The sequence below is a fragment of the Niveispirillum fermenti genome (assembly GCF_048066175.1).
Lineage (GTDB): Bacteria > Pseudomonadota > Alphaproteobacteria > Azospirillales > Azospirillaceae > Niveispirillum > Niveispirillum fermenti.
The window spans coordinates 172,036-229,706 of the sequence record NZ_JBLTXA010000009.1 but is presented as its reverse complement, the minus strand read 5'-3'; the positions used below and the strand labels follow the sequence as shown (position 1 = coordinate 229,706).

37 protein-coding genes and 1 pseudogene (2 of these 38 only partly in view) are annotated in these 57,671 nt (G+C 64.7%); 16 read left to right on the top strand and 22 right to left on the bottom strand.

What is annotated here, in order from left to right; all coding sequences use genetic code 11:
• Both cobN and ACM9LZ_RS12170 read right to left on the bottom strand, forming a co-directional pair.
• A protein-coding gene (gene cobN, locus ACM9LZ_RS12175; protein ID WP_416619737.1) for a cobaltochelatase subunit CobN crosses the window boundary here: on the bottom strand, positions 1-3,667 show its 5' portion. The gene continues 176 nt to the left of window position 1, outside the view; the window shows 3,667 of its 3,843 coding nt (coding positions 1-3,667); the start codon lies at positions 3,665-3,667; its stop codon lies beyond the left edge, outside the window.
• 146 nt (positions 3,668-3,813) lie between these two features.
• Positions 3,814-5,769 (bottom strand): TonB-dependent receptor domain-containing protein, encoded by a 1,956-nt coding sequence (locus ACM9LZ_RS12170; protein ID WP_416619736.1) that lies wholly within the window; start codon positions 5,767-5,769, stop codon positions 3,814-3,816.
• A 254-nt stretch (positions 5,770-6,023) separates the two neighbouring features.
• On the opposite strand from ACM9LZ_RS12170, the gene ACM9LZ_RS12165 reads away from it, so the two are divergent.
• The 3 genes from ACM9LZ_RS12165 to ACM9LZ_RS12155 are packed head-to-tail and all read left to right on the top strand — an operon-like array spanning position 6,024 to position 8,451.
• The gene (locus tag ACM9LZ_RS12165) at positions 6,024-6,689 is read left to right on the top strand and encodes an ABC transporter ATP-binding protein (RefSeq protein ID WP_416619735.1); all 666 of its coding nucleotides are present in this window, start codon (positions 6,024-6,026) and stop codon (positions 6,687-6,689) included.
• Positions 6,686-7,954, top strand: a complete 1,269-nt coding sequence (locus tag ACM9LZ_RS12160) for an FtsX-like permease family protein (RefSeq protein ID WP_416619734.1) — start codon at positions 6,686-6,688, stop codon at positions 7,952-7,954. Before ACM9LZ_RS12165 ends, ACM9LZ_RS12160 begins: the two co-directional genes overlap by 4 nt.
• Before the next feature lie 5 nt (positions 7,955-7,959).
• Complete coding sequence (locus tag ACM9LZ_RS12155) at positions 7,960-8,451, top strand: DUF3299 domain-containing protein (protein ID WP_416619733.1); 492 nt, start codon at positions 7,960-7,962, stop codon at positions 8,449-8,451.
• Positions 8,452-8,720: 269 nt separating this feature from the next.
• On the opposite strand, the gene ACM9LZ_RS12150 is transcribed toward ACM9LZ_RS12155, so the two are convergent.
• Positions 8,721-9,152 (bottom strand): Gfo/Idh/MocA family protein, encoded by a 432-nt coding sequence (locus tag ACM9LZ_RS12150; protein ID WP_416619732.1) that lies wholly within the window; start codon positions 9,150-9,152, stop codon positions 8,721-8,723.
• Between the two features lie 52 nt (positions 9,153-9,204).
• Here ACM9LZ_RS12150 and ACM9LZ_RS12145 point away from each other — a divergent pair, with 52 nt between their 5' ends.
• Positions 9,205-9,837 carry a hypothetical protein gene (locus ACM9LZ_RS12145; protein WP_416619731.1) on the top strand — a complete coding sequence of 211 codons (633 nt, stop codon included), beginning with the start codon at positions 9,205-9,207 and terminating at the stop codon, positions 9,835-9,837.
• On the opposite strand, the gene ACM9LZ_RS12140 is transcribed toward ACM9LZ_RS12145, so the two are convergent.
• From ACM9LZ_RS12140 to ACM9LZ_RS12090, 11 genes are all read right to left on the bottom strand, one after another.
• The gene (locus tag ACM9LZ_RS12140) at positions 9,773-11,170 is read right to left on the bottom strand and encodes an FAD-binding oxidoreductase (protein ID WP_416619730.1); all 1,398 of its coding nucleotides are present in this window, start codon (positions 11,168-11,170) and stop codon (positions 9,773-9,775) included. The genes ACM9LZ_RS12145 and ACM9LZ_RS12140 overlap by 65 nt on opposite strands.
• 67 nt (positions 11,171-11,237) lie before the next feature.
• A complete protein-coding gene (locus ACM9LZ_RS12135) occupies positions 11,238-12,029 on the bottom strand; it encodes an enoyl-CoA hydratase/isomerase family protein (protein ID WP_416619729.1) in 792 nt (263 codons plus the stop codon).
• Complete coding sequence (locus ACM9LZ_RS12130) at positions 12,026-14,014, bottom strand: acetyl-CoA carboxylase biotin carboxylase subunit (protein WP_416619728.1); 1,989 nt, start codon at positions 14,012-14,014, stop codon at positions 12,026-12,028. Before ACM9LZ_RS12130 ends, ACM9LZ_RS12135 begins: the two co-directional genes overlap by 4 nt.
• A gap of 29 nt (positions 14,015-14,043) precedes the next feature.
• Positions 14,044-15,663 carry an acyl-CoA carboxylase subunit beta gene (locus ACM9LZ_RS12125; protein ID WP_416619727.1) on the bottom strand — a complete coding sequence of 540 codons (1,620 nt, stop codon included), beginning with the start codon at positions 15,661-15,663 and terminating at the stop codon, positions 14,044-14,046.
• A 96-nt stretch (positions 15,664-15,759) separates the two neighbouring features.
• A complete protein-coding gene (locus ACM9LZ_RS12120; protein WP_416619726.1) occupies positions 15,760-16,653 on the bottom strand; it encodes a phosphatidylglycerol lysyltransferase domain-containing protein in 894 nt (297 codons plus the stop codon).
• An 8-nt stretch (positions 16,654-16,661) separates the two neighbouring features.
• Positions 16,662-17,462 carry a TIGR03084 family metal-binding protein gene (locus tag ACM9LZ_RS12115; RefSeq protein ID WP_416619725.1) on the bottom strand — a complete coding sequence of 267 codons (801 nt, stop codon included), beginning with the start codon at positions 17,460-17,462 and terminating at the stop codon, positions 16,662-16,664.
• 11 nt (positions 17,463-17,473) lie between these two features.
• Positions 17,474-18,658 (bottom strand): acyl-CoA dehydrogenase family protein, encoded by a 1,185-nt coding sequence (locus tag ACM9LZ_RS12110; protein WP_416619724.1) that lies wholly within the window; start codon positions 18,656-18,658, stop codon positions 17,474-17,476.
• A gap of 128 nt (positions 18,659-18,786) precedes the next feature.
• The gene (locus tag ACM9LZ_RS12105; RefSeq protein WP_416619723.1) at positions 18,787-19,542 is read right to left on the bottom strand and encodes a helix-turn-helix transcriptional regulator; all 756 of its coding nucleotides are present in this window, start codon (positions 19,540-19,542) and stop codon (positions 18,787-18,789) included.
• A gap of 175 nt (positions 19,543-19,717) precedes the next feature.
• The gene (locus ACM9LZ_RS12100) at positions 19,718-21,514 is read right to left on the bottom strand and encodes a CocE/NonD family hydrolase (RefSeq protein WP_416619722.1); all 1,797 of its coding nucleotides are present in this window, start codon (positions 21,512-21,514) and stop codon (positions 19,718-19,720) included.
• A 91-nt stretch (positions 21,515-21,605) separates the two neighbouring features.
• Complete coding sequence (locus ACM9LZ_RS12095; RefSeq protein ID WP_416619721.1) at positions 21,606-22,781, bottom strand: enolase C-terminal domain-like protein; 1,176 nt, start codon at positions 22,779-22,781, stop codon at positions 21,606-21,608.
• Positions 22,782-22,844: 63 nt separating this feature from the next.
• Positions 22,845-23,726 carry a fumarylacetoacetate hydrolase family protein gene (locus tag ACM9LZ_RS12090; protein ID WP_416619720.1) on the bottom strand — a complete coding sequence of 294 codons (882 nt, stop codon included), beginning with the start codon at positions 23,724-23,726 and terminating at the stop codon, positions 22,845-22,847.
• Between the two features lie 268 nt (positions 23,727-23,994).
• Here ACM9LZ_RS12090 and ACM9LZ_RS12085 point away from each other — a divergent pair, with 268 nt between their 5' ends.
• The 8 genes from ACM9LZ_RS12085 to ACM9LZ_RS12050 all read left to right on the top strand — a co-directional run bounded on the left by ACM9LZ_RS12085 (position 23,995) and on the right by ACM9LZ_RS12050 (position 39,941).
• Entirely contained in the window at positions 23,995-24,651 is a 657-nt protein-coding gene (locus tag ACM9LZ_RS12085; protein ID WP_416619719.1) for a GntR family transcriptional regulator, read from the top strand.
• A 29-nt stretch (positions 24,652-24,680) separates the two neighbouring features.
• The gene (locus ACM9LZ_RS12080) at positions 24,681-26,066 is read left to right on the top strand and encodes an MFS transporter (RefSeq protein WP_416619718.1); all 1,386 of its coding nucleotides are present in this window, start codon (positions 24,681-24,683) and stop codon (positions 26,064-26,066) included.
• A 207-nt stretch (positions 26,067-26,273) separates the two neighbouring features.
• Positions 26,274-28,004 (top strand): IlvD/Edd family dehydratase, encoded by a 1,731-nt coding sequence (locus ACM9LZ_RS12075; RefSeq protein ID WP_416619717.1) that lies wholly within the window; start codon positions 26,274-26,276, stop codon positions 28,002-28,004.
• Between the two features lie 21 nt (positions 28,005-28,025).
• Positions 28,026-31,526: an indolepyruvate ferredoxin oxidoreductase family protein gene (locus ACM9LZ_RS12070; protein WP_416619716.1), complete on the top strand. Its 3,501-nt coding sequence runs from the start codon at positions 28,026-28,028 to the stop codon at positions 31,524-31,526.
• A gap of 85 nt (positions 31,527-31,611) precedes the next feature.
• Positions 31,612-33,411, top strand: coding sequence for an acyclic terpene utilization AtuA family protein (locus ACM9LZ_RS12065; RefSeq protein WP_416619715.1), 1,800 nt, complete (start codon positions 31,612-31,614; stop codon positions 33,409-33,411).
• A gap of 102 nt (positions 33,412-33,513) precedes the next feature.
• Positions 33,514-35,907, top strand: a complete 2,394-nt coding sequence (locus ACM9LZ_RS12060) for a TonB-dependent receptor (protein WP_416619714.1) — start codon at positions 33,514-33,516, stop codon at positions 35,905-35,907.
• 725 nt (positions 35,908-36,632) lie between these two features.
• Positions 36,633-38,723, top strand: coding sequence for a catalase (locus ACM9LZ_RS12055; RefSeq protein ID WP_416619713.1), 2,091 nt, complete (start codon positions 36,633-36,635; stop codon positions 38,721-38,723).
• Between the two features lie 57 nt (positions 38,724-38,780).
• Positions 38,781-39,941 (top strand): NAD(P)/FAD-dependent oxidoreductase, encoded by a 1,161-nt coding sequence (locus ACM9LZ_RS12050; protein WP_416619712.1) that lies wholly within the window; start codon positions 38,781-38,783, stop codon positions 39,939-39,941.
• Between the two features lie 162 nt (positions 39,942-40,103).
• On the opposite strand, the gene ACM9LZ_RS12045 is transcribed toward ACM9LZ_RS12050, so the two are convergent.
• Positions 40,104-41,003 (bottom strand): hypothetical protein, encoded by a 900-nt coding sequence (locus ACM9LZ_RS12045; protein ID WP_416619711.1) that lies wholly within the window; start codon positions 41,001-41,003, stop codon positions 40,104-40,106.
• Between the two features lie 286 nt (positions 41,004-41,289).
• On the opposite strand from ACM9LZ_RS12045, the gene ACM9LZ_RS12040 reads away from it, so the two are divergent.
• Positions 41,290-43,587, top strand: coding sequence for a TonB-dependent receptor (locus ACM9LZ_RS12040; RefSeq protein ID WP_416619710.1), 2,298 nt, complete (start codon positions 41,290-41,292; stop codon positions 43,585-43,587).
• A gap of 212 nt (positions 43,588-43,799) precedes the next feature.
• On the top strand, positions 43,800-44,477 hold the full coding sequence (locus ACM9LZ_RS12035) for a Fe2+-dependent dioxygenase (RefSeq protein ID WP_416619709.1): 678 nt from the start codon (positions 43,800-43,802) through the stop codon (positions 44,475-44,477).
• Between the two features lie 84 nt (positions 44,478-44,561).
• Here the strand turns inward: ACM9LZ_RS12035 and ACM9LZ_RS12030 are convergent.
• The 7 genes and pseudogenes from ACM9LZ_RS12030 to ACM9LZ_RS12000 all read right to left on the bottom strand — a co-directional run.
• A pseudogene (locus tag ACM9LZ_RS12030) lies at positions 44,562-44,675 on the bottom strand (IS3 family transposase); the annotation flags it as partial.
• Between the two features lie 13 nt (positions 44,676-44,688).
• Positions 44,689-46,335 carry a tannase/feruloyl esterase family alpha/beta hydrolase gene (locus ACM9LZ_RS12025; protein WP_416619747.1) on the bottom strand — a complete coding sequence of 549 codons (1,647 nt, stop codon included), beginning with the start codon at positions 46,333-46,335 and terminating at the stop codon, positions 44,689-44,691.
• A 2-nt stretch (positions 46,336-46,337) separates the two neighbouring features.
• Positions 46,338-47,660: an MFS transporter gene (locus ACM9LZ_RS12020; RefSeq protein ID WP_416619708.1), complete on the bottom strand. Its 1,323-nt coding sequence runs from the start codon at positions 47,658-47,660 to the stop codon at positions 46,338-46,340.
• A gap of 38 nt (positions 47,661-47,698) precedes the next feature.
• Complete coding sequence (locus ACM9LZ_RS12015; RefSeq protein WP_416619707.1) at positions 47,699-49,741, bottom strand: acetoacetate--CoA ligase; 2,043 nt, start codon at positions 49,739-49,741, stop codon at positions 47,699-47,701.
• Between the two features lie 197 nt (positions 49,742-49,938).
• Positions 49,939-52,221 (bottom strand): TonB-dependent receptor, encoded by a 2,283-nt coding sequence (locus ACM9LZ_RS12010; RefSeq protein ID WP_416619706.1) that lies wholly within the window; start codon positions 52,219-52,221, stop codon positions 49,939-49,941.
• 192 nt (positions 52,222-52,413) lie between these two features.
• Positions 52,414-53,505: an AraC family transcriptional regulator gene (locus ACM9LZ_RS12005; RefSeq protein WP_416619705.1), complete on the bottom strand. Its 1,092-nt coding sequence runs from the start codon at positions 53,503-53,505 to the stop codon at positions 52,414-52,416.
• 101 nt (positions 53,506-53,606) lie between these two features.
• On the bottom strand, positions 53,607-55,283 hold the full coding sequence (locus ACM9LZ_RS12000; protein ID WP_416619704.1) for a M28 family peptidase: 1,677 nt from the start codon (positions 55,281-55,283) through the stop codon (positions 53,607-53,609).
• A 204-nt stretch (positions 55,284-55,487) separates the two neighbouring features.
• On the opposite strand from ACM9LZ_RS12000, the gene ACM9LZ_RS11995 reads away from it, so the two are divergent.
• Together ACM9LZ_RS11995 and ACM9LZ_RS11990 are read left to right on the top strand one after the other, a co-directional pair.
• Positions 55,488-56,465, top strand: a complete 978-nt coding sequence (locus ACM9LZ_RS11995) for an alpha/beta hydrolase (RefSeq protein ID WP_416619703.1) — start codon at positions 55,488-55,490, stop codon at positions 56,463-56,465.
• A gap of 613 nt (positions 56,466-57,078) precedes the next feature.
• Positions 57,079-57,671: the 5' end (the start) of an NAD-dependent epimerase/dehydratase family protein gene (locus ACM9LZ_RS11990; protein ID WP_416619702.1), read on the top strand. It continues 1,873 nt past the right edge of the window; the window shows 593 of its 2,466 coding nt (coding positions 1-593); it begins with the start codon at positions 57,079-57,081; its stop codon lies beyond the right edge, outside the window.

The following is a 57,671-nucleotide window of genomic DNA, read 5'->3' as shown; positions in this document are numbered from 1 at the left end:
TCGCCCCCGCCACGCCGGCATCCAGCCCGAAGCCGGCGGCCATGGTCTCGATGAAGTTGCTTGTCTGTACCGCTGTCGCCTGGGTGCCGGTCTGGTCGGCCAGTTCCTGCCAGCGCTGCGCCAGTTCGGCGCGGGTCTGGGCAGACGCATCCCAATATCCTTTACGGATGGCCTCCACCATCCGTTCGACAAGCTGCATCTGCGCCGTCGGGTTGCTGGCCTCGAACCATTCATTCAGGCCCAGTTCGCGCCGGTCCATGACATAGGTGTCGTGCATGGCCTGCCACTGGTCGGCGCGCACGGTGCCGGGATCGGTCACCTGCCAGCCGAACAGGTTGTTGACGACATTCAGCATCTCCAGCGTGCCGGCATAGCCTTCGGCCTGCATCGCCTTGATCCAGTGCGGGTTCTGGTAGCGGGTGCGCAGCTCGTCCGCCAGGAAGCTGGCGGCGCCGGTGATGCGGGCCTGCGGGTTGCGCAGGTCGGCGACATAGAGCGACGGGCTGGCACCATCCAGATGGCGCACGGCCAGCGACAGGCCGCCCAGATATTCGAACGGGTGGTCGGTGGACAGGATGCCATGCAGCTTGGATGAGCGCGACAGCACCGCCGCCTCCACGCCTGACAATTGCCGGGCGAACAGGTTGGTTCCGTCCAGCTTCACGCCCCATTGCTGGGCGCCATAGCCATATTGCAGGCGGGAAAGGAAGCTCTCGGCCAGCTTGCCCTCATCCTCCCATTGCGTGCTGTCCAGCACGGCGCCGGGCAGGCCGGAGCCGTAATCGCCGGGTTCGTTGCTGAACAGGCGCAGAGTGGCGGCCTGTCGGGCGGCGGCTGGTTCCATCCCGGATTTCACCAGGTCGGCGGCCAGAAGCCGGCTGTTGGCGGCAATATTGTTGCCGGGCTCGTCCAGCATGGCCAGCCGGTCGATGGCATCGGCCAGCAGGCGCATGAACCCGTCGAACTGGTCGCGATAGACGCTGGTGATCTGCAGCACGGCATCGATGCGGGGCCTTCCAAGTTCGATCACCGGAATGATCTCGATACTTGTCACCCGTCCGCCCTGGTCCCAGACCGGGCGCAGGCCCATGGCCCACAGGATCTGGCTTTCCACCACGCCCAGATGCCGCATAGCCTCCGACGACCAGAGGGTGAAGGCCAGCTTGATGGGCATCTTTCCCTCATGCTCTCCCTGATAGGCTGTGATCAGGTCGGCCAGCGCCTTTTCGCCGGCCTCATAGGCGCTGCGGGTGGGCAGCTTGTTGGGTTCGAACGCATAGAGGTTGCGGCCGCTGGGCACATCGGGATTGCGGATCGGGTCACCGCCCGGCCCCGGATGCACTATGCGGCCGGAAAGCCCTGCCAGCAGAGCCTCCAACTCGCCGGTTTCGGCAAGATGGCGGTCCAGTTCGACGGCGCGTTCCACCTGTGCGCGCAGGCCCGCATCCACAATCCCGTCCACAGGGGCGCTCTCGCGCAGATGGCGTTGGAGCAATCGATAGGGTTCGGCTTGCTGCAACTGGCTGAAGTCGCCGGCGAACAGCTCATCCGGCTCACTGCCTGCCAGACGGTAGAAGTCCCCGCCCAATTGCTGCATCACCGTGGAGAGGCGGTGTTCCGGCGTTGCCGGCTGGCCGAACACATGCAGGCCCAGCGGCAGCGCATCCTGTGCCAGCACATGCAGATGGTCATGCAGCACGCCCATGAAGCCGGGGAAATCGGCCGCGATGCGAGCGGCGTCCCAGCCCAGATCCTTGTCCATGTTCGCTGCCCTCACCGCAGCGCGGATACGGGCGGCGGTGGCGTCGCGGGCGGCCCCTTCCTCCAACTGCTGGTATTCATGCACCAGCGTGTGCAGGTCGCGCAGTTCGTCGTAAAGCCCGGCCGGGGCGAAGGGCGGGGTCTGGTGGCTGATGGTGACGGCGCGGCCACGGCGGCGGGCCTGCATCGCCTCCCCGACATTATCCTGGATATAGGGGTAGAAGACCGGCAGGTCGCCCACCGTCAGGAACGGATAGTCGCTGACTGACAGGCCCCGGTCCTTGCCCGGTGTCCATTCCTGGGTGCCGTGCGTGCCGAAATGGATCAGCGCATCGGCTCCCGATCCGCGCAGCCAGAGATAGGCCGCCAGATAGAAATGGTCGGGCGGCACCTTGGTATCGTGATAGGAGGCGCCGGGCCTGCCGGCACGCGGCGGCTGCGGCAGCAGGGTCAGATTGCCCAGGCGGGTGACGGGGATGATGAAAGCGGGTTCGCCCTTCACCTGTCGCAGCGCCCAATGTCTGGCCGGATCGCCCCAGGCGGCATTCACCTCCGCCTGCCGTGCCGCCGGCAAGGTGGCGAACCAGGCCTTGTAGGCCGACAGGGGCACGGCGACCGCGAACCCCTTGTCCATCAGCCCTTCCAGTTCTGCCTCGGGCCGGTACAGCCCGCCCAGCATGGATTGCGCCCTGGCGGTGATTTCCGCCTCGCTGTGCGGTTCCACCGCATAGCCGGCTGCCTTCAATGCCTTGGTCAGATGTTCCAGGCTGCGCGGGATGTTCAGGTTGGAGGCGCTGATATTCTTTTCCCCCTCCGGGTGGTTCCAGAACATCAGGGCCAGATGCTTGTCTGCCGCCGGCTTGCGGCGCAGGGTCGCCAGCCGCTTCAGCTTGGCGATCAGCGCGTCGGCCTGGGCTGCCATCAGCACCGGTTCGCCATCGGCAAGGGCGCCGATCACCATCGGGTCGGCCATGCCCCAGGCTTCCGGCACGGTCAGCAGGGCCGCCATGGTGCCGGCCTGGATGCCGCTTGTGGATTGGAGGAAGGACGCCTCGTCCCCTTCCTGCCAGGTGAAGGCGGGGAGGGCGGGCACGTCGAGCGCCAGCAGTTCCGCGACACGCGCCGGGCCATTCTGCATATGGGTCAGGTTGACCATCGCGTCGATGCCGGCGGGTGCCAGCAGGCTGGTCATGCCGTCATCCTTGCCCGCCTCGAACCAGAAGGGCAGGGGGGCGAGGCCGGCCTGCTCCATCCGTTCCACCAGCGCGTCGATCATGCGGGTCTGCATGCCCGACAGCATGCTGGTATTGATGGCGATGGCGACGCGCGGGGCATCCTTGGCCCAGCGCTCCCGGCCCCAGGCCAGATAGGCCGGTGCATCGGTGAAGGGACCGGGGGCGGCCGGATGATAAAGTCCCGCCTTGGGCAGCAGTTCCGGGGCCGGCAGCGGCCCGGGATCGCGACCCCCTGCCTGTGCCGCCACAATGGTGAACAAGGCCCGGAAATTGGCCGGGCCGCCATTGGCGTAATAGGCAATCAAGGTTTTCGCCTGATCCGGCGGCATGCCGCCGGCGCCGGGCGGTCCGCCGCCGATGCGCAGCCAGGGGATGGAAGAAGCCTCCAGCACCCCGCCCAGCCGTTCCCGAACCTTGGCCATGTCGTTGCCGCGCGGGGCATCAATGATGACCAGATCGGCCCCGGCCAGCCAGTCGGCGGGCGTGCCGGAAGTCTTCTCCACCCAAAGCCCCTGTACATCCACGCCTTGGGCCGCACCGATCTCCGCCAGCCGCTTGATCTTGCCGGGTAGCACGAAGTCGCTGGTGATGATGCGGACGGTTGGCCGGTCGGCCGCCAAGGCGGCCGGGATGGTAAGTATGAGGGCTAGAAGTGTCAGGAACAGCCGCAATACCCAGCTGCTTCCCGCAGCTGGGTTGGCGCGTTGAGCGCCCGCGCGCCCATGCGCGCGTAGCCAAGCCGCCGGATGGCGGCGCCCGGCGCCTGAGGGGCTGGGTTGATCGGTTCCGATCAACCCAGCTTCATATGGAACGCGCATCAGAAGCTCACCGACAGACCGAGATTATAGCTGCGGCCCGGCTCCGAATAGGAATATAGCGCCGACTGGGCGGCCAGTTCCTCGTCGCCGATATTCTCCACATTGGCGCGCAGCGTCACGGCGTCGGTCAGGCGCCAGGACACGTCCAGCGACCAGAGCGTATAGTCGGGCAATTGGTTGGCGATGGCACCGCTATAGACCACCTGTTTGCCGACATACTGGCCGCGTACCCGTGCGGTCAGCGGGGCGATGGGCGTCCATTCGGCGGCGACATTGCCGGCATGGCGCGGCCGCTCGGCCAGCGACAGGCCGGTGACGCGGTTCTCCGTCGCCATCCAGGTATAGTTGGCCGACAGGGTCAGGCTGTCGATGGGCGTGACCTCGCCACCCATCTCCGCGCCACGGATGCGGGCGCGGTCGATATTCTGGTAGGTGCGCCGCTCCCGCCCGCGCTGGCCGCAAAACGCGGTGCACAGGGTCTGGATCAGGTCCTTCAGGTCGTTCTGGAACAGGGTGCCGCGCAGCGCCCAGCCGCCGGGCCGGTATTCGGCACCGACCTCGTAGCTGGTGTTGATCTCCGGGTCCAGATCGGGATTGCCGACAATGGCGAACTGTCCGCCGCCGCCGACGGCGGAATAGCCCGGCGACAATTCCTTCAGGCTGGGGGCCTTGAACCCGCGCCCGCCGCCGCCCTTCACGGTCAGCGCATCGGTGACGGCATAGGTCAGGTAGGCGCGGGGGCTGTGTTGCCAGCCATATTCCGCATGATGGTCGGCGCGGTTGCCCAGCACCAGCGACATGCCTTCGGTCAGCGTGATCTCATCCTGGATGAACAGGGCGGCATGGTCGGTATCGGCCTCTCCCGCCGCATTGACCGTGCTGTCGCGCAATTCTTCCCGCCGCCATTCGCCGCCGGCGGTCAGCAGATGGTTGCCCAACAACGGCACGCTCACATGGCCATCGACGATATCATCGGTCAGGCGGCTGGGCTGCGTGGCGGCCCCCCGGCTGCGGCTGTTCACCCGGTCCAGCTGCGACCGGTAGGCCTGGATTTCCGTATGGCCCCAATCCCAATTGCCCTTGTGGCTGACCGACATCTGCTCCCGGTCGATGTCGTCGATGGATTCATAGAAATAGGGGCTGGCGCCGGCCTGCTGGGCATTGCGCCAGCGTTCCTCGTCACCCCGGCCATAGGTCAGGTCGATGCGCTGGGCCGCATCGGGCGTCCAGGTCAGGGCGGCACTGCCCGACAAGCTGTCACGGCCTTCCAGGGCGGTGAGGCGTGGCTCGTTGGCGTCGGGTGTGTTCTGGCGGCGGTGCAGGCGGCCGGACAGGCTGATCCCCAGAATATCCTGGACCAGCGGGCCGGCCAGCCAGGCGCCGGCCTGATGGGTGGCCCCGCCCTTGCCATCCTCACGCAAGCCCCCATCCAGCTTGGCAATGCCCTGCCACTTGTCGGTGGGGCTGCGGGTGATGACATTGATCACGCCGCCCAGAGCTTCCGAGCCATAGAGAGAGGAAAGAGGGCCGCGGATCAGCTCGATCCGCTCCACCGCCTCCATCGGCACCCAGTTCAGGTCGAAATCGGTATGGGCCATGGCGGCGGAGGCGACATTGACCCGGCGGCCATCCACCAGGGTCAGCGTATGTTCCTCCGACAAGCCGCGCAGCGCGATGCCGCGCCGGGACAGACCCACGCCCGTCAAGGTGACGCCCGGCGTGCCGCGCACAGCATCGGCCAGGTCCTGGACGGGGCGTCTGGCCAACTCATCCTTGGTGATGACGCTGGCCGTGGCCGGGCTGGTGACGGTGGTGTGCGGCGTAGCCGTGGCTGTCACCACGATTTCCGGGGCCAGAGAGGGATCGGCCGCTTCCGCCAGACAGGTGGTGGACGTCAGCAAGGCGGCGAGCGGGGCGCCGATGCAGGCGGCGGTTTTCAATCGATGCGGGCTCATAGAGTAGTCGTTTCCAATGGGATATCCGAAGTGCCGCGAGAAAATATGTTACGTTATAACATTTCACAATAACGTGAGTTCGACCTTGAGACGGGCAGATGATGCCATGGAAAAGCACGGTATTGTCCGAACCGGCCTGAATCCGGGTGTTTCAGGTTCCCGTTGATTACACGGATTTAATCGGCATGCGCATGGTGCAGCTCCGATATGTGATGTTATATCGTTATAATCGAAGCGCCCCGCCAGGACCTCTCATGCCTGATCATGATCTCGCCGAGCTGACTGATGTCGTCCACCATGCCGGCTCACGCCGTATCCTGGAGGTTTCAAAGCTGACCCTTGCGCGGGGGCGGCATGGGCTGCTGCTGGGGCCGAGCGGCAGCGGCAAGACCACCTTGTTGCATGCCCTGGCGGGCCTGCTGGTACCCGACCAGGGAAGCCTGCTGCTGCTGGGAAACGATCTGCGCTCCATCGGTGATGTTGGGCGCGATCGGCTGCGGGCTGACCATGTGGGCATCGTCTTCCAGCAATTGCACCTGATTGCCGCCGTCAGTGTCGCCGACAATCTGCGTCTGGCGCGGAGGCTGGCCGGCAAGGGGCCGGATGAGCAGGCGATCATGGATCTGCTGGCCCGGGTCGGGCTGGCCGACCGCGCAGGCACCCTGCCGGCCGACCTGTCGCAGGGGGAGCGGCAACGTGTGGCCGTGGCCCGTGCCCTGGTCAACCAGCCCTCCCTGCTGCTGGCCGACGAGCCGACCAGCGCGCTGGATGATGCGAATTGCGATGCGGTCATCGACCTGCTGCTGGAACAGGCGGATTTGAGCGGCGTCACCCTGCTGGTGGCAACCCACGACCGGCGATTGACGGCACGGCTGCCCGTGCTGCTGGAACTGGCCAGGCCGGTGGAGCGCGCGGCATGAACATGCTGGGACTGAGCCTCGCCTATCTGCGCCGCCGGCCGCTGACCACGGGGCTGAACCTGCTGCTGCTGGCGCTGGGCGTGGCTGTCATCGCCTTCCTGCTGCTGCTGGAGCGGGGGCTGGAGAACCGTCTGGTGCGCGATGTGACCGGCATCGACATGGTGGTGGGGGCCAAGGGCAGCCCCCTGCAACTGGTGCTTTCGGCCGTGCTGCAGGTGGATGTGCCCACGGGCAATGTCCCGCTGGCCGCCGTTGCGGACCTGCGCCGCAATCCGTTGGTCCGGCAGGCCGTGCCCGTCGCCATGGGCGACCGTTTCGGCAGCTTCCGCATCCTGGGCACGGAGCCCGCCTATATCGACCATTATGGTGGCCGCCTGGCGGCGGGCCGGCTGTTCGAGGGACCGATGGAGGCGGTGCTGGGGGCCGAGGTTGCGGCAACCTCCGGCCTGGGCCTGGATGCAACGCTGGTCGGCAGTCACGGGCTGACGGCGGGGGGAGAGGCGCATGCCGACATGCCCTATCGGGTCGTCGGCGTGCTCGCCCGCACCGGCACGGTGCTGGACCGGCTGGTCCTGACCCCGGTGGCCAGCGTCTGGGCCGTGCATGACCATCATCACCATCATCATGACGAACCTGACGAGGCCGGGGAGGATCATGACCATGGTCACGAGGCCGACCCCGATCACGACCACGAATCCACCACCGAAGGCACCGACCATGACCGTGAGGTGACGGCCATCCTGGTCCGCTATGCCACCCCGCTGGCCGCCGCCCGGTTGCCGCGCGAGATCAACAGCCAGACCGGCATGCAGGCCGCCAGCCCGGCGGCAGAGATGCTGCGCCTGCGCGCCCTGATGGGGATCGGCTTGGATGCCATGCGGCTGCTGGGCCTGGTGCTGGTGCTGGCGGCCGGTCTCTCCACCTTCGTGGCCCTGGCCAATGCCCTGCAGGAGCGCCAATACGATCTGGCGGTGATGCGGGCCCTGGGTGCCGGCCGCGCGCGGATCACGGGGCAGATATTGACCGAGGCGCTGCTGGTGGCGCTGGGGGGCGCCCTGCTGGGCATCGTCCTGGCCCATGCCGGCGTGGCGGCCCTGTCTGCCTTTTCCGTCCGTGCCCGCGATCTCGGCCTGTCGGCGGGGCAGTTCGTGCCGGGAGAGGCCTGGCTGCTGGCACTGGCGTTGTTGGTGGCGCTGTTGGCGGCCGCATTGCCGTCCATCCAGGCCTACCGCACCGATGTCAGTCGGCTGCTGGCGAAGGGATAGGCATCATGAGGATGATGAAGCTTGCGATGCTTCTGGCTGTGCTGGTCAGTGCCCTGCCGGCCCTGGCCTTCCAGCAGGTGCAAGGTCCGGCGCCGGCGGCGCCGCATGACCCGCGGGCCGTGCCGCGTGCCACCCTGGGCTGGGACAGGCTGGCCGACACGCAGGAGACGCAGAAGCGGATCCAGGAGGTGGATCGCCTTGTCGCCATCTTCGGGCCGGGGGTGCAGGCGCTGGATGGTCAGCCCTTCACGGTGGCCGGGTTCTTCCTGCCCCTGGACACGGGCGAGACCAGCCGCAGCTTCCTGCTCTCCTCCCTGGCCCCGACCTGTCCCTTCTGCCCGCCGCCGGGCCCGGCCGACCTGATCCAGGTCAGTGCGGCGGAACCGGTGACGGCGACGCTGGACCAGATTCGGCTGCAAGGCACGCTGCGCCTGTCGGCGGAGGATGTGAACGGCATCTATTTCCATCTGGAGAACGCCCATGTCCTATCCAAGTAGGGTTTTTCTGGCGAGGTTGCTTTCGTCTCGGCGCAGGAAAGCTGCGGCAAGCTCTATGAGATCCAGGATTGCGGAAACGCCGAATATGAGGCCGCTCTGGCCCGCCAGAGAAAGGCGGAGATGATGGCCGTTTATCCCCGATGTGCTTCTGGACCAGTTGCTGGCCGGCGGCGATGCGAAGGCGGTGTTTGACCAGAACGGCCTGCTTGATCCGTTGAAGAAGGCGCTGGCGGAGCGGGCCTTTTCATGGTGCGGGGAAAGGTCAGCCGTTACAGTGTCACCACCTGTCCCGACGTCGTCCTCATAGGTGATGGCGGGGGTTGCCTTGCTCGACAGGATGTCGGCGAAATGGTCCATTTCCAGGCGGTAGGCGGCGTAGCGGCCCAGGAAGGGGCGGCGGCGGCCCCTTCGGCACCCCAGACGGGCACGGTGCTTTCCAGCAAATTGTCGGCCTTCACCTTGCCTCTTGACCCGAACGCCTCGATCCGCTGGTCATAGCCGTAACCGCGGCGCCGGCGGTTCGACAGGGTGCAGAGGTGGCCGGAACCGGTGGGCAGCACCAGCTTGGCCGTGTCCATATCGCCCAGCCGCCCGATCTCCGGATCGACCAGACAGGACGCCAAGGCGAAGATTTCCGTCACCTTCTCCCCCAGAAGCCAGGGGGCCAAGTCCAGATCATGGATGGTGAAATCCTTGAACATGGACCCTCCCCTGGACGGTCGACAGCCGTCCTTGTTCCGGGAAAGGCTTATCGTGGATCTGGAACTGGTGGCCCGCGCGCGGTCCGTGCTGATCAATGGCACCCATCTGTCACAGCCGGGCGTGCGGGCCGCCGGCGGGCGTGTCGTGTTCGATATCGATTACCGGCCGGTCCTCTGGGGCCTGACCGGTCGTGATGCGGGTGACAACCGGTTCGTCGCCGATCAATCCGTGACCGACAGCTTGCAGGAGGTGCTGCCGCTCTGTGATCTGATCATCGGCACGGAGGAGGAGGTGCATATCCTGGGCGGCAGCACCGATACCATCGCCTGCCTGCGCGCCATCCGGGAACAGACGAGCGCCCTGCTGGTCACCAAGCGCGGTCCCATGGGCTGCGTGGCGTTCCCCGGCGTCATTCCCGACAGCCTGCCCGACAGCCTGGATGACGGCGGCGGCGATAACCGCTATCTGGGCAGTTTCAAGCTGACGGCCAATGGCGCCGTTGATATGGGCCAGAAATGCGACGGGGCCGAACGGGTCTCGGTCCCGCTGCCGGGATATCCGCAGGGTCTGCTTAGCATCGGTGGGGAGACATTCATCGGGGAAAACTCCTCCATGCCGGTCACGCCGCCCCGCCGAGGACCTTGCCCCGGTTCAGGAGATCCAGCGGGTCGAGGGCCGCCTTGATCTGGCGCATCAATGCCAGTTCAGCCGGGCTGCGCGACAGGGCCAGCCATGTCCGCTTGTCCAGGCCGATGCCATGCTCGGCCGACACCGCACCGCCCAGCGTGGGGAGCGGGCGATAGACCATCTCTTCGGCCGCCTGCTTCGACTGATCGTTCCAGGGACGGGGGGAGACGACGATATGGAGATTATTGTCGCCGATATGCCCGAAGACGAACATGCGCGCGTCGGCGCCGCACGCGGCTTGCAGCCCGGCCTTCAGCCCTTCGACATAATCCTGCATCTTCGCGATCGGCAGGCTGATATCGAAGGCGATGCCGGGCGTCATCATATGAATCTGTCCCTCGACATCCTCCCGGATCGCCCAGATCGCATCGCGCTGGGCCTTGGACGAGGCGATTGCCGCATCGGCGAGGATACCCTGTTCCAGCGCGTCGCCCAGCATCTCGGTGAACAGCGCCTCATCACGCTGCGGATCGGTGCCGGCGACTTCGATGACGACATACAGCTTGTGGCCGGAAGGGATGGGCGGCTGATGCCGGCCACTCTGGATACCGATCAGGTCATAGTAGCTGTCCCACATCACTTCGAACGAGCGCAGCAGGCTGCCGAGGCGGGCACCGGCCAGCGTGAAGAACCGGGTGAGTTGCTCGAAACTGTCGACGGCAACGATCGCGGTTGCTTCGCTGGCGGGCGCCGGGTGCAGCCGCAGGACCGCGCGGGTCACCAGACCGAGCGTGCCTTCGCTGCCGATGAATAGCTGTTTGAGATCATAGGCCGTATTGTTCTTCAGCAGCGTGTTCATCGAGGAGATGATGGTCCCGTCGGCCAGAACCGCTTCCAGGCCGAGGACATTGTCGCGGGTCATTCCATAGCGGATGACAGTATTGCCGCCGGCATTGGTCGAAATGTTGCCGCCGACCGTGCAGGAACCGCGCGCGCCGAGATCGACGCCATAGATCAGCCCATGTCCGGCTACCGCTTCATGTACCGCCTGCAGGGGCACGCCCGACTGGACGGTGATGGTGCGGCCCACGGGGTCGATCGTTTCGATCGCACGCATCCGTTCGAAGGAAATCTGGATGTCTTCCGGCCGCGAGGACTGGCCACGGACAAGGCCGGTGAGGCCGCTGGCCGGGACGACTGTCTGCCTTGCCGCGTGGCAGAGCCTCATCACGTCCGACAATTCCTGTGTGGAACGCGGGCGCACAATGGCCCTGGCTTCGACCGTGGTGCGGCCGAGCCAGTCCGCCGGGCGGCTGGCGACATCGTCGCCGGTGATCAGGCCGCCATCACCGACGACAGCACGAATTTGTTCGAGCAGGTCCATCATCATCTCGGGATAGAATGTCGGGGGGGGGGGGCAACCCGGCCAGGAGGCGGCGGGAAATCGGCGGGCCGGTTCACCGCCCCGTCCAGACTGGCTTGCGCTTCTCCTGGAACGCCGCCATGCCTTCGCGGGCATCTTCGGTCATGGGCATCAACGCGATCTGGCTTTCCGTGTAGGCAATGGCCTGATCGAACGACATGGCGGCGATCGCCCGCATCGCGTATTTCCCCCACCTTATCGCCGTGGGCGATTTGTCGGTGAGGCGTTCGATCAGCCATTGCGTCCTGGCATCAAGATCGGATCGGGGAACGACATGGTTGATCAGCCCGGCCTGGCGTGCCTCCTCCGCTGAGAACGGCTCACCGGTCAGCGCCCATTCGCGCAGGGTCCGCATCGGAACCAGTTCCCGCAGCAGGCTCATCACCTGCATCGGAAATACACCCACCTTCACCTCGGGCAGGCCGAACAGCGCATGGTCGGCCGCGACCGCCATATCGGCCATGCACAACAGCCCCATGCCGCCGGCCATGCAGGTGCCGTTGACCCGGACCACGATCGGCAGGGTGGCATTCCGCGCCTCCCGCAGAAGATCGGCATAGTCGCCGTTGGGCTGCGAGAAGTCGGGTGTGAAGGCCTTGCCGGGCTGCAGGTCGGCGCCGGCGCAGAACGCCTTGTCGCCGGTGGCGGTGATGACGATGACCCGTATCGCCGGATCGGCATGCGCCGCGCGAAGCCCCTCTCGCAGGCCGCCGATGACGCCGGCATTCAGGGCGTTGCGCTTGTCGGGGCGGTTGATGGTGATCCAGAAGGACTGGTCACGTTTTTCGTGAAAAATCTCTGCCGTGGGCGATGGAAGGTCACTCATGTTGCTGTTCCTTGCGGGGCATTCTGCATGATCTCGACCATCACGCGCTGTGCCTGTACCTGATCGCCGATGGCGACCATGATCCCGGTAATCACCCCCTGTACGGGGGCGGTGTGGACATGTTCCATCTTCATGGCTTCCAGAGCGAGCAGTGGCTGGCCCGGCGATACCGCGTCCCCCACCGCTGCCATCATGGCCACGACACGGCCGTTCATCGACGCGCGTACCCGGCCGTCGCCGCCGCCTTCTTCGGTGCGCGAAGCGGCGGCCCGTGTCAGGTCGTCCAGCACAAAGGGCCGCCCGGCCAGACGCAGCCACAGGCTGGGTCCGTCACGGTCGTAGGCCACCATATTCATGACCCCGTCGAGGATGAAACGGGCCTCGCCCTTGTCGATATCGACCGCGTCGAGCGTGTGTTCCGTCCCGTCCATCCTGACCGTGAACCGGTGGGGCTGGACCTGTGAAATGCTGGCCGTCAAACGCTTGCCATCAAGCGCGAAACGCAGGCCGAGCGGCATCGCGTGGGCCAGGCCCCGGTCGCTGACGCCGTGGCGGCCGGCCGCCGCCGTCTCCAGCAGCAGCCAGGCGCCAACGACGGCCGCCCGGGTGGTGCCGGCTTCATCGGCGGGAACCAGATCCGCCTCATGCTGGCCGATAAACGCCGTTGTGGCACCACCGGCCGCAAACACCGGATGCGACAGGCAGCGCGCCAGGAACTCCTGGTTCGTGCGCACACCCAGCGCTACCGTCCCTTCCACACCACGGATCAGCCGGCGGCGCGCCTCGTCGCGTGTTGCACCATGCGCGACCAGTTTGGCGATCATGGAATCATAGAAGGGCGGTATCGACGTTCCCGACCGCAGGCCATGTTCCACCCGCAATCCGGACGGTACCTCCCACCGGCGCATCGTGCCGCTCTGCGGCATGAAACCGGCGCGCACATCCTCGGCACACAGGCGGACCTCGACGGCGTGACCGTTGAAACGGATATCGTCCTGGGAGAGGGGGAGGGGTTCCCCCGCCGCGACGCGCAATTGCCATTCGACCAGATCAAGCCCGGTGATGGCCTCGGTGACGGGATGTTCCACCTGCAGCCGGGTGTTCATCTCCATGAAGTAGTAATTGCCATCGCGGTCCAGCAGGAATTCCAGCGTGCCCGCGCCCTCATAGGCGATGGCCTTGGCGGCGGTGACGGCCGCCGCCCCCATGCGCGCCCGCAACTCGGCGTTCACGGCGGGGGAGGGGGCTTCCTCGATCACCTTCTGATGACGCCGCTGCACCGAACAGTCGCGCTCGCCCAGATGCACGGCATTGCCAAGGCGGTCGGCGAAGATCTGGATCTCGACATGGCGCGGCTCGACAATGGCCCGTTCCAGGATGACGGTGGCGTCGCCGAAGGCGTTTTTGGCCTCCGATTGGGCGCTGCGCAGCAGGTCAGCGAACTGTGCGGCGGAGGGCACCAGGCGCATGCCGCGCCCGCCACCGCCGGCCGTGGCCTTGATCATCACCGGATAGCCGATGCGCTCGGCCTCCTGCGAGAGGCGCTGTTCGCTCTGGTCGTCGCCCTGATAGCCGGGGATGCAGGGAACCCCGGCCGCGATCATCAGGCGCTTGCCGCCGGCCTTGTCACCCATGGCGCGGATCGCCTCGGGCGAGGGGCCGATGAACACCAGCCCGGCGGCACGGCAGGCGGCGGCGAATTCCTCATTCTCCGCCAGGAAGCCATAGCCGGGATGGATCGCGTCCGCCCCGCTGATCCGCGCCGCCTCGATGATGGCCGGAATGCGCAGATAGGATTGCGACGGCAGCGGCTCCCCGATGCAGACGGCCTGGTCGGCGGCGATGACATGGGCGGCCTGGGCGTCGGCGGTGGAATAGACTGCCACCGTCTTGTAGCCCTGCGCATGGGCCGTGCGGATCACGCGCAGCGCGATCTCGCCGCGATTGGCGATCAGGATCTTGGAAAAGGGCGTGGGAGAGGTCATGGTTTGGGCCCGATTGGTCAAAGGGTCGATCACGGACGGGCGACCGAGAATTGCATGGGCTGCGGGGTGCGGGCCTCGGCCTCCCGGCAGGTCGCCAGCACATTGGCCAGCACGGCGCGGGTGTCGCGGGGATCGATGACCCCGTCATCCAGCAGATGGGCGCTGGTGGTGAACACGCTCATCTGGCTGTCGAACAGGTCGACGATGCGGGCCGACATGGCGTCCAGCCGGGCTTCGTCCACCTGTCCCTTGCGCCGCATGCCGGCTTCCGCGACGATGCGCATGGTCTGGGCGGCCTGTTCGCCGCCCATCACGGCCGTCTTGGCGTTGGGCCAACTGAAGCAGAAGCGCGGGTGGAAGCCGCGGCCGCACATGGCGTAATTGCCGGCCCCATAGGACGCGCCGCAATAGATCGTGATCTGCGGCACCGTGGCGCTGGTCACCGCCTGGATCATCTTGGACCCATGCTTGATGATGCCCGCTTCTTCATAGGCGCGGCCGACCATGAAGCCGGTGGTGTTGTTCAGATAGAGGATCGGTGTGCGGGACTGGCAACAGGCCTGGATGAAATGCGTGGCCTTCGACGCCCCGGCCGGATCGATGGGGCCGTTGTTGGTGATCACGCCGACGGGATAGCCTTCGATCTTGAAATGGCCGCAGATGGTGGCGCTGCCATAATCCGGGCCGAATTCCAGGAAGTCGCTGTCATCGGCGATGCGGGCGATGACTTGGCGCATATCCGCCGGTCGCTTGTGGTCCGCCGGCATGATGCCCAGCAATTCCTCGGCATCGTAACGCGGCGGCTTGAAGCTGCGCGGCAGTTCCGGCGGCTGCCCCCGGTTCCAGTCGATCTGGTCGATGATGTTGCGGGCGATGCGCAGGCCGTCGCGGTCATCCTCCGCCAGATAGTCGCCCAGGCCGGAGATGGAGGCATGCATGACGGCACCGCCCAGTTCCTCCTCCGTCGCGATCTCCCCCGTCGCCGCTTTCAGAAGGGGCGGTCCGGCCAGAAAGGCGCGGGAGCGGCCCCGGACCAGGATGATGTAATCCGACAGGCCCGTCTGGTAGGCGCCGCCGGCCGTTGAAGACCCGTGGGTGACGGTTACGACCGGCAGGCCGGCGGCCGACAGACGCGCCAGATTGCGGAACACATTGCCGGCATGAACGAAGGCCTCGACGCGGTACTGCATCAGATTGGCGCCGGCACTCTCCACCAGCTGCACATAGGGCAGCTTGTTCTCCAGGGCGATTTCCTGGATGCGCAACTGCTTGTCCAGGCCCATCGGCTGCAGCGCGCCGGCATCGATGCCGGCGTCGCTGGCGCAGACCATGCACCGGACGCCGCTGACGAAGCCGATGCCGGCGATGACGCCGCCGCCGGGGACGCTGGCATCAAGATTGGCCGTATCGAGCCCCAGCCCGGCCAGGGTGGACAGTTCCAGGAACGGCGCGCCGGGATCGAGCAGCAGCGACAGGCGTTCGCGCGGCAGGAGCTGTTGGCGCTTCTCGAAGCGCTCCCGCGATGCGGCGGACTTTGCCTGGGTCCGGCTTTCATAGACGCGCACCCGCTCGATCAGGCCGAGCATGTGATCGCGATTGGCTGTGTAAGCCATGGAGGATGTGGAGATCGTGGAATCGATTTGGGGCATGGCTGCTTGTTCTGCTGCGGCTGCGGCGATGTCATCAGCCTAGGTTCGCGTCGTCGCATGGTCTTGCGCGAACTGGTCGGCCAGACCGGAACAGCGCTATGCCGTTGGCGGCAGCAGGCGCCATTTGGGCAGGAGGATGGCCGGCTGGTAGCTCATCTTCGTCTGGCGGAAATTGGGCAGGCCGAGATCCTGCTCGAAATTGAGCCAGTCGATCCTGTCGTCCGCACCAGTGCCGCCGCTGATGGCGAAATGGTGGAACATGTATTGGGCGATGCCCTTGAACCGCACCAACCCCTTCGCGAACCGGACGGCCCAGACGCCGTCCTGCAGCCGCTCCGCCAGCAGAAGCCCGGCTGGTTGTCCGTCCGCGCGATAAAGGAAGCCCCGCAGGCCCAATTCCGGCGCAAGCGTGAGTGCGTCATGGCAGGCGGCTTCATCCGCTTCGCCCGGTGCCTTGCCCTTGTCCTGCATCCAGCCGTCCAGCACCTGATGCGCGGCATCGCGCAGATGGACGCCATAGGGCTCGGCCTCCACGACATGCGCGGCCAGAAGCTGCGCCATCAGGTTGGCTTTCTTCTGAAGCACCCGCCCCTGATAGGTCCGGAATGCTTGCGCCTGGTAGACATAGTCGGCATCGTCGCGATTATCGGTCAGCACAAGGCCGCAATCGCGCACGGCATTCGCTTCCCGCTCGCACAGCGGGAACAGGGCGCCGTATCGGGTGACCAGGGCCCGCAATACATCCATCGGCGCCTGACCGATGTCGAACAGGGGCAGGGCCAGTCCTTGCCCGTCATAGGTCACGCCGCTGATGCAGGGCCAGAGGCCATCATGCCAGCGCCACTGATGCGCGCGGCGGAACAGCCAGAGATTGCCGAAGGTCAGGTCGGCCGGCATGCGCTGGCCCAGACCCTCTGTGCGCTGGGCCAGAAGCGGGGCCATGCGGGGTGCCAGCGCCAGGGTCAGGTCGATGCCGTCGGAATGCGCCACGATGGAACTCAGCGCTGCGAGCCTCTCGCCCCCGGCGGCGGGCCGTCCGCAGGCTCGCCGGCGAAGCACTGGGCCAGCCGGGTCCATTGATCCGCCGCGTCCCCGGCCCATTCCAGGCGCGTGTCGGCGCGGTTGCGCCGCTGCGTCACCAGCAGGGCGAAATCGAGAGCGGGTCCGCGCACAAAATCATCCTTTGAGGGCTCGCCCCACACCCATTCCTCACCCGTCGGCGTCTGCAACGCCACATAAGGGACAGGCTGCGGCACGGGGAGCTTGCGGTTGACGAAGGTCCAGCCATAGGTCGTCACGCCCAGATGCGTGATGTGACGCAAGCCGGGGCCGGGCTCCCGCTCGCGTCCCAGCATGTCCCAGATATCCTGGCCATGCGCCCAGGTTTCCATCAGCCGGGCGGTGGCGAAGGACCGGGCGCTCATCGGCGGGCCGTACCAGGGAAGGCGCTCCTTGGCATCCATCGCGGCGAGTGCGGCCACCAGCGCCTCATGCCGTTCCTGCCACAGCGTCAGCAGCGCATCGCCGTCAAGAAGGCTGAAGCGGTGCCGGGCGATGGCGCTGATTTCCTTCCCGGCGGCCATTTCGCGGGCAAGCGCCGACATGTCGGCCTTGAAGCCGGCCGGGTCGCTCACCGCCAGCAAGGCCGTTTCATCAAAGAATAGCAGATGCGCCACCTCATCCCAGGGCGTCCAGCCATAGAAATCCGTGGGCTGGCGCCACTGGTCGGGCGACAGGGTGGCGCAGAGATCAGCCAGTTGGCGATATTCGGCGAGGAGATCGGCGGTCAGGTCATGCATGGGAATATCCTTCAGATGCCCAGCTGCCGGGCGGTCAGGTCTTTCATGATCTCCTCCGAACCGCCGCCGATCATCATCACCTTGGCCTCGCGGTAGATGCGTTCGGAACGGGTGCCACGCATGAAGCCCATGCCGCCCAGGATCTGCACCGCCTGATCGGCGCAATATTGCATGGCCTGGGTGGACAGGATTTTCGCCATGCAGGCGCGGGCGACCAGATGCTCCGGGTTGCCGTGGCGATGTTCGATCTGCCAGGCCAGATCATAGACGAAGGTACGGGCCGCCTCGACCTTCAGGGCCATGTCCACCAGCTTGTGACGGATGACCTGCCGCTGGGACAGCGGCTGGCCGAAGGTGACGCGGTCGCGCGCCCAGGCCAGTGCCTCGTCGACACAGACCTGCGCGTAGGCACAGGAGGCGATCGACATGGACAGCCGCTCGCTGTTGAAATTGTTCATGAAGACCTTGAAGCCTTCATGCTCGGTGCCCAGAAGATTGGCGACCGGCACGCGGACATCGTCGAAATGCAGATGGGCGGTGTCGGAGCACCACCAGCCCATCTTCTTCAGCGGCGTGCGGCTGAGGCCCGGCGTGTCACCATCGACCAGCAGGGCCGAGACACCGCCCGCGCCCTTGGACCCCGGTGCGGTGCGCACGGCGACGGTGATGAAATCGGCGCGCATGCCGGACGTGATGAAGGTCTTCTCCCCATTCAGCACATAATGGTCGCCATCGCGCACGGCCGAGCATTTCAGGGAGGCGACGTCGGAGCCGCCGCCCGGCTCGGTCACGGCCAGGGCCGCAATCTTCTCCCCGGCCAGAACGGTCGGCACGACCCGCTGTTTCAGCGCGCCGCTGCCATAGGCGGCCACGGGCGGCAGCCCGATCGTGTGCGACAGAAGCGAGGCCGACAAGCCGCCGCAACCGGCGCGTGCTACCTCTTCCGACGTGATCAGATGATAGAAGATATCCGCCGGCGTGCCGCCCAGTTCCTCATCATACCCGATGCCCAGCGCGCCAATCTCGCCAAAGCGGCGATAAAGGTCGCGCGGGAATGTCTCGGCCTCGTCCCAGTCATTGACGAACGGCGCGATCTCCCGCGTCACGAAGCTACGGAGCAGGGATCGGTACTGTTCGTGTTCCGGGGTGAAATAGTGGGGCAGGGGGGGCGTTTCGATCATGGTCAGGTCGCTCATGCTGGGTGCCGCTGGTCGCTGGCCGCCGGTTTTCGGGCGCATTGCCGATTGTTGCGCGGGCATTGCCGATGCACCGCATCCTTGCCCCAGGGGGCATGCCCGTCTTGCGCGGACTGGCTGACCTCGCCCTAATGTGCGGGCGTATCAGTGATGATGCGCAGCTTGCGCGAACCGGCGATGATGTCCTTGGGCTTCAGGCCGTAGACCTGACGGATCGAGTGGCTGAAATGCGTGCTGTCCGGGTAGCCGATATCCAGTGCGACATGCAGCAGATTGCTGCTGGAATGCACATGATGCAGCAGGCTGCGGGCGCGTTTCCAGGTGCGCACGTTTCGGAAGGGGATGCCGACCTCTGCCTTGAACAGGTGCAGGAAACGCGAAAAGGACAGGTTCACCAGCGAGGCGCATTCCGCTGCGGCGACGCTGCCGGTGGGATTGTCCCGGATGGTTGCCAGCACTCTGGTGATGCGCCGGTCAAGCGCGCGGGCGGGAAGGGCTTTGCCGAAAAACACCTGGTCAAAATCGGATGGCCGCAAATCCAGCGCCGCACCGGGGGCGGCGAGCCGGCGATGCACCGCGCGGACATGCTCGGCAAAATCGGGCGCGTGTACGGCACCGCAGGAGCGGAGCAGGGAGGGAAGCCGGTCCATATCGACCGTTTCCGGCTCAATCGAGACATTGAGAACGTGCCGCCCTTCGCAGGCGATTTCATAGGGCACGTGGGGCTGGATGATGGCGACTTCGGTCGACTGCCACTCGCCCCCGTCGATCCGCACGCGCAACGGGCCATCGATCGCGATGTTGGCGATGATGGCACCCTGGCTATGCAGGCAGGGGGTGCCCAGAAGCCCCGCATAGAAGACGCGATCCTGGGTGATCCACATGACACGATCAGCGCTTGTGAACCGCCGTGGAACGAACGAGCCGCCTGAAGCCATTGAAATATCTCCCGGAATGGGGGACGCCCTTTGCGCGTCCTCCCTTATATTTTGGCGAGGCTTTTCACCTGACCTTGCAGGGCGGCGGTCCCGTCAAGGGGACCGCCGCCGGTGCGGTGGCTCATCCCTTCTCTGATGGAATGACGGGCAGGAGAAGGAAGGGCTCGCTGCCTTCGACGAAGTGCAGCGTGTTCTTGCCGCCGAAGATGTCCGGCGGCCGGTCCCGCGGATCGGCATGGCGGAACGGGCCGACGCCGGTCATCGGATAGGGCTGATCGGAAAGGCCGGCATCACCCAGCCCATGGTCATAGTCGCAACCACGGATGTTGAGCGCCAGCGTATAGCCCGCCGGCACCACGATGCTGGTCGGCAGGATTTCGATATCCAGGATGACGGGCTCGCCCGGCACCAGCGGCTGCAGCTCGTCATGGCTGTGATAGGGGCGGTAGGGCAGCGTCTTGGCCGGGTCCAGCTTGCGATGGGAGGCGCGCAGCCAGCCCAGGGCGATGGGCACGCGCGGATCGTTGGAACCGATGAACAACACTTCCTTGCCATCCGGCGCGAACAGCCGCAGGGCCAGGAACAGGTCGGCATCGACCGTGTCGGACGACACCAGCAGCCGGGCCGCCACCGGGCCGGTGATTTCCATCTCCTCGGTGGACGGCGGCAGGGTGAAGGTGACGCCGTGATCCGTCGTGCTGTAGGTGATCGGGGCGCCGGTGGCGGGCGTGGTGGTCAGGGTATGCGTGCCGGGATCGAGATAATACCGGGTCCATTGCGTGCGGGCGAGCGGCCATTCCTGCTCATCGCGGATGGTGAAATGCTCTCCCGGCCGGCGGATCTGCAACTGCACCGGCGGCTGTTTATCCCAGCCGGTATCCTTGCCCTGCAGGAAATGTCCGAAGAATTTCTTCTGCAGCGCCACACCCTCGGCGCGGTAGAACGGGCTGAAATGGCTGTCGCCATGCACTTCCAGCCATTTCTGGGAGGAGCCGGCCGCAAGATAGCCTTCGAAATTGCCGCGCGGGTGGACGCCCATGCCGCCCCAGTTGGCGGCGGACAGCATCGGCACCTCGATGCGGCTGAGATCGGGCGTGTGCGCGGAATAGAACTCGTCATCCAGCGGGTGGTTCAGCACCCCGTCAACCATCGGCACGGCGCGGTTTGCCGTCAGTTCCTCTTCCGACAGGGTTTCCGGCCCGCTGACCCACTCGCCATTGTTGGGATTTTTGATGCCGCGATTGCCGTATCCGTGCTGGATCTTCAGGACCTGACGGCCATACCAGCCCGCGCCGAACTGCGACAGGATGCCCCCATGCCGCGCGGCATCGCGGTAGCGGTCGACAAAACCTTCCCAGACGCAGATGGCGGCCAGATGCGGCGGACGCTGGGCGGCAGCGTACCATTGGTTCGTCGCATAGTAGGAAATGCCGTTCATCCCGACCTTGCCGTTGCTCCAGGGCTGCGCCGCCGCCCATTCGATGCATTCGCAGATGTCCTTCGTCTCCTGCGCCGAGGTCGGGTCGAGCACGCCTTTGGAGCGGCCGGCGCCCCGGCTGTCGACGCGGATGCAGATGAAGCCGTCGGGTACCCATTTCTCCGGGTCGGCGACTTCCCAGTTCATGTACTTGTTCGTGGAGCCCTCGGCGATGTCCGGATAGGCGCGCACCATGCGGTCATAAGCACTCTTGTACCCCACCTGCATGGGAACGCCCTTGCCATAGGCGCCATAGGAGATCAGGGCGGCGTACTGGCCGGGCGCTTCGGGCAGGAAGATATCGGCACGCAGGACGACACCGTCGCTCATCCTGATGGGCGCATCCCAGAGAATGCGCATGCCGTCCGCATGCACCGCTTCGGGCATGTCGTCGGACAGGGGGGCATCGGGGTCGCGACGCATCGGGGTTTCCTCGCTCATATCGTTGATCCTTTTGAATGTGCAAATTGTTCACATTGCCGGTGGCCGTGTTTCGTCGGTCCTTCCCGGCCATTCATGGGGGCTGTGATCCTCAGATCCAGCCGGTGGCAACCTCGCGCATCAGCGCATGGAGCCGGCTTTGGCCCTCGAAGCCGATGCCCGGCCGCTGCGGGGCCGGCATCGATCCATTGGAGACATCGCAATCATCGGCATAACCGCCGAACGCGCCGAAGAAGCCGGGATAGGCCTCGCAGCCGCCCAGCCCCAGCCCTGCCACCAGGGCCAGCGACATCTGGTTACCGCCATGCGGGAAATGGCGGTCGTGGCCCCAGCCCTCGGCCGCCAGGTCCCGGACCAGATCGGCATAGGTCGCGATGCCGTAAATCTGCGGCGGGTCCATCTGCAGATAGTCGCGGTCGGCGCGCCAGCCACCGAACCGCACCTGGTTCCAGACATCATGCGGACTGAACAGGTTCTCGCCGGTGGCCAGCGCGCCGGGATAGGCGGCGGCGATGGTGGCGGAGGCCTGGAAGTCGTTGGGATGGCAGGGCTCCTCGAACCAGCGCAGATTGAAGGGGGCCAGGGCCTTGGCATAATCCAGGGCTTCCGCCGTGGCGAAGCGCCCGTTCGCATCGACGGACAGCCGTTGCGGATCACCGCCCAGCAACGTCAGCGCCTCCTCCACCCGGCCGATATCCTCGGCCAGCGACAGGCCGCCGACCTTGATCTTCATATGCGTATAGCCGGCATCCAGATGGCGCTGAAGCTCCTCGGCCACATCGCCGGGCTTGCTGTCCGGCTTGTACCAGCCGCCGCCGACATAGCATGGGACCCGCGCTTCCATCGGTCGCTGCCGCCAGGTTTGCGAGATCAGCTCCGCCAGCGGCTGGCGCCTTGCCTTGGCCACGGCATCCCACAAGGCCGTTTCGATCGTGCCAACTGGCACCGACCGCGCGGCGTCGCCGCCCGGCTTCTCACCGACCAGCATGCGGCGCAGGGCCTTGGCCGGGTCCAGATAGCCATCCGCATTCAGCAAACTGTCGGGCGGGGCCTGCGTGAGCCGGGGGATGAAACGGGCCCGCATCGGGTCACCACAGGCATAGCGGCCGATGGAGTTGAAGGCGTATCCGATGACCGGCTTGCCCTCGACCACCCGGTCGGTCAGCACGGCCACGACCGATACCGTCATCTCGGCGAAGGAGAAGACCGAATTTCGAAGATCGCTGCGCATCGGCAGCGCCGCTTCACGTATGTCCAGGATGCGCATGTCTTAAGTGTTTCCAGTGGGTTCAGATGGGCCGCAATATTTCGGCGCCGCTGTGGGCGATGGTCAACGCATGGCGATGCGGTTGGTCAATGCACCAATGCCGCTGATCGAAACGGTGACGACATCACCATCCGCCAGATATTGCGGCGTGGCCATGGCATAGCCCACGCCTTCCGGCGTGCCCGAGGCAATGATATCGCCAGGCTCCAGCGTCATGCCCTTGGAAAGCTCGGCCAGGATGGTGGGAATGTCGAAGATCATTTGGGAAATCCGGGCCGACTGGCGCGTTTCGCCATTCACGGTCGTGACGATCTCCACAGCCTGGATATCCGCCACCTCATCCCTGGTCACGATCCAGGGGCCCATCGGGCAGGACTGGTCCAGACCCTTACCCTTGAACCATTGATCATGCCTGCGCTGCAGATCGCGGGCGGTGACGTCGTTGATGATCGTATAGCCGAATATGTGGTCGAACGCATCCTGCGGCGCGATATTCCGGCCGCCCTTGCCGATCACGATGCCGAGTTCGCCTTCATAATCCATGCGGTCGCTGACATTTCTGTCGAAGCGCAGTTCATCGCCCGCGGCGGCCAGTGTCGTTCGCGGCTTGCTGAAAATCTGCGGGGCCTGGGGAACGTCGACCGGCAGTCCACGGGCGCGATACCCCTCCTGCACATGGCCCAGATAATTGCGCCCGATGCAGAAGATGTTCTTTCCCGACGCCGGCACCGGCGCCAGCAGCTTCAATGCGCCGAGGGGTCTGGGCAGGACGGTTGTGCGGGGAAGTGCCGCCGCGACGTCAGACAGCCCGTCAGCCCCGGCGCGGATCACGTCGAGCAGGCTGGTCATGCCAGGAAGCGCCAAGGCGGCAATGTCGATCACGCCGTCACCCGCGATGACGCCCGTCCGCACCTCACCCGCCTCAAGAAAAGAGATAAATCGCATTCCGTCCCCTGAGATAACGATAAAACTGATTGGACTTCCAAAATATCGATGTTATTAAGTGATGCAATAGAAATCTGGAGATTGTTGCGGGGTGGAGGGGGATCGGCACCTCACCGTCCGCGCAAAGGACAGGGTGATCAGCGATGGGCTGAATGTGTAAGTTACCGCCCGCACGGGCGATCAAGGCGCTTGCGCGCGTGCCTTTGCGGGGGCCTTTTCCGGGGTCCGGCGACCACACACCAAGGGAGTGTCATTCATGATTGAGGCTGTGGCCAACACGCGCGCGTCGGCCGCTTATGCCCGTATCCGGGAGGCCATCATCGTCGGGCGGCACCAGCCTGGCGCACGCCTGCACATCCAGGACCTTTCCGAGGAGCTTCAGGTCGGGCCCAGCCCGATCCGGGAAGCGCTGAACCGGCTGGTCAGCGAGGGGCTGGTGTCTCAGCATGATCAGCGCGGCTTTCGGGTCGCGTCGCTCGACCTCAAGGATCTCGATGATCTGTTCGACGCCCGCTGCTGGGCGAACGAAGCGGCGCTGCGGGCCTCGATCCAGCGCGGCGGCCGGGATTGGGAAGAAAATGTAGTGCTGATGCTGCACCGCCTGCGCCGGGCGCCGCGTCTGGTCGAGGTGGATAGCGGCCTGCGTGGCGCGCAGTGGGAAAACGCCCATGATGATTTCCACAATGCCCTCATCGGCGCCTGCGGATCGACCTGGATGCAGAATTTCTGTCAACGCACATCCGATGCGGCGGCCCGCTATCGCGCCATCTCGCGCGCGGCCGTCAACGGCCAGCGCGGCGACGAGGAAGAGCATGTGGCAATCGCCGAAGCCGCCATCGCGCGTGATGAAGAGAAGGCTGTGAGCCTGCTGACCAGCCATCTGAGACGCACGCGCGATCTCGTTTTCAATAGCTGGCAACGCTGACCGGCACTTTGCAATTTGAGGGGTATCGAATGCCTAAAGCCAACCTCGCTGCCGCAGATCCTGACGACAGCGCGGGCGACGACAAGGTCAACCTCGCCTCACTGCTCGACCAGTCGCCGGTGCGGCGTGGCCATGTCATGACCACGGCATTGCTGTTTTGTGTACTGCTGATCGATGGCTATGACCTGGCTGTGACCGGGCAGATGCTGCCGGCGATCGCCTCGGCGCTCGGGGTGACCACGGCCAGCCTGACCGGCGCCTATGCGGCCCAGCCTGTCGGTCAGGCGCTTGGCGGGCTGCTGCTGGCGCCGCTGGTCGACAGGTTTGGTCGCAAGCGCATGATGATCCTGCTGCTGGCGCTGTTCGCCATCGCCACCCTGCTGAGCGTCTTCGCCGCTTCCGTGACCAGTTTTGCGGTGACGCGCTTCATGGCCGGGGTTGTGGGCGGCGGCCTGCTTCCCGCCGTGGCAAGCCTTGTGGCCGATATCTCGTCCATCAAACGCCGTTCAAGCATGGTCGGCATCGTTTACGCCGGCATCGGTGTCGGCACGGTCGGGGCCAGCGTCCTGGTGGCCCTGTCCCTGGATCATATCGGCTGGCAGGGCATGTATGTCATCGGGGCTGTGGCCCCCCTCCTGATGATCGCGCCCATTCTGCTTCTGGTGCCTGAATCGCCGCTTCATCTGGCACGGGTTGCCGCACCTTCCACTGATATCCTTGCCGCCCTTCGCAAGCTGGGTATCGTCCTGGGGCCGAAGACGCGGTTCGATGCACCCGCCCGGAAACGCGGTGCCCGTATCTCAGTCATTGAGATTTTCGGGGACCGGCGTGCCGGTTTCACGCTCGCACTCTGGTTCAGTTGCATCTGCGGCCAGATCAGCGTCAACGTTTTCGGCCTTTCGGCAACCTTCTTTCATGAATTTGAAGGTGTTCCGTTGACCGACTACGCGGCTTACGCCTCTGTTGCCGGATTGGCTGCCATCGTTGCCGGATTTTCGACCGGTTTCGTGATGGATCGCTTCGGGCGCTACCGTGTGATCGGCGTGTATGCGACGCTGAGCGCGCTTTCCCTGGCAGGACTGGCTTTCTTTCCCTTCGGCAGCCCGCTGTTCGTGGTCACGATCGTCTGCGCCGGCTTCTTCAATGTCGGTACCTATCAGTCGCTCAACATCCTGACGCCGATCGTCTATCCGGCCGCCATGCGCAGCGCTGCGGTCGGCTGGAAGGGCAGCGTCTCGCGTCTGGGCAGTAGTGCTGCCCCGCTCATCGGTGCCGCCTTGATGGCACATCAACTGGGTCTGAAGGTCGCCCTGTGTACGGCGGCGGTTCCGGCCCTTCTGGTGGTCCTGCTGGCGCCGGTGCTGGCAATGCTGGAACGGCGCATGCGCGCCGATGGTACTGCGCAAGCGGGCTGATCCCCATCCAAGGCCCCAGCGCCGGTGGTAATCGAGATCAGCCACTAATCGCAAGTAGACCGGACAAAGGAGACGTAGAATTCGCTGGTGATCAGCCGGGTCATCATGGTGATGCATGTCATCGGAATCCGGACGGAAATGATCTTCTGCCGCCTGATCCAGCAGGCCGGCCGCCGCCCCGGGATCGATAGAGGAAGGCCTATGCCTATGTCCGACGAAAAAAAGCGCATGCTGCGATCGCAGTCCTGGTTCGAGGGGCGGGGGGCGAAGAATTTCGCCCATCGCGCCTGGGTGCGTAGCCGTGGCGTGCCGACGGATCATTTCGACGGGCGTCCGGTGATCGGCATCTGCAATACCTGGTCGGAACTGACCCCCTGCAATTCGCATTTCCGGGACCTGGCGCAGCATGTGCGGGAAGGCATCCTGGAAGCCGGGGGTGTGCCGATGGAATTTCCGGTCATCTCGCCCGGCGAGATGCTGACGCGGCCCACGGCGATGCTGCTGCGCAACCTGTGCAGCATGGATGTCGAGGAGACATTGCGCGCCAACCCGCTGGACGGCGTGGTGCTGATGATGGGTTGTGACAAGACCACGCCGGCCCTGCTGATGGGGGCGGCCAGCGTCAACCTGCCGACCATCGGCCTGTCGGCCGGCCCCATGTTCAATGGCAGTTTCCGGGGCCGTCCCTTCGGGATCAAGGATGCCTGGAACCTGGCGGCGGATCTGCGGGCCGGCCGCGCGACGAACCAGGATTTCGAGGAGGCGGAAACCTGCCTCACCCGCTCGGTCGGCGTGTGCAATGTCATGGGCACCGCGTCCACCATGGCTTCGTTGGTCGAGGCCATGGGGGTGGGGCTGCCCGACAATGCCGCCATTCCCGCCCAGGACGCAAGGCGCCGGGTGCTGGCCCGCATGGTCGGGCGGCGCATCGTGGAGATGGTGCGAGAAGGTCTGACGCTGGACAAGCTGCTGACGCGCAAGGCTTTCGAGAATGCCATCAAGGTCAATGCCGCCATCGGCGGTTCGACCAATGCCGTCATCCATCTGACGGCGGTGGCACGACGCATGGGCGTGGAACTGACCATCGAGGATTGGCACCAGATCGGGCGCGACGTGCCCACACTGCTCAATCTCCAGCCGTCGGGCCGCTACATGATGCAGGATTTCCATGAGGCCGGCGGCCTGCCGGTGATCATCCGCGACATGTGCGAGGCCGGCCTGCTGCATGGTGATGCGCTGACCGCTGCCGGCATCACGCTGGCCCAGGCCAATGAAGGCGCGGTGTGCCTCAACCCGGATGTGATCCATAGCGTGGCGCAGCCTTTCATGGCCAATTCGGGCGTCGCCATCCTGCGCGGCAATCTCTGCCCGAACGGCGCGGTCATCAAGCCGTCGGCCGCCGATCCGCGCCTGCTGAAGCATAGGGGCCGCGCGGTGGTGTTCGATAGCCAGCAGGACCTGCATCGGCGTGTCGATGATCCGGCCCTGGACATCGATGCCGATTGCATCATGGTGCTGCGGAATTGCGGGCCCAAGGGTTTTCCGGGCATGCCGGAACTGGGCATGCTGCCGATCCCGGCCAAGCTGCTGAAACAGGGGGTGACGGACATTGTCCGCATTTCCGACGCGCGGATGAGCGGCACGGCCTTCGGTGCCGTGGTGCTGCATGTCTCGCCCGAGGCCGCTGTGGGCGGCGCGCTTGCGGTGGTTCAGGACGGTGACCTGATCGAACTGGATGTTGCCGGACGGCGGCTCGACCTGTTGATCTCCGACCAGGAATTGCAGCAGCGGCTGGCCGCATGGACACCCCCGCCGGCACCGGCCAGCCGGGGCTACGCCAAATTATATGTCGATACGGTCAATCAGGCCCATGACGGCTGCGACCTGGAATTCCTGGTGGGCAGGAGCGGCCACGACGTGCCGCCGGCCCAGCACTGACACCCGATCGGGAGACAGAATTTGAACACCGCACTGGTCCGCGACGTCGCGACGCTGGATGAACGCTATCGCGTCAATGATGGCTGGGTCTACATGACCGGCATACAGGCCCTGGTGCGTCTGCCCCTGCAGCAGCGGGCGCGCGATGCCGCCGCCGGCTGGAACACGGGTGGTTACATCTCGGGATATCGCGGCTCACCGCTGGGCCGTTACGACATGGAGCTATGGGCGGCACAGAAGGAGCTGACGGACGCGAACATCGTGTTCCGCGCCGGCCTGAATGAAGACCTGGCGGCCACGGCCATCTGGGGCTCGCAATATGTCGGCACCTTTCCCGGTGCAAAGGTGGATGGGGTTTTCGGCATCTGGTACGGCAAAGGTCCCGGTGTGGACCGGTCGGGCGACGTGCTGCGCCATGCCAACCATGCCGGTACCTCGCCCAAGGGTGGGGTGCTGTGTCTGGCCGGTGATGATCATGGGGCCAAAAGCTCCTCGGTCGCCAATTTCTCCGACACGATCTTCATGGCGGTGGGCATGCCGGTGCTCTACCCGTCCACCACGCAGGAACTGCTGGAATACGGTCTGCACGGCATCGCCATGAGCCGCTTTTCCGGCTGCTGGGTCGGCATGAAGGTGGTGACCGACGTGGTCGAAGGCGGCGGGTCGGTCTATGTCGGGGCCGATGCGCCTTCCATCATCCTGCCCGAGGTGCCAAGCCAGCCCAGGGACATGTTCGGCAGTGGCTACCACATCCGTGGCTTCGACCTGCCGCTGCCCCAGGAAGACCGGCTGTATAACCACAAGCATGGCGCCGTGATGGCCTATGCCCGCGCCAACGGGATCAACCAGATCGTCGCTTCGCCGGACGGCGCCGGGGTCGGGGTCATCGCGGCGGGCAAGGCCTGGCAGGATGTGCTGCAGGCCCTGGGGCGCGACGCGGCCGGGGAGGGGCAGGCGCGCTTCGCCGGCCTGAAGCTGTTGAAGATCGGCATGGTCTGGCCGCTGGATCCGGAGATCGTGCGCGATTTCGCCCAGGGCCTGCACACCATCATCGTGGTGGAGGAGAAGCGCCCGGTCCTGGAGGATCAGGTGCGCACCATCCTCTATGGTCAGGCGAACGCCCCGCGTCTGGTGGGCAAGCTGTTCGCGGGCGGCCTGTTCGAGCCGGGGCCGGCCGACATCGCCTTTCCCAATGCCAACGAAATCTCCCCCACGCGCGTTGCCGCCGTGCTGGCCCGCGTGCTGGGCTGCGATGTGCCGGCTCCGGTGCCGGCTGCCGGCGCACCGGCAAAGGCGCCGATGCCGTCGCGCCAGCCCGGTTTCTGTTCCGGCTGTCCGCATAACCGCTCGACCAAGGTGCCCGACGGCAGCCGGGCGCTGGCCGGCATCGGGTGCCATGGCATGGCCATGCTGACCAACCCGAAACAGACCACCACCATCTCGCATATGGGGGCCGAAGGGGTGATGTGGCTGGGCCAGCAGCCCTTCACCGCCGAGCGTCATGTCTTTGCCAATATCGGCGACGGCACCCTGGCGCATTCCGGATATCTGGCCATCCGTCAGGCCGTGGCCGCCAAGGTGCCGATCACCTACAAGGTTCTCTATAACGGCTTCGTCTCCATGACGGGCGGGCAGCAGGTCGAAGGCAATCTCAGCCCGCCGCAGATCCTGGCCGGCTTCGCCGCCGAAGGCATCGCCAAGATGGCGGTGGTCACCGATGAGCCGGAACGTTATGCGGGCGTGGCGCTGCCGGCCGGTGTCACCGTGCATCACCGCACGTCCCTGGATGCCGTGCAGCGGGAGTTCCGCGAATATCCCGACGTGTCGGTGATCCTCTATGATCAGGCCTGCGCCACGGAGCGGCGCCGCCTGCGCAAGCGGGGCAAGCTGCCCGATCCCGATCGGCGCCTGTTCATCAATGCGGCCGTCTGTGAAGGTTGCGGCGATTGCGGCGTGGCGTCGAACTGCATGTCGGTCGAACCGCTTGAAACCGAACTGGGCCGCAAGCGGCGCATCAATCAAGGCTCCTGCAACAAGGATTTTTCCTGTGTGGAGGGCTTCTGCCCCAGCTTCGTGACGGTTGAGGGCGGCAAACCGCGGCGAGCGGCGGCGGCAGGCCCCGCATCGGCGCCAAAGCCCGCCTATTCCCATACGGTGCCCGAGCCCGCCATCCTGCCGCTACGGCACACCCACAGCGTGCTGATCTGCGGCATCGGCGGCACGGGCGTGGTGACCATCGGCCAGACCCTTGCCATGGCGGCCCATATCGAGGGTCTGTACAGCTCCAACCTGGACGTGACCGGGCTTTCACAGAAATATGGCGCCGTAACCTCGCATGTGCGTTTCGCGCCCGAGGCGCAGATGCTGCACGCCACCCGCATCGCCGAGGGCGAGGCCGATGCCCTGATCGGCTGCGACCTGATCGTGGCGGCCTCCGACGATGCGCTTTCGCGTCTGCCGTCCGGTCATGGGCGCGCGGTCGTGTGTACCGACCTTGTGCCCACCAATGATTTCGCCCGCAATCCCGACTGGCAGATCGATCCCAAGGCGCTGGTCGCGCGGATCGAGACGGCGGTGGGCGACGCCGGCCTGGTCCTGGTGGATGCCCAGCGGCTGGCAGCCGCCCTGGTCGGCGACCCGATCGGGGTGAACATGTTCCTGCTGGGCCTGGCCTGGCAGCGTGGGCTGATCCCCCTGAGTGCTGCGGCCATCGAGCGGGCCATCGAACTGAACGGTGCCGCCGTGCCCATGAACAAGCAGGCCTTCCTGTGGGGCCGCCGTGCCGCCCACGACCTGCCGGCGGTTGAGCGCTATATTCAGGCCCAGCAGCCGGACAAGGTTGTGACGCCACTGCCGCCGCAGAGCCGGACCCTGGACCAGCTCATCGCGCATCGTGTCGAACATCTGCGCGCGCATAGCGGCGAGGCGCATGTTGCCCGGTACCTGGGCCTGGTAGAAAAGGTGCGCAAGCGGGAAGCCGGCATTGCGGAGGGTGACGCGCTGGCCCGGGCGGTGGCGCATAATTACCATCGCCTGCTGGCCATCAAGGATGAGTGGGAGGTGGCCCGCCTCTACACCGATCCGGAATTCCGCGCCTCCCTGGAGAAGGAGTTCGAAGGTCCGATCCGGCTCCGTTTCCACCTGGGCGCCTGGCCCTTCGCGAAACGCGACCCTCATACCGGCAAGCCGATCAAGGGTGAGGCGGGGCCCTGGGTCCTGCAGGCCATGAAGGTCATGGCGCGCCTGCGGGGCCTGCGGGGAAGCTGGCTGGACCCGTTCCGCAACAATGCCGAACGCCGGCTAGACCGTCAGATTCTGGCGCAGTACGAGGCGGATCTGGAGGGGGCGGTTGCCGACCTTACCCCGGCGACGCTGAATATCGTCACCCAGATCGCCGCACTGCCGCAGTCGATCCGGGGTTATGGCCATGTCCGGCAGGCACAGGCGGACACCACGGCGGCCAAGCGCGAGAAGCTGCTGGACCAGTTGCAGGCCGCACGCCGCCAACGAACCGCGGCGTGAGTGGGCTTCGCGCTTTCCGCCGGGGCTGGGGCGGCACCGTAGCGGTGCCCGATATCAATCATAACAATCTTTGGGAGTGCTGATCATGACCGGCAAGATCGTCAGGATCGGTGGGGCCTCTGGATTCTGGGGCGACAGCATGGTCGGCGCGCCGCAACTGGTGGCGTCCGGGATGATCGATTATCTGGTTTTCGATTATCTGGCTGAAACCACCATGGCCATCCTGGCCGCCATGCGCGCGAAGAAGCCGGACATGGGCTACGCCATCGACTTCATCGATACCGCGATGCGCCAGGTGCTGCCCGACGTGATGAGGCGCGGGATCAAGGTCATCGCCAATGCCGGGGGCATCAATCCGCAGGGTTGTGCGGATGCCCTGGCGGCACTGGCCGCGTCGATGGGCCTGTCGCCGCGCATCGCCATTGTCGAAGGCGATGATGTCAGCGGCCAGATGGAGAGGCTCCGCGAGGAGGGTGTCCGCGACATGTTCACCGGCGAGGCCCTGCCGCCGCGTGTGCTGAGCGCCAATGCCTATCTGGGCGCCTTTCCGGTGGCGCAGGCGCTGGCGGCCGGTGCCGACATTGTCATCACCGGTCGCGGTGTGGACAGTGCCGTGACGCTGGGGGCCCTGATCCATGAATTCGGCTGGACCCCGGCGGATTATGACCGCCTGGCCGGTGGCAGCCTGGCCGGGCACATCATCGAATGCGGCTGTCAGGCCACCGGCGGCCTGTTCACCGATTGGAACCGCGTTCCCGACTGGCCCCATATTGGCTATCCGATCATCGCGTGTGGGGAGGATGGCAGCTTCGAGTTGACCAAGGCTGCCGGCACAGGCGGGTTGATCGACCGGGCCTGTGTGGTTGAACAGATGCTGTATGAGATCGGTGATCCCGGCGCCTATCTGCTGCCCGATGTCAGTTGTGACTTCCGTCATGTCACTATCGAGCAGGTGTCGCCCGACCGGGTGCGCGTCCGCGGTGCGCGGGGGCGCATGCCGTCCGGTACCTACAAGGTCTCCGCCACCCGGCTTGACGGTTATCGCTGTGCCGGGATGACGGCGGTCGTGGGCATCGACGCGCAGGCCAAAGCGCAACGGACCGCCGATGCCATCATCGAGCGCACGCGCGGAATTTTCCAGCAGGGCGGTCTGCCCGATTACACCAACGTCCAGATCGAGTTTTTCGGCTGCGAATGGCTGTATGGAGCCAACTCCCGCGCGCAGGATGCCCGCGAAGTGATGGTGCGCATCGTGGTCGACCATGCGGACAAGAAGGCGCTTGAAATCTTTGCCCGTGAGATTACGGCGGCCGGCACCTCCTGGTCCACCGGCACGACCATGCCGGCCGGCGGGCGACCATCGCCGTCGCCGCTGATCAAGCCGCTGTCCTTCCTGCTGGACAAGGCCCGCGTGCCGGTGCGCATCCGCCTGGGGGACGTCACCACCGTGATCGATATCCCGGCCCCCGCCCCGGCCGGCGGGCCCGAGACGGAATTGCCCGGCGATCCGGTTGCGTGGACCGATCCCCCCGGCGAGCGCCAAGTGGAAATCCCGCTGGTCCGTCTGGCGTGGGCGCGTAGCGGTGACAAGGGCAATATCGCCAATATCGGCGTCATCGCGCGCCGGCCGGAATGGTTGCCGCTGCTTTGGTCAAGGCTGACGCCCGACGCGGTGGGGGACTATTTCGCCCACATGGTGAAGGGCCGCATCCAGCGTTTCCATCTGCCGGGCACAGCGTCGTTCAATCTGGTGATGCATGACGCGCTGGGTGGGGGTGGGCCGGCATCGGCGCGGTTCGACCCGCTGGGCAAGGGGAATGCACAGATTCTTCTCGACATGCCCATACGCGTTCCATCGTCTTTGGCAGCGGAAATTAGCCAGTAATCGCAAGCCATAGCGGCCGGCATGACCTACCGTCCGCCAATCAGAAGAATCACACAGTCGTCCGGAGCCTGGACGAAAACTGTTGAGCTTTGGGAGGGATAAATGATCCGACACATGAAAAGCGCCGTTCGACTGACCAGTTCGGCCCTGGCGCTGACGATGGCATCCCAGGTTTGTGCCCAGGAAGCCCAGCGCCCTTCGACCGACTTGGCGTCGGGCCCGGCCGCCGTATTTGAGCTTGAGGAAATCGTCGTCACCGCACAGAAACGTTCCGAACGCCTGAGCGATGTCGGTATGGCGATCACCGCCGCCACGGGCGATCAACTGCGCCTTCAGAACATCCGCGATGTGAACGGGCTGGTGAAGATCGATCCCAGCTTCGTCGTGACCGAAAGCAATTACGGCGCCCCGGTCTATTCGATCCGCGGGATCAATTATAACGACTTTTCCCTGTCGGCGAGCCCGACCGTCAGCGTCTATCAGGACGAGGTGCCTTACGCATACCCGGCGCTGACCAAGAGCGCGACGGTCGATTTGCAGCGGGTCGAGGTCCTGAAAGGTCCGCAAGGGACCCTGTATGGTCAGAACGCGACCGGCGGCGCGATCAACTACATCGCGGCGAAGCCCACCTCCAGCTTGAGCGCGGGTGTCGACGCCACCTATCAGTCGTACAATCAGGTCAATCTGGGCGGCTTCCTCAGCGGCCCTCTGAGCGATACGGTTGGTGGCAGAATTGCCTTTGAGGTGGATCGCGGCGGCGCCTATCAGTGGAGCCAGTCGCGCGACGGCCGGCTGGGCGACAAGGAAGTCTACAAGGGACGGGCCACCTTTCAATTTGATCCGTCGGATAATCTCGCGGCTACCCTCACCTTCAACGGCTTTCGTGACAAATCCGAAAATCGGCCCGGCCAGGTCTTTGCCTTCATTCCGACCCGGCCGCAGAACATCGTCAATGTTCCCGGCCTGAGCGACGTGACACTGGCGCCTCACAGCAATCGGGCGACCGATTGGTTTACAGGGGTTCGCCCCAGGCTGGATCAGAAGTTCGGGCAAGTTTCCGGGCGTGTCGAATATGGCCTGAATGATGATGTCACCCTGACGTATCTGGGTTCCTACCAGCGATACAGGCAGCGCGACATAGCACAGCCCATCGGTGCAAATGTCGAACAGATCATCTATAATAACGGCGACGTGAATTCCCTGTTCCAGGAGCTTCGCCTGGGCGGCGAAGTGGCGGATCAGCGGTTAACATGGCTTGTCGGCGCCAATTACGCGCGTGACCGTGTCCGCGAAGACCAGATCCAGAACTCAAGGGGCACGACAGCGGTCTACGCATTCTATGCGGCGACCGGATTGGCCCAGAGTTCCTTTGCAAATACCGGCCGCAATCTTTCCGTCAGCAAGGCGGGCTTCGCCAATCTCGACTTCAACCTGTCGGAACAGGTGAGTATCCATGCCGGCGGCCGATATACCTGGACCGACATCGATCATGGCGGTTGCACACGCGATGTCAATGGCGAGGCCTTTGCCGTCACCAACATCCTTCAGCAAACACTTCAGAGCAGGGCGGGCATCAACAATTTCGTGCCCGCTGTGCCGGGTGGCTGCCTGACGCTCGGCCCCGGCCTGACGCCGATCTATCTCGAACAGGAACTCAATCAGGGGAACTTCTCCTGGCGCGCGGGCGTGGATTTCAAGCCGCAGGCTGGCACGCTGCTTTATGCCACGATCAGCAAAGGGTACAAGGCCGGCAGTTTCCCCAATATCACTGCGACCACATACAGCCAGCTTGGGCCGGTCGGGCAGGAATCTCTGCTGGCCTATGAAGCCGGTGTCAAATCACGGATGTTTGGCAACTTTGCCGAGATCGATGGAAGCGTCTTTTACTACGATTACAAGGACAAGCAGCTTGCCGGCCGTGCGGTCGACCCGTTCGGGCTGTTCGGCGTCTTCAACCTGCTCGTCAATGTACCCAATTCCCGTGTGTATGGCGCGGAGATGGGGCTGAAACTGCGCCCGGCAACGGGTACGCTCGTCAAGATGCAGGGCACTTACCTGAATTCCCGGGTGCAGGGCGATACGCCCGGTTATGACGGTTTCGGCGTCGCCACCAATCTGAAGGGGTCGTCCTTCCCGGACGCGCCGAAATATTCGCTGCTGATCGATGCCCAGCAGGATTTTGCGATTACCGAAGATCTGTCCGGCTTTGTCGGCGCCAACTACCGCTATCGCTCCGGTAGCCTGTCCGCGATGGCCACCTATAACGGGTTCACGTCGGGTGCGTACAGTTCGCCGTCCACCAGGTTGCCGGCCTATGGGCTGCTGGGTTTCCGGGTCGGGGTCGTGTCGGGTGATGGCCGGTGGAATGCCCAGATATTCGGCGAGAATGTCACCAACAAATATTACATCACCAAGGCGCAGAAGTTCAGCGACTTTGTCACGCGGTTCACCGGCACACCAGCCACCTATGGCATATCGGTCGGGCACCGTTTCTGATGATGGCGGGTGGCGGTGGGGTGGATATGCCTCCCCATGCCGGCTGATGCCCGCCCGGCAAATCGCCTTCTTTCTCAACCTGCCGACATGCTTTTCCACCACCCCGGCCTGTTTCCGGGGTGGTGCCTTGTCGTCGATACCCGCCGGCCCGGGAGCTGTCCAGATGGCGTATAATACTATTTTACGCTGACCAGAACCAATTGGTTCTCAATCGCCGGCGCCAACATTCGTTGGCTTGGTATAAACGGATAGGGATCGACATTTTCAGGCATGTGTTCACGCGGCATGGGGTCGATGATCTGGAACAACCGGTGCTTCGGCGCAATATGTGAAGCCGTTCGTGAAGCGGTCGAGGAACGACCGGATGCGGCGGGGATCTGCCCGGTGGCACGCCAGAAACGGCGGTGAACGAGACAAGCCTGCTTCCTGCTTTATGCCGGTCCAGCCGCATGACCGCGGCCCCGTCTGGCCACGCTGAACCTGCCGGAAGGCAATGCCATGCGCGTACCGGGCGAGGCGCCGGGCATGATGGCGCTGGAGGTCGCCCTGGACCAGCTGATCCGGGATCTGCCGGATCAGGTTTGAACGTGCCCGCCGACAAGGCACGTCCATGGCCCGCGGGGCCCGGTATGGTGAGCCGGCAGGCCCGTCCCAGGACAAGTCCACTGGAACCCTTGCCGCAGTCCCACCGTTAATGCGGCACGGATATCAGGAGGAGTGCTGTCATGGATGATACGACACGCATCGCAACCAACAAGGGTGCCGGCGGGGAGACCCATCAGTCCCTGCCGAAACAGAACATGGATGCAGATGCGCGCCTGACCACCAATCAAGGCATTCCGGTTGCCGACAACCAGAACAGCCTGAAGGCGGGAGAGCGGGGGCCGACACTGCTGGAGGATTTCATCCTGCGGGAGAAAATCTTCCATTTCGACCATGAACGCATTCCCGAGCGTATCGTTCATGCCCGTGGTTCCGGTGCCCATGGCTATTTCGAACTGTACGAATCCCTGGCGGATATCACCAAGGCCGACATCTTCCAGCGGGCAGGGGAGAAGACCCCCGTCTTCACCCGCTTCTCCACCGTCGCTGGCGGTGCGGGATCGGTGGATACGCCGCGTGACGTGCGCGGCTTCGCGGTGAAATTCTACACCCAGGAGGGAAACTGGGATCTGGTTGGCAACAACATCCCCGTTTTTTTTATCCAGGATGCCATGAAGTTCCCCGATCTGGTCCACGCCGTGAAGATGGAGGCCGACAAGGCCTATCCCCAGGCCGGTTCCGCCCATGACACGTTCTGGGACTTCGCGTCGCTGATGCCGGAGACCACCCACATGCTGATGTGGGCCATGTCCGACCGGACCATTCCGCGCTCGCTGCGCATGATGGAGGGGTTCGGGGTCCATACGTTCAAGATGGTCAATGCCAAGGGCAAGACCAGCTTCGTCAAATTCCACTGGAAGCCCAGGCTGGGCATGCAATCGACCGTTTGGGACGAGGCGGTGAAGCTGCAGTCGGCGGACAATGACTATCACCGCCGCGACCTGTACGAGGCCATCGCCGCCGGTGATTTCCCGGAATGGGAACTGGGCATCCAGGTCTTCGATCAGGCCTTCGCCGAGGCCCTTCCCTATGACGTGCTGGATGCCACCAAGCTGATCCCGGAGGAGGTGCTGCCCATCCGCAAGGTCGGGCGCATGGTGCTGGACCGCAATCCCGACAATTTCTTCGCGGAGACGGAGCAGGTGGCCTTCTGCCCTGCCAACGTGCCACCGGGTATCGATTTCAGCGAGGATCCGCTGCTGCAAGGTCGCCTGTTCTCTTATCTCGACACGCAGAAATCGCGGCTGGGCACGGCCAATTTCCATCAATTGCCGATCAATGCCCCCAAATGCCCCTTCCACAATTTCCAGCGCGACGGCCATATGCAGATGCATGTGCCGCGGGGGCGTGCCAATTACGAGCCCAACAGTCTTGCCCAGCATGGCGAGGAGGCGGGGCCGCGCGAATGCCCGGCCCAGGGCTTCACCACCGTCCCTGAAACACTGGCAAACGGGCAGGGAGACAAGCTGCGGATACGTGCGGAACTGTTCGCCGACCATTACAGCCAGGCGCGGCTGTTCTGGAAATCCCAGACGCCCGAGGAACAGGCGCATATCGCCTCGTCTTTCGTCTTCGAACTGTCCAAGGTCGGGCTGGAGAAGGTGCCCGGCCGGATGCTGGCCAATCTGCGCAATGTCGACGAGGATCTGGCCAGGCGGGTCGCCGCAGGCCTGGGCGCAGCCTTGCCGCCGGCCGCGAAGCCGGCACGGCCACCGGTCGAGATCGAGCCGTCGCCGGCCTTGTCGATCCATGCGCAGATGAAAGCGACGCTGGAGGGACGCGCCATCGGCATCCTGATCCATGATGGCAGTGACGCGGACGAACTGGCCACACTGGTCAAGGCGGTCAAAAGCGCCGGAGCAAAGCCGGTCATCGTGGCGCCCAAGGTCGGCGGGACGAAGCTTTCCGACGGTAAGGTCCACAAGGCCGACCATCTGCTGTTCGGGGCCCCGTCGCCGATCTTCGACGCCGTTGCCGTGATCGTGTCGAAAGAGGGCGCCAAGGCCTTCCTGAATGAGGGGGCGGCCATCCAATGGCTGATGGATGCCTTTGGCCATCTGAAGGCCATCGGCTTCAATGCGGAGGCGAAGCCGCTGCTTGAAAAGGCCGGCATCATGCCGGATGAGGGGGTGAAGCCTGTCGGGGCCGGCTTCGTGGAGGCGGCCAAGACCCGGTACTGGGCGCGTGAACCCGACATCCGCACCCTGGCCTGACAACGGACTGCTATGCTGACAGACCCCAAGGATCTGCGGACAGGGCGGTCTGTCTGGATGGACACCAAGGTCCCGGCGGTCACATCGAAGGCCCTGGCGGATGATGTGACCACCGACATCGTTCTGGTCGGTGCCGGGATCAGCGCTGCCATCACGGCCCAGGCTCTGGCGTCGCGCGGGCATAAGGTGGTCTTGCTCGATCGCCGCCCGCCATTATCGGGCTCGACGGCGGCCACCACGGCGTTGTTGCAGTATGAGATCGACCTGCCGATCCTGAAGCTCAAAGCCAAGGTCAGGCTGGAGAGGGCGGTACGCGCCTGGCAGAGAACCAGGCTCGCCCTGGACACGCTGGCGGACAAGGTCGACGCGCTGAAGATCGATTGCGACCTTGAACGCCGCCCCTCGCTCTATCTGGCCGGCACGCTGCTCAATGCCGGCCAGTTGCGGGAGGAGGCGGCATTGCGCACCGGTGCCGGCCTGCACACCGACTATCTGGATCGCGCCGAGTTGCGGTCGCGATACGGGATCGACCGGACAGCGGCGCTGCTGTCCTTCGGCAATCTCACGGCGCACCCGCTGCGACTGGCGGCGGGTTTCCTGCTGGACGCGCAACGGCACGGGGCGGAGATTTTCTCCCCCGTTACCGTCAGCGGCATTGAAAGCCGGGGTGGACGGGTGGTGGTCACCACCGAAGCGGGGCCGAAAATCCATGCCGGGACGGCGATCTATGCCACGGGTTATGAATTGCCCAAGGGTGCGCGTCGGACCAGGCACAGGATCGGATCGACCTGGGCCATCGCCACACGGCCGCAGCCACGCAGGCTCTGGCCGGACCGGTGCCTGATCTGGGAAGCTTCTGATCCCTATCTCTATGTGCGGGCCCTGCCGGATGGAAGGGTGATCTGCGGAGGCGAGGACGAGGATTTCCAGGACGAAGCCACGCGCGACGCGCTGCTGCCCGCCAAGACGGCCAGGCTGGAAGAGAAACTGGGGAAGCTGTTCCCGGCGCTCGATGTCAGGGCCGATTATGCATGGTGCGGGAATTTCGGATCAACACCCACCGGTCTGCCCACCATCCGGCAGGTGGGGGGCAAGCCCACAATCCTGGCCATTCTGGCCTTTGGCGGGAATGGCATAACGTTCAGCAGCCTGGCGGCCGAACTCCTGGTCGGGATGGTCGAAGGGCGGACCGATATCGATGCCGGCCTTTTCGCATGAAGTGCCGCTCGTGCGGCGCAGCCAAGCCAACGGATGTTGGCGCCGGCGATGAGGGCGGTGATCGGAACCAATAGGTTCTGATCACCGCAAAACAGTGGAAATCATACCCGCCGGGAACGGGCAAGGGATGGGAACAGGCCGCGCCACGGCGGTCGCCCCGGGTCAGGCGGGCAGCACCTGGCCCGCCTTCTGTTGCGCCTGGAAGATCGCCTGGTAATCCATCACCCGCGCATCGCGCCAGGCCACATCCTTGAAACGTTGTTCCCGCCGGGCCGTGCGGCAGGCCGCGATGCCGGCTTCCCGCAGGTCGGTGCCGGGGGGCAGGCGGAATGCGGCCGGCAGATTGTCCAGGAAGGCCTGCGCCGCCGGCCCGGGGGGCGGGGGCGCCTGCCGTAGCCAGTCCTCCGCCATCTGGAACCGGTCACGCATCATCATGCCGATCACATAATCGGTGGCCGATTGCAGTTCCACGGCCCGGCCGGGCCAGACACCGATCAGGGGCATGACGGGGGCCAGGGCCGGAACCAGCACATTGGCATACATGTCCGCCTTCCAGTACCGCCCGGCCACCAGCGCATAATCCGCCAGGTTGCGCACGGGTTCCAACTCGCTGTCTGCCATGGGCAGAATCTCGACCTTCGGCTTTGTCACCGTCACCGTGTCATTGGAAACATCGATGTAAAGGCTGCCGAACTGGGTGGCGTTCTGGAAGAATTGCCGCCTCAGGATGCCCCAGACGGGGCGGATGATGCCGCCGGCCCGCAGGAAACCATGGATAGCGCGTTCGGCCGGGTGGACCGGCCGCTGGATACGCCGGGCCAGTTCCGCGCGCACCGTGTCGGAAATCTCCTTGCAGCGGCCCAGTGGATAGGCCTTGCCATTGATCACCGGATACCGGACGGACAGGACCTTGTCGGCCTCCAGCCGCAAATTCAGCAGATAATCGTAGATTATCTGCTGCGACGGCAACAGGAACCGGGCTGTCAGCGCCTGTTGACGCCGGCTGATGGGGAACGGTTCCTGGGGCAGCAGCCCGGCGGTCTCATCGGGGATTCTGGTCAATGCCCTGTACCTTGGAGATATATACTGGGGCTGTGTATAGGTGGGCGCCGCGAAATCGGAAGCCAAAAAATGGGGCATCCCGCCCGTGGAGCCATGCATCACCGTCATGGAGGGGCAGCCCCTATCGCGGGGGAAGAGGTGTCCGGATGATTGCGAATGCAAATGGTTATCAATATAGTCCGCGCCGGCAGGTGTTGGAACCGGGCGACGATCATACGGATGGCTCGAACCGTCCGAGAATAATAGTGAATCGCGTCCGCATGCTCGACTTTGAAGGGGACTCGAGATGGACGACAGACACATGTCACAGGTGGCGCGCGGCCGTATGGCGCTGATGGCCGCCCTTTCGGTGGGGATCGCGGCAGGGGCCGCACCGGCCATGGCCCAGCAGGCAGCCGGGGAAGCGGAAGGGGCGGTGATGCTGCCCACCCTGGGGGTGGAAGGCGAGGCCATCGCCCCCAGCAACAAGCCCGAACAGGCGGCCTCCCCCAAATACACGGCCCCGCTGCGTGACACGCCGCAGACCATCACCGTCGTGCCGGCCGCCGTGATCAAGGAACAGAACCTGCTGAACCTGCGCGACATCCTGTCGACAGTGCCGGGCATCACGTTTGGGGCGGGCGAAGGTGGCGGCGGCTATGGCGACAGCATCAATCTGCGCGGCTATACGGCCAATTCCGACATTGCCATCGACGGGGTGCGCGACAGCGCGCAATATGTGCGCTCCGACCCGTTCAACCTGGAACAGCTTGAGGTGACGAACGGGGCCAATTCGGTCTATGCCGGTTCCGGCGCCGTGGGCGGCAGCATCAATCTGGTCAGCAAGGCGGCGAAGGATGACAGCTTCACCACTGCCAGTGCCGGGATCGGCACCGACGCCTATTACCGCGCCACGATCGACACCAACCAGAAGATCGATGACGGCACTGCCGTGCGCCTGAACGCCATGTGGCACCGTAACGACGTGCCCGGCCGGGATGTGGAAGAGTATAAGCGCTGGGGTGTGGCGCCGTCGGTGGTATTCGGGTTGAACACCGACACGCAGTTCACCTTGTCCTACTTCCACCAGGAAGATGACAATGTTCCGCAATACGGCCTGCCCTATTTCCAGAACGCCTATCACAACGGCATGCTGCCGGGCGTGGAATGGGACAATTACTACGGCTATTCCAACCTGGACCGGCAGGACAGCCAGGCCGACATCGTCACGGCCAAGCTGGAACATCGCTTCACCGACCGCCTGTCGGTGCAGAATCTGACGCGCTGGCAGCGCGTGACGCAATATGCTGTGGTGAACCCGCCGCAGGGCACCTGGTGCCTGTATGACGGCACCAACGCCTCCACGGGTGCCGCCTGTGCGGCGGCCGGCACCTATGCCCCCAGCGGCCCGCGCGGCAACACGCGCGACACGCGCAACAGCATGCTGTTCAACCAGACCGACCTGAAGCTGACGGCCGACACGGGCGGCATCCGCCACAACCTGACCCTGGGCATGGCCGTCTTTTCGGAGAAATTCCACCTGGATACCGGCAACTGGCAGCGCAATCCGGGCGGCGCCACGCCGAACCCCACCCTGCCGGCCATGGACATCGCCAACCCCGACCATGTCTATACCGGCCCGCTGAACTATGTGCAGACGCAGACACAGGATGGCACGCTGGAAAACCAGGCTGTCTATCTGTTCGACCAGATCAAGCTGAACGACCAGTTCGAGATCAATGGCGGCCTGCGCTGGGAACACAACAAGGGCGATTACACGGCCGGCACCTATACGGGCGGGGTCTTCTCCTCTCAGGGTGAATTGTACCGCAACACGGACAGCCTGTTCTCCTACCGCGCCGGCCTGGTTTACAAGCCGGCCGCGAATGGCAGCTTCTACATCGCCTATGGCAATTCCAAGACCCCGTCCAAATCGGCCGTCAACGGTTCCTGCACGGCCGGTTCTGGCGCCACGTTCGTCAACAACTGCAATGTCGATCCGGAAACCGCGCGGAATTACGAGATCGGCACGAAATGGGACCTGCTGGACAACCAGCTTTCCCTGACGGCAGCCATTTTCCGCAACGAGCGCAGCAATTACAAGGTGCCGTCGGCCGATCCGCTGGTGCCGGAATATCAGCTTCGGGGCAAGAGCCGGGTTGACGGCGCTTCCCTGGGCATCGCCGGCACGGTGACGCAGGAATGGCGCGTCTTCGCCAACTATACCTATCTGGACAGCGAGGTGCTGCGCGGCGCCGATGAGGGTCTGGCCGACCCGACCAGGGGCAATCCGCTGACCAGCATCATGAAGCATTCCGGCAGCCTGTGGACCACCTATGACCTGCCGGCCGGCGTCCAGCTTGGCTATGGCGTCACCTATTACGGGCGCATGTACCTGAACAATAGCGGGGCCGTGCTGTACCGCACGCCTGATTTCTGGGTCCACCGCGCCTCGGCCTCCTATTGGCTGAACGAGGAGACGCAGATCCAGGTCAACGTCAACAACCTGTTCGACAAGCATTATTTCACCCGCATCCGCAACAATGGCTGGGCCACGCCGGGCGATGCGCGCTCGGCCACGCTGACAGTCAACTATACCTTCTGATCCACCACCCCTTCCGTGTCGGAAGGCGGGGGGCGGCCACCCGGACGGCCGCCCCCCTTCTCCCCTGTGCCGGTCATCGTGACCGGTTACCCTTGATCCAGCCGCCCGCCCGCGCTGCCATGGGTGCGGGCGGGCGGCCCCATGCTATAGATCGGCGATCCCGCCCTTCCAGGCCCGCCCTTCCAGGCCCGCCGTTCCAGGAATGTCGCACCATGATGCTGCCGATCCCCGATGTGCTGACCCCCGAACAGGTCCGGCAATGCCGGCAGATGCTGGACACGGCGCAATGGGTGGATGGCAGGGTGACGACCGGTTTCCAGTCCGCCAGGGTGAAACAGAACAGCCAGTTGCCGGAAACCCATCCCACCGCGCGCGCGGTGGGGCAGGTGATCCTGGACGCGCTGGCGCAGAACCTGCTGTTCATGTCCGCGGCCCTGCCGGCCCGGCTCTACCCGCCCATGTTCAACCGCTATGCCGGCGGGCAGCATTTCGGGGCCCATGTCGACAATGCCGTGCGCCAGCCTCCCTCGGGCCCGCGCATCCGGACCGACCTGTCCTGTACCCTGTTCCTGTGCGATCCGGACGAATATGAAGGCGGGGAACTGGTGGTGGAGGACCTTTACGGCCATCACACCGTGAAGCTGACGGCCGGGCACATGGTGCTTTATCCCAGTTCCAGCCTGCATCACGTGCGGCCCGTGACCGCCGGTGCGCGCACCTGCTCCTTCTTCTGGGTGCAAAGCATGGTGCGCGACGACGGCGACCGTCGCATCCTGTTCGACATGGACATGGCGATCCTGGCGCTGAACAAGGACATGCCCGATCATCCGGGCCTGCTGTCACTGACCAACACCTATCACAACCTGCTGCGCCGCTGGGTGGAGGCGTGACCGGCAGGGTCAAGGCTTGAAAGAGCTGGCCCTTTGTGATCGGACCGTTTTTGCTCGGCGCCAAGCTTGGCCCTGTTCAGTTCACGCGGAATGAAGGCGTTGGATATTGCAGTAATCGCTCCAGCGTCCGATCCCGGCCCTGGCCTCGCTGCCGGTCTCGAAGGCATGGGGATAGACGCATTCGCATTTCAGCGATTGCCTCCCAGCTTTCTTACGGGGCAGAGCAGGCGAAACGATCGACGGAGGTGGTTGGCCCCTCTGTGTCATGCCGTGCCTGTTGCGGGTAGGCGCACAGCGTGCGCTGGAAGGCGATGGTCGTGGCCTCGCGCGTGCTGTATTTCGTGGCGATCACCTGTTCGGGGGCGGGCCCCCCCTTTGTCCAGGCGATCAGGGCGGCGAACAGATCATGGGCCGGGTCTGAAACGGGGGGAAGCGGTGTACCGGCGGCAGCCGAATTGAAGGCGTCGGGGCCGGTGCCGCCGGCGCAATGCATCAGGCCCGGCGCCATGAACAGGCGCGCCACCGCCTCCGTCTGTTCCCGCCCGCCCAGTTCGGCCATCTGCCGCTCGTAGAACGCCACCGACTGGGCCGGGGGCACCAGCGTGTCATCCAGGCCGTGATAGATGATCAGCTTGCCGCCGCGTGCCTTGAAGGCCTGCAGGCTGCCCCGTGTCGCGTCATTGACGATGTCGCCGAGGGCGGCATCAACCATGGGCATGTCACGGTCCAGGTCGAAGCCGCGCCAATCCCAGTCAGCGCCGAACACCCATTTGAACAGGCTGCTGAAGGGCGGCTGCCCGTTCAGCGCGCTTTGCAGGAAGGACCAGCCGTACCGGCCGGGCGCCTCGCTGCCCGGCAGCCAGCCGAAGAAGGCGGGGCGGCCGTCCCCCATGGTCGGGCCATTATAGAAGGCGTGCGCGGTGGCGACCTCTGCCGGGGTCAGGCATTGGTCGCTGTCCGCGCCCTGGCAACTCAGTTCCGCAGGGTCGAAGCGGCAGGACAGGGGATCGGTGATGAAATCATCCCCCTCCTGCCCGTGCCCGCGCGCATTGCAGCGCGCGATGGCGGCCCTGTTCAGAAGCCGCAGCTTGGTCTCCGACAGCAGGCTGTCCGGCGTGCGATGGGCGGCGGCATAGTTCCACAGGACCGCCGCATGCCCCCATGTCCGGTTGATGACGGGGGCGCCGACCAGAATGCCGTCATAGTCGTCGGGATAATAAAGGGCCTCGATCAGGCCTTGCTGCCCCCCGGTCGAACAGCCGGTATAATAGGACCGCTCCGCCCCCCGCCCATAGAAGGCGGCGGCAATGCCCTTGCCGGTCACCGTCATCACATGGGTGGAAAGCCGGCCCCAATCCCGCCATTTGCGCGGCTGCCCGATCAACGGGTCACCGTCCAGCGGCGTGGCGGGGGCGGTGCCCGTGTCGGTCGTGGCGACCGCATGGCCATGCCGCAGCCCGCGGACCATGCCGCCATAGCCGCTTTGCAGCAATCCGGCGAACCCGCCATTGCCGTTACCGTGAAAGACGCCGTTCCATTCGACCGGCAGCCACAGCTCGATACCGATGTCGGACCCCGGCGCCGACCGGACATGGGCGACGACCCGGCAGAAGGCGGGAAGGTCGGAAGCGCCGGGAATATCGGCCGCCGCGGCCCCTTGGGCCACCATTGTGGCGCTGGTGATCGTCGTATCCTGCCGGCGCAGCCGGACCAGCGCCTCGCAACGCGCCGCATCGGCCGACGGGGCATTGGCGGCAGACTGCGCCATGGCGGGGGAGGGCAGGCCGAGCGTGACGGCGGCCATGACGGCCGCAACCGGCGCCAGCACCCGGCGGGGGAGAGAGGCGATGAATTCCATGATCACGAACCTTTCCCAACCAAGGACGCATTGACATGCCGGGTCAGCAGCCAGGTGCAGACCAGCGACAGGAAGCATACACCGAACAGGAAGATCGAAATGGGCAGCGAGGAGGCATATTCGGCGAACAGGGCCGTTGCGATGATCGGCGCAAAGCCGCCACCGATGACCGCCCCCAACTGATATCCAAGCGACGCACCGGAATAGCGCACGGCCACGGGGAAAAGCTCTGCGAACAGGGCGGCCTGCGGGCCGTACATGATGCTGATGAAGACCAGTTCCACCGTCAGCGCGGCCAGGATCGCCGGATAGGAAAGCGTTTCCAGCAGCGGGAAGAAGGCGAAGGACCACAGCCCCGTCAAGGCCAGCCCGATCATGAACAGTTTCGACCGGCCCCACCGGTCCGACAGGGATCCGAAGAGCAGCAGGCTGGGCACCATCACCACACTGGCCGCCACCACACAGGCCAGCATGGCGCTTCGGGACAGGTTCAGGACCGTGTCGCCATAGGAAACGGCATAGGTTATGGCCGCATAGAAACAGGTGTTCGACGCGATGAAGGCACCGCCGGCCAGCAGGATTTTCAGCGGATGCCGGGTCAGAACCTGAAGGATCGGCGATTTCCGGTGTTCCTTCGGGGTGTCCTCCTGCGACCGGGCCGCCTGTTCGAATTCCACCGACTCCTCCAGCCGCGTCTGGATATAGATGCCGATGAAGACCAGGGCGAAACTCAGGATGAAGGGCACCCGCCATCCCCAGGCCTGGAACGCATCCGGGGACAGGGTGGTGATCATGATGAAGAAGACGATATTGGAAAGCACCACACCCAGCGGCACGCCCATCTGAACGAAACTGCCATAATAGCCGCTCTTGCCTTTGGGCGCGCTTTCGATGGCCATCAGGGCCGCACCCCCCCATTGCCCGCCAATCGCCACGCCCTGGATCAGGCGCAGAAGGATCAGCAGCAGCGGACTGAATATGCCGGCGGTCGCGTAGGTTGGCAGGAGGCCGATGGCCGTGGTGGCAAGGCCCATGGTCAGCAGCGCCACCAGCAGCGCCTTCTTGCGGCCGAACAGATCACCGAAATGACCGAACACGATTCCGCCGAACGGCCGGGCGATGAAGCCTACGGCGAAGGTGCTGAACGCCGCTAACTGGGCAACCAGCGGCGGCAGGTCCGCCGGGAAGAAGATTTTCGGGAAAACCAGGGCCGCTGCTGTCCCATAGACGAAGAAATCATACCATTCGATTGTCGCACCGGCCCCGGCCGTCACCGCGACCTTGAAGATGGAAGAGCCGTCCTTGCCCGATGCCGAACCCGTCATATCTTCCTCCGATCAGCGTATTTTTGTTGGCCGGCAGATCATTCGCCCCTGGCAGGTGCCTTTGCTGCTGCCATGCCGGTTTCCGCCCGCCAGGCATCGGCCTGCGCGACGTACCAAGGGATGATTGCGGCATTGTCGGTCAGGCTGGGATCGATGACTTTCGCCACGTCCCACCCCTGGAACAGCCGCTTGACCGGCAATTCCTGTTTCTTGCCGGACAGGGTGCGGGGGATGGCGGGGGCCTGGATGAACTGGTCCGGGATGAAGCGTGGCGACAGCGTCTCGCGGATGGCCCTGGCGATGGCCCCTTCCAGTTCCGGCCCCCATGCAGCGCCTTCGCCGGGAACGACGAACATCAGAAGTTTGCTGTCCCCGCTCCCATCCTCCACATCGATGACCAGGCTGTCCGCGATGGCCGGCAGCCGCTCGACAGCGGCATAGATGTCCGCCGTGCCCATGCGCAGGCCGTGCCGGTTGATCGTCGCATCGCTGCGCCCGGCAATGATGCAACTGCCATCGGCCTCTACGCTCAGCCAGTCGCCATGGCGCCAGACGCCTGCCCAGCTTTCGAAATAGGTGGATCGATAGCGGGCATGGCCCGCATCGCCCCAGAAGAACAGGGGCATGCTGGGGAAGGGCCGCGTACAGACCAGTTCCCCGACCTGCTCCCGGACGGCCCGGCCATCTTCATCCCAGGCTTCGACCGACGCGCCAAGGTGCCGGCACTGCAGCCGCCCCGGCGTGGCCGGCATCTCCCGGTTCCCGGACAGGAAGGCCGCGGCGATGTCGGTGCCGCCGGATATGTTGCACCACCATATATCGGATGTGCCCAGGGTGGCGAACTGGCGCGTGCCCCATTCCTGATCATCGATGGTCAGGGCTGATCCGGTGCTGCCCAGCGCGCGGATGCGGCTTAAGCCGTCAATGTCCCGCAGCGCCAGGCCGGCCTTGCGGCAACTGGCATAGAAGGCGGCACCCGCCCCGAACCAGGTCACCTGATGGCGCGCGGCGAAACGCCATAGCGGTGTCCATTCCACCGTGCCGGTGCCCCCCTTGGGGGAACCGTCGTAAATGCAGATGGTGGTGCCGGACAAAAGACCGCCGACCTGGATGTTCCACATCACCCATCCGGTGGCGCTGTACCAATGGAACCGTTCGCCGAAATTGTTGGGGGAATAGCTGGCCCCGATGTCCAGATGCATGTTCCCGGCACAGGCGGCGATGACGACGCCCCCGTGCCCATGGACGATGGCCTTGGGCAGACCCGTGGTCCCACTGGAGTAGAGAATCCATAGCGGATGGTCGAACGGAAGCCACTCCGGCTCGAACATCGCCGCCGTCCGGGCGTCCACGGGCTGGATGTCCTGAAAATCCGTGGCGCCTGCGATGGGGAATGCGCCGTTGCCCGTGCGGATCACGAACAGGTCGGTCACACTGGGCAGGCCTTGACGGATGGTCGTGACGGTGGCGGCGCGATCCGCCGGCTTGCCGCCATAGCAGACCCCGTCCGCGGCGATCAGGACCCTGGGTGCCGTCTGCTGGAACCGGGCCAGCACGGCCGGCGTGCCCATATCGGGGGAACACAGGGTCCATATCGCGCCAATGCTGACACAGGCCAGCATCGACACCACGGCTTCCGGGATATTCGGCAGATAGGCTGCAACCACATCGCCACGCCCGATGCCCCGCCGCCGCAGTTCCAGCGCGAATGTCGTGACCTGGCACCGCAAGGCACTCCAGGTCAGTTCGGTGACCCGGCCGCTTTCATCAGCGGCGATGATGGCAGGCTGGCCGGCGACATCCGCCATATCGGCATGGCGAAACACCTGTCGGGCGTAATTGACCTGCGTGCCCGTGAACCATCGGGCATCCGGCATCGCTCCTTCCACGATCACGGACGGCGGCGTCGGCGACTGAAGGTCGTGATAGTCCCAAACACTTTGCCAGAACCCCGCCAGGTCGGTGCGCGACCATTCCCACATCGCCGCATAGTCGCAAAATGCCAGCCCGCGTTCGCGATGCAGCCATTCCTGATACAGGCTGATCTGGGAAATGCAGGCGGCAGCCCCGCGATTGACCATGTCGTACTTCCTTGTGACTTTTAAAATGGCACCTGGCCGGCGGATCACTTCCCCCCGCATGGATGGGGGCGGGCGCCCCAAACGCTCCCACGCCGGGGACAGTCCCAATGGAGAAGGGCCCAATGGAGAAGGGAAGAACAGCACCCGTGCCGCATGCCCATGCCGGCCATGGGCGGCGGGTGCTGTTTCCCGCCGGATCAGAAGCGGTGATAGAGCGTGGCGCCATACATGCGCGGCGTGCCGACCGACCCGGAGGTATAGGCGTTCGCGCCGGGGCGGGTGACCGCCTGGCTGATATAGCGCTTGTCGGCCGCGTTACGGACCCACCCGGTCAGCGACCAGGTCCTGTCGACCGTGCCGAGAGCAACCGACAGGTTGAGAAGGCCGTAATTGTCCTGCGTATTCAAAGGGTTGTTATAGATGTCGAAATAGACCTTGCTCTGCCATTTGTAATCGGCGCGCGCCGTGACCTCCAGGGTTTCCGAAACCGGGAAGGCATATTCGCCCGAAAGGTTGAACTGCCATTTCGGCGCCTGGGTCAGGGTATTGCCCTGCAGGTTCACGGCACCCGGCGGCAGCGGCTTGCCGTCGCTGAGAACGCCGACGCAGGACGCGGCGGTCGGCACGTTGGGGTAAAGCGGGTCGTTGTTGCAGAATTTCCCGTATTCTGTATCCAGGCGGGTGGCCGCGCCGGACAGTTTCACGCCCCTGGCCGGTGCCGCCTCGAATTCCAGCTCGATGCCCTTGATCTTGGCGGCGGAAGCGTTTTCCACCCGGGGGAAGCGCACGCCCGTCTCTTCGTTGGTGCGGAAGACGGTCTGCTGCAGGTTGGTGTAATCGGCATAGAAGGCGGTCAGGCCCATACGCAGCCGGTTGTCGAAGAACTTGCCCTTGGTTCCGACCTCGTAATTCCAGACATATTCGGGATTGAAGACGTTGACCGGCTGGGACACGTCGCCCAGCGTGTTGAAACCGCCGGATTTGAACCCGCGCGACACGCTTGTATAGATCAGCATGTTTTCCTCGGGCGTGTAATCCAGCACGAAGCGGGGCGTGAAGGCCTTCCAGGTATCCTTGTCGGCCAGCAGATAGCGCTGCCCGCCCGATGTCGCATCCATCTCGTAGGTCTTCTTGTCGATCGTGTAGCGCCCGCCGGCGGTCGCGCGGAGATCGTCGGTCAGATTGTACCGGAACTGCACATAGGAGGCGTAGGAGTTCAGCTTTTCATTGGGGAGGTAGATGAGAAGGTTCTTCACCGTCGCGGAACTGAGATAAAGCGGCTCGCTGGCGTCGCCATGCATGTAGAACAGGCCGGCCACCAGATCGGCCCGGTCGCCCAGATCGGTGGTGGCCGTGAATTCCTGCGTCGCCTGCTCGGCATAAAGACCGATCAGATCGAAGCGGGAGCCGACGACAGGCGTCAGGTCCACATCCAGATTGGTCAAGTCGATATCATGCCGGATATAGCCGGTGGTGGAGGTGATCGTGCTGTTCGACCCCAGTTCCATACGGGCGGTCAGGGTGGCGCGCACATCTTCCACGTCGCGTTCGCCGGGCTCGTTGAAATAGAATTTCAGGTCCTTGAGATTGTTGACCGGGAAGGCATAGCCGGGCACCTCGGCCGGCGTGGGGCGGGCCGGATCGGCGCGGCCCAGCAGCACGTTGAACGACGGATTGCCACGATCACGCATGTAATCGACCAGCGCAGTCACGCTGAACCTGTCCGACGGCTGGATCAGCACCTGGCCGCGCAACTGGGTCATGTCGGCATCGTCGTTGCGTCGGTTGAGGAACTGGTTCTTCGTCCAGCCATCGGACCGGTCGTTCTGAAAGGAAAGGCGGGCCATGACCTGATCGGTCAGCGCCGCGTTCACAAAGCCCTTGATGCCCAGGCGTGAATAATTGCCGGCGGTAAGACCGATTTCACCCTCGGTCTGATCGGTCGGTCCCTTGCTGTAGATATTGATGGCGCCGCCCGTGGCGTTGCGGCCCTGGATGGTGCCCTGCGGCCCGCGCAGCACTTCGACCCGTTCAATGTCCAGGAAGGCGGGGTTCATCATGAAATGGTTGAGCAGCGGCACGCCGTCGAGCGATACGGTCACCCCTGACTGGCTGCCAATATCCTGCCCCGCCTGGCCGATGCCGCGCATGGCAATGAAGACGTTGGTGGACCGTGTGCCGAATTGCAGGCTGGGCGCCAGTTGTACCAGGTCACCGACCTCCTTGACGCCAGCCTTTTCCAGCGTGGTGCCGGAAACGGCAGTAATGGCGATGGGAATGTTCTGCAGCCCTTCGGCGCGCTTTTCCGCCGTGACGACGATTTCCTCCAGGACGATCTCGCGCAGGGCCCCGGCACCGGAAGTCGCATTATTGCTTTGCGTCTGGGCCCAGACAGGGCCGGGCACAAGACAGCCGCCAAACAGCGCGGTGGCCCCCAGACCCAACGCTCGCATATGGCGGGCCGGCATCAAGCTCTTCATGGTCATTCCATCCCCATTGATCGATTGAAGCGCCGGGGATCTGCCGTCCCCAGTCAGAGGGCGATCTTGGCATCCGCAGATCGGGAGACAATGACAGGTCTGACGCCATGATTTGACAGAAGTGACAGGGCAGGTGGCGCACCCTGTCACTTCTGCCGCAGATGGCTTCCGATCCGCGGGAACCGGTATCTCTCAGGGCAGGCGGCGGTGGTTGAGCAGGACCGTCGCAGCACTGACCTTTGCCGCGTCGTGCATGTTTTTCGTCCGGTATGCCGATGGCGACATGCCCGCCCAGGCGCAGAATTGCCGGGAAAAGCTTCCAGGCTCACTGAAGCCGAGGATGAAGCCGATCTGTGTGATGGGCGTGTCGCTGGCCAGAAGATAGGCGGCCGCCAGTTCCCCGCGCAGCCTTGTCCGCATGTCCTGGAAGCTTTCGCCTTCAAGCGCCAGATCATGACGCAGCCGTCGTGGCCGTGTCCGCAGCCGCGCGGCGACCGTCTCCACCGGCACGGACCAGTGGCCGGCCCGCTGGCAATCGACCAGGACCTGCTCCGTCCTTTCCCGCCAGCTCTGCCCCCGGTCGGGCAGGGCGAACCAGTCGGGCTCGGCGGCATAGTAATCATTGTACGCACTTATCGTATTATGGACCAGGCGGGCCGTCAGATCACTCCATTCATAGGAAAGGGCGTCGACCTCCGCGTCGAACTGCACCGGGCAACAGAAAAGCGCGTAACGGTCAAACCCGTTTTCCTGCGACGGGCGCGGGGCGCGCACGCAAAGGCCCCGCAACGCCAGTGGTCGCCCGATCAGCCAACTGAACAGCCGGTATATCCAGACGAACCGTACCCAGACGAATATGTCACGATCGACACCCGCAACCGTCTGATAGTTGCAGATATGTTTAAGACCGGCCCCATGTTCTTCCCTGACGTCGGGGCCGACATCGGCGGACATCGCACCTGTGAACCGGATGCTGACCCGCAAGGCTTCACCCAGCGTCGTGCAATGCAGGAAGGAAAGCAGGCGTTCGGTCTCCAGCGCCAGCCGGCAACGCTGCGCGAAGAAGCCCATATAGACATCGTCCAGCCTGAACTGGATAGAGCGGATCAGCCGGACCAGTGCCCTGCCGTCGATCCCTTCCTCCCGGTTGCCGTAAACGGACGGATCGATCCCCGCTTCCCGCAAAAGCACCAGGGGGTCCGCGCCCTTCAGCACCGCACCTTGCAGCAATTGCCCGACGGCCTCCCCGTCCAGCCCCGGTTTGCCTGCCGGCTCCTTTCCCACGCCTGATTGTTCTTGTATCCACAGGCCTGACGGCACCGGCGACCAGGCATTCCGCTCAACAGAGTATCGCATACCATTGCCCTCACAAGGATAAGGTCACCTTATGGTGTGGGTGGACATTGCCGCGCCGGCGTCCACGTGCCGCCCCGCAGCAGTTCGGTGGGCGCATTTGCGACCTCAGCGATGAAATGGGCGTAGAATCGGGCCGCGCGTTCCAACCCTTCAGGCGGCACAGCGTAAAGATCATCGCCGGTCGTGTGATAGACGGCCCCGGATGCAATCATTTGCGTCTGGGGAATTTCGGGGCGCTGTGCGAACGCCTTCAATTCTCCGGGAAGCGGCCTGTCGATGATCCTTTGGGCATCCAGCCCGAAACATTCTATCCCCTGCCGCCAAAGATCGATGAGGTAGGGAGCGCCGTTGTTGATGGCGATCTGCTTGGGCAGATCGCCGGATGCGGCAATGACCCTGCGCCCGAAATTATCATCCTGCTGATCGACATAGGATCGCATCGTCGCTGTCTGGGCCGGATGTTCGATATTCAGGATAAGGTCCGCCTGCGCCACATGGCCGGCATCATGCCGGGCACGAAACGCGGCAAGCCCGCTGGCGCCGGGGCTGTGGTGACCGGCACTGGCCACGAAGACCAGGGTCCGGTCCAGTTGCGGTGCCTGGGCGAAATGCCTGGCCAGGGCCAGCATGATCGCAACGCCGGACGCATTGTCATCGGCGCCACCGAACCAGCCGTCGATATGGGCGTCGATGATGACGGTGCGGGCGGTCTTGCCCGGCAATGTCGCCACGACGTTGGACACCTGTGTGTTGAGTGTTTCCGAACGGGCCGACAGGCGGGCGTTGACGGTCCGCCCCGCGCGGGCGGCTTCACCCAGAAGGTTCAGCAGAAAAAAACCATCCTCTCCGCCCACCGTGAAACACAGACCGCGCCCGCAGCCATGGCGGTCGCGGTCGAAGCTTTTCAGGTTTCCGGCCTGGACCAGGATTTCAACCACGCCGACCGCACCGGCCCTGATGGCCGCTTCCGTGCGGCGGGCCGGGATGGGGGCGTAAAGGCTGGGGGCCGGGAATGCCAGGATCACCGCGATTTTCCCATGGAGATCGCGGCCGGCCAGATCGGCATCCATGCCCATGCCGGCATAGACCATTGGCGCCGTGACCGTCCCATTGACGGGGCCGACCCCCTGCACCATGGCCGATTGCAGCACGATATCACGGCTTTCGGGCCCCATTTCCGTACTGCCGATCAACCGGACTTCCCCCGCGACAGGCAGGTTGACATCGGTGATATGGAAAGGCTCCAGCCGCGTGTCGGCATAGGTGGCGGCGCGTAACTGCGCGGCGACCCAGTTCGCGGTCTTCTCATAGGCCGGTCGGCCCGTGACGCGCCCCCACAGATAGTCGCCGGCAGCCCGGCTTTCATGGGAAAAGCCGACAATGGCGGCCATATCGGCATGAAGGGCCGCTCCCTTGAAAAGGGGGCTCATCGGGCCGGACACGAACAGGGCAGGGCGGGCCGGCAGGTCCGTTCGGATCGTCTCGAACACGCCCGTCACCGGGTCGGTTTCCGGTCCCGGCGGCCGCAGGCCGAACCAGGCGGGCGTGCCGGACCGTGCCGGTTCGGGCCCGTCCAGGATGCTGCGGGTCGCCGGTGGCGCCTCATGCCCGGCGGCCGGCCCCTGTGCCGGGGCCGCGGCCATGAGGAACAGCGCGGCGACATATCGCCATGTACGTCTTTGCAAAAGCCCATTGGCATCGAACATCGAAGGGCGCCCCTCTCCTGTCTTCCCTGCGATCCGGGCCATGGCCGGCCCCGTCACCCGCACGGTTGCGAAGGGGGAGTATAGGGGAGGGGAGGCTTGACAGCCATTTCATTTATTCACAATCTAATTAATGTATGGTCCAACCACCCGGCCCGCGACGGAGGATTTCCCGCAGTGATCAATCGACGGAAATTTGCGGCCGCCATGGCTGCGATGTCGGGCGTGCCCGCCCTTGCCCAGGTCGCGGAGCCAGGTGCCGGGAAAGCCGCGGGAACGGCCCGGACCATCACGCTGCAATCCGCGCACGTGCCGGGTGATGTCGCCGTCCGACTCTATACGCCGCCCGGTTACGGCCAGGGCCAGGCCCTTCCCTTGATGCTGTTCCTGCATGGCGGCAATGGCAGTGAAAAGGATCTGCTTGCCTTCACGCCGGCGATCGACGCGGCCATCCATGCCGGCATGATCCCGCCGCTGGTCATCGCCACGCCAAGCGCCCGCCGATCCCTGTACATGGATTTCAGGGACGGATCGGAGCGCTGGGAAACCTTCATCATGTCGGAACTGCTGCCCCATCTGCGCGCCAGCCTGTCCGTTTCGGCCGAGCGGCGGCACAGTTTCATCGGCGGCATCTCGATGGGCGGGCTGGGAAGCCTGCGGCTGGCCTTCAAGCATCCCGACAGTTTCGCCGCCGTGGCCGCGCTGGAGCCCGCGATCGAACCCGTTCTGTCCTGGGCGGATGTCGGGCCGAACGTCAAATTCTGGCGGCCGGACAGGGTGGTCCAGCCGATATTCGGGTCACCGGTCGATCTGGATTACTGGGCCGCCAACAACCCCGCCACCATTGCCAGCAATGATCCGGGACGGCTGGTCAATCTGCCCATCTATCTCGATGTCGGCGATCAGGACATGCTGTACCTGCATCAGGGGGTGGAGTTCCTGCACCGTATCCTTTTCGATGCCGGTGTTGGACACGAATACCGGCTGGTCCGTGGCGCCGACCATGTCGGACCCTCGCTGGTTCCGCGCGTTCTGGATGCGCTGGGTTTCATCGGCCGCCAGATACGCCCGCCGGATTGGATCGATGACAATGTCCGGAAGGTGCGGGCGTCATTCGATGAGGTGAAACGGGCCATGGGGATGGCGGTGGCGGAACCGGATCCCAGGCGAATCCGGGGCCTGTGACGGGCCCCATGAACAAGGGCGCCGTATGCGCGCAGCCATTGATGATCCGCGATGCCGATGCGGCGGGCCAGGGGGCAGTTGCCACCGTACCAGCTCCCAGCGAGTTGCTCTCACCGGGATCTGGCATTCCTGGCGGCACCATCGCCTGAGCTGGTCCGCCTGCCGGCCGAGGTCCGGCTTTCTGGAGCGAGCGGCAGCGCGGCTGGATCATTGACGATCCGGTGACGGGGGAAAGGTTCTCCGCGACAAAGCGATACCGCATGACCATTGAGGCGGCGGAAATCGCTGACCGGGCCGGGTTCCACGGCATCAATATCGGCGAGCATCACGGCATCGATTACACATTCTCCGCCCCGCCGGTGCTGCTCATGGACGCGCTATCCGCACCTTCGTCCTGCGGTGCCCAATGGTCGCGATCCCATAATTGCACAATCAGGAAGCCAGCTTGCCGTTCGTCACGGACCATTCTCCGGCTTGTCTGGAAGTGTGGAAGAGCGTCCTCAGGTCAATTCCACACTGTCGCCGCTGCAGGTTCCCGCAGGAGATAGGAAACAGGGCGGGAACCGCCTTGTCCCGGCGTTGTTACCCGCATGACCTAACCGGGGAGGGACCTTTGCCAGACAAGCCCATCATCCTCATCACCGGTGCAGCCGGTAATATCGGCCGTTCCCTGGCCGCAGCTCTTCGGGACCGTTATCTGGTGGTAGGGCTGGATAGGGCCGGCCGCGACACCGGCTATCCCGTGATCGAGGCCGATCTGACCGACGGCGAAAGTGTTGCCGGTGCGCTGGACCGGATCGGCGCGCATTATGGCCGCCGTTTCGCCAGCGTCGTGCATCTGGCGGCCTTCTTCGATTTCAGCGGCGAGGACAAGCCGGAATACAAGGCGGTCAATGTCGATGGCAGCCGCAATCTCATGCAGGCGCTGCAGGCATTCGAGGTGGAGCAGTTCGTCTATTCCGGCACGATGCTGGTGCATGAACCCGGCCGTCCGGGGGAGCGCATCGACGAGAGCCGGCCGATCGACCCCGGCTGGGCCTATCCGAAATCCAAGGCGGAGGCGGAACAGGCCATCCGTGAGACACGCGGGCGGATACCGACCGTCTTCCTGCATCTGGCCGGGCTTTATGACGAACGCACATCGGTGCCGACCTTCGCCAACCAGATCGCCCGCATCTATGAGCGCGATTTCCAGAGCCACCTCTA

What these genes read in the sequence shown, in the direction of transcription:
- ACM9LZ_RS12170 (WP_416619736.1), bottom strand. Translation starts at nt 5,769, where the DNA reads ATGAGCCCGCATCGATTGAAAACCGCCGCCTGCATCGGCGCCCCGCTC.
- ACM9LZ_RS12165 (WP_416619735.1), top strand. Translation starts at nt 6,024, where the DNA reads ATGCCTGATCATGATCTCGCCGAGCTGACTGATGTCGTCCACCATGCC.
- ACM9LZ_RS12160 (WP_416619734.1), top strand. Translation starts at nt 6,686, where the DNA reads ATGAACATGCTGGGACTGAGCCTCGCCTATCTGCGCCGCCGGCCGCTG.
- ACM9LZ_RS12155 (WP_416619733.1), top strand. Translation starts at nt 7,960, where the DNA reads ATGAGGATGATGAAGCTTGCGATGCTTCTGGCTGTGCTGGTCAGTGCC.
- ACM9LZ_RS12150 (WP_416619732.1), bottom strand. Translation starts at nt 9,152, where the DNA reads ATGTTCAAGGATTTCACCATCCATGATCTGGACTTGGCCCCCTGGCTT.
- ACM9LZ_RS12140 (WP_416619730.1), bottom strand. Translation starts at nt 11,170, where the DNA reads ATGATGATGGACCTGCTCGAACAAATTCGTGCTGTCGTCGGTGATGGC.
- ACM9LZ_RS12135 (WP_416619729.1), bottom strand. Translation starts at nt 12,029, where the DNA reads ATGAGTGACCTTCCATCGCCCACGGCAGAGATTTTTCACGAAAAACGT.
- ACM9LZ_RS12130 (WP_416619728.1), bottom strand. Translation starts at nt 14,014, where the DNA reads ATGACCTCTCCCACGCCCTTTTCCAAGATCCTGATCGCCAATCGCGGC.
- ACM9LZ_RS12125 (WP_416619727.1), bottom strand. Translation starts at nt 15,663, where the DNA reads ATGCCCCAAATCGATTCCACGATCTCCACATCCTCCATGGCTTACACA.
- ACM9LZ_RS12115 (WP_416619725.1), bottom strand. Translation starts at nt 17,462, where the DNA reads ATGCATGACCTGACCGCCGATCTCCTCGCCGAATATCGCCAACTGGCT.
- ACM9LZ_RS12110 (WP_416619724.1), bottom strand. Translation starts at nt 18,658, where the DNA reads ATGAGCGACCTGACCATGATCGAAACGCCCCCCCTGCCCCACTATTTC.
- ACM9LZ_RS12105 (WP_416619723.1), bottom strand. Translation starts at nt 19,542, where the DNA reads ATGTGGATCACCCAGGATCGCGTCTTCTATGCGGGGCTTCTGGGCACC.
- ACM9LZ_RS12100 (WP_416619722.1), bottom strand. Translation starts at nt 21,514, where the DNA reads ATGAGCGAGGAAACCCCGATGCGTCGCGACCCCGATGCCCCCCTGTCC.
- ACM9LZ_RS12095 (WP_416619721.1), bottom strand. Translation starts at nt 22,781, where the DNA reads ATGCGCATCCTGGACATACGTGAAGCGGCGCTGCCGATGCGCAGCGAT.
- ACM9LZ_RS12090 (WP_416619720.1), bottom strand. Translation starts at nt 23,726, where the DNA reads ATGCGATTTATCTCTTTTCTTGAGGCGGGTGAGGTGCGGACGGGCGTC.
- ACM9LZ_RS12080 (WP_416619718.1), top strand. Translation starts at nt 24,681, where the DNA reads ATGCCTAAAGCCAACCTCGCTGCCGCAGATCCTGACGACAGCGCGGGC.
- ACM9LZ_RS12075 (WP_416619717.1), top strand. Translation starts at nt 26,274, where the DNA reads ATGTCCGACGAAAAAAAGCGCATGCTGCGATCGCAGTCCTGGTTCGAG.
- ACM9LZ_RS12065 (WP_416619715.1), top strand. Translation starts at nt 31,612, where the DNA reads ATGACCGGCAAGATCGTCAGGATCGGTGGGGCCTCTGGATTCTGGGGC.
- ACM9LZ_RS12060 (WP_416619714.1), top strand. Translation starts at nt 33,514, where the DNA reads ATGATCCGACACATGAAAAGCGCCGTTCGACTGACCAGTTCGGCCCTG.
- ACM9LZ_RS12055 (WP_416619713.1), top strand. Translation starts at nt 36,633, where the DNA reads ATGGATGATACGACACGCATCGCAACCAACAAGGGTGCCGGCGGGGAG.
- ACM9LZ_RS12050 (WP_416619712.1), top strand. Translation starts at nt 38,781, where the DNA reads ATGGACACCAAGGTCCCGGCGGTCACATCGAAGGCCCTGGCGGATGAT.
- ACM9LZ_RS12040 (WP_416619710.1), top strand. Translation starts at nt 41,290, where the DNA reads ATGGACGACAGACACATGTCACAGGTGGCGCGCGGCCGTATGGCGCTG.
- ACM9LZ_RS12035 (WP_416619709.1), top strand. Translation starts at nt 43,800, where the DNA reads ATGATGCTGCCGATCCCCGATGTGCTGACCCCCGAACAGGTCCGGCAA.
- ACM9LZ_RS12025 (WP_416619747.1), bottom strand. Translation starts at nt 46,335, where the DNA reads ATGGAATTCATCGCCTCTCTCCCCCGCCGGGTGCTGGCGCCGGTTGCG.
- ACM9LZ_RS12020 (WP_416619708.1), bottom strand. Translation starts at nt 47,660, where the DNA reads ATGACGGGTTCGGCATCGGGCAAGGACGGCTCTTCCATCTTCAAGGTC.
- ACM9LZ_RS12015 (WP_416619707.1), bottom strand. Translation starts at nt 49,741, where the DNA reads ATGGTCAATCGCGGGGCTGCCGCCTGCATTTCCCAGATCAGCCTGTAT.
- ACM9LZ_RS12010 (WP_416619706.1), bottom strand. Translation starts at nt 52,221, where the DNA reads ATGAAGAGCTTGATGCCGGCCCGCCATATGCGAGCGTTGGGTCTGGGG.
- ACM9LZ_RS12000 (WP_416619704.1), bottom strand. Translation starts at nt 55,283, where the DNA reads ATGTTCGATGCCAATGGGCTTTTGCAAAGACGTACATGGCGATATGTC.
- ACM9LZ_RS11995 (WP_416619703.1), top strand. Translation starts at nt 55,488, where the DNA reads ATGGCTGCGATGTCGGGCGTGCCCGCCCTTGCCCAGGTCGCGGAGCCA.